The organism is Peribacillus frigoritolerans (assembly GCF_004358755.1).
In the GTDB taxonomy this organism is placed as follows: Bacteria; Bacillota; Bacilli; order Bacillales; family Bacillaceae; genus Bacillus_P.
Genome location: NZ_SMZY01000001.1, coordinates 914305 through 971975, shown reverse-complemented (window position 1 = coordinate 971975; position 57671 = coordinate 914305). Strand labels below are relative to the sequence as shown.

General features: G+C 38.5%; 54 protein-coding genes and 1 other annotated feature. Of the genes, 10 read left to right on the top strand and 44 right to left on the bottom strand.

What is annotated here, in order from left to right; genetic code table 11:
• The first annotated feature begins 68 nt into the window (after positions 1 to 68).
• Positions 69 to 755: a phosphatase PAP2 family protein gene (locus E2R53_RS05105; RefSeq protein ID WP_133310684.1), complete on the top strand. Its 687-nt coding sequence runs from the start codon at positions 69 to 71 to the stop codon at positions 753 to 755.
• 18 nt (positions 756 to 773) lie between these two features.
• On the opposite strand, the gene E2R53_RS05100 is transcribed toward E2R53_RS05105, so the two are convergent.
• The 13 genes from E2R53_RS05100 to E2R53_RS05045 all read right to left on the bottom strand — a co-directional run bounded on the left by E2R53_RS05100 (position 774) and on the right by E2R53_RS05045 (position 16301).
• On the bottom strand, positions 774 to 4382 hold the full coding sequence (locus E2R53_RS05100; RefSeq protein WP_133310683.1) for a bifunctional 2',3'-cyclic-nucleotide 2'-phosphodiesterase/3'-nucleotidase: 3609 nt from the start codon (positions 4380 to 4382) through the stop codon (positions 774 to 776).
• Positions 4383 to 4898: 516 nt separating this feature from the next.
• On the bottom strand, positions 4899 to 5327 hold the full coding sequence (locus E2R53_RS05095; RefSeq protein WP_133310682.1) for a MarR family winged helix-turn-helix transcriptional regulator: 429 nt from the start codon (positions 5325 to 5327) through the stop codon (positions 4899 to 4901).
• 26 nt (positions 5328 to 5353) lie between these two features.
• Positions 5354 to 6070: a GTP pyrophosphokinase gene (locus tag E2R53_RS05090; RefSeq protein WP_133311161.1), complete on the bottom strand. Its 717-nt coding sequence runs from the start codon at positions 6068 to 6070 to the stop codon at positions 5354 to 5356.
• Positions 6071 to 6122: 52 nt separating this feature from the next.
• Complete coding sequence (gene spxA, locus E2R53_RS05085) at positions 6123 to 6530, bottom strand: transcriptional regulator SpxA (protein ID WP_133310681.1); 408 nt, start codon at positions 6528 to 6530, stop codon at positions 6123 to 6125.
• A gap of 229 nt (positions 6531 to 6759) precedes the next feature.
• A complete protein-coding gene (locus E2R53_RS23120; protein ID WP_165970894.1) occupies positions 6760 to 6912 on the bottom strand; it encodes a hypothetical protein in 153 nt (50 codons plus the stop codon).
• A 101-nt stretch (positions 6913 to 7013) separates the two neighbouring features.
• Entirely contained in the window at positions 7014 to 8504 is a 1491-nt protein-coding gene (locus tag E2R53_RS05080; protein ID WP_133310680.1) for an amidase, read from the bottom strand.
• 607 nt (positions 8505 to 9111) lie between these two features.
• Complete coding sequence (locus tag E2R53_RS05075; protein ID WP_133310679.1) at positions 9112 to 10536, bottom strand: sigma-54 interaction domain-containing protein; 1425 nt, start codon at positions 10534 to 10536, stop codon at positions 9112 to 9114.
• Positions 10537 to 10782: 246 nt separating this feature from the next.
• Positions 10783 to 11568 carry a 3-hydroxybutyrate dehydrogenase gene (locus E2R53_RS05070; RefSeq protein ID WP_133310678.1) on the bottom strand — a complete coding sequence of 262 codons (786 nt, stop codon included), beginning with the start codon at positions 11566 to 11568 and terminating at the stop codon, positions 10783 to 10785.
• 26 nt (positions 11569 to 11594) lie between these two features.
• The gene (locus tag E2R53_RS05065; protein WP_133310677.1) at positions 11595 to 12248 is read right to left on the bottom strand and encodes a CoA transferase subunit B; all 654 of its coding nucleotides are present in this window, start codon (positions 12246 to 12248) and stop codon (positions 11595 to 11597) included.
• Positions 12249 to 12263: 15 nt separating this feature from the next.
• Positions 12264 to 12965, bottom strand: a complete 702-nt coding sequence (locus E2R53_RS05060) for a CoA transferase subunit A (protein WP_133310676.1) — start codon at positions 12963 to 12965, stop codon at positions 12264 to 12266.
• Between the two features lie 30 nt (positions 12966 to 12995).
• Positions 12996 to 14438, bottom strand: coding sequence for a GntP family permease (locus E2R53_RS05055; RefSeq protein ID WP_133310675.1), 1443 nt, complete (start codon positions 14436 to 14438; stop codon positions 12996 to 12998).
• A gap of 336 nt (positions 14439 to 14774) precedes the next feature.
• On the bottom strand, positions 14775 to 15326 hold the full coding sequence (locus E2R53_RS05050; protein ID WP_133310674.1) for a hypothetical protein: 552 nt from the start codon (positions 15324 to 15326) through the stop codon (positions 14775 to 14777).
• A 204-nt stretch (positions 15327 to 15530) separates the two neighbouring features.
• Positions 15531 to 16301 (bottom strand): alpha/beta fold hydrolase, encoded by a 771-nt coding sequence (locus tag E2R53_RS05045; RefSeq protein WP_133310673.1) that lies wholly within the window; start codon positions 16299 to 16301, stop codon positions 15531 to 15533.
• A gap of 173 nt (positions 16302 to 16474) precedes the next feature.
• On the opposite strand from E2R53_RS05045, the gene E2R53_RS05040 reads away from it, so the two are divergent.
• A complete protein-coding gene (locus E2R53_RS05040; protein ID WP_286166070.1) occupies positions 16475 to 17791 on the top strand; it encodes an alkaline phosphatase family protein in 1317 nt (438 codons plus the stop codon).
• Positions 17792 to 18149: 358 nt separating this feature from the next.
• Here E2R53_RS05040 and E2R53_RS05035 read toward each other — a convergent pair whose 3' ends face one another.
• The 4 genes from E2R53_RS05035 to E2R53_RS05020 form a co-directional block, all read right to left on the bottom strand.
• Positions 18150 to 18827 carry an amino acid ABC transporter permease gene (locus E2R53_RS05035; RefSeq protein ID WP_133310672.1) on the bottom strand — a complete coding sequence of 226 codons (678 nt, stop codon included), beginning with the start codon at positions 18825 to 18827 and terminating at the stop codon, positions 18150 to 18152.
• Positions 18828 to 18852: 25 nt separating this feature from the next.
• Positions 18853 to 19701, bottom strand: coding sequence for a transporter substrate-binding domain-containing protein (locus tag E2R53_RS05030; protein ID WP_133310671.1), 849 nt, complete (start codon positions 19699 to 19701; stop codon positions 18853 to 18855).
• A gap of 109 nt (positions 19702 to 19810) precedes the next feature.
• Positions 19811 to 20056, bottom strand: a complete 246-nt coding sequence (locus E2R53_RS05025; protein WP_133310670.1) for a DUF2164 domain-containing protein — start codon at positions 20054 to 20056, stop codon at positions 19811 to 19813.
• Between the two features lie 108 nt (positions 20057 to 20164).
• Complete coding sequence (locus E2R53_RS05020) at positions 20165 to 20506, bottom strand: n-acetylglutamate synthase (protein ID WP_206197353.1); 342 nt, start codon at positions 20504 to 20506, stop codon at positions 20165 to 20167.
• A 150-nt stretch (positions 20507 to 20656) separates the two neighbouring features.
• Here E2R53_RS05020 and E2R53_RS05015 point away from each other — a divergent pair, with 150 nt between their 5' ends.
• Positions 20657 to 21619, top strand: a complete 963-nt coding sequence (locus tag E2R53_RS05015; RefSeq protein ID WP_133310669.1) for a DMT family transporter — start codon at positions 20657 to 20659, stop codon at positions 21617 to 21619.
• A 222-nt stretch (positions 21620 to 21841) separates the two neighbouring features.
• Here E2R53_RS05015 and E2R53_RS05010 read toward each other — a convergent pair whose 3' ends face one another.
• The 5 genes from E2R53_RS05010 to E2R53_RS04990 form a co-directional block, all read right to left on the bottom strand.
• The gene (locus E2R53_RS05010; RefSeq protein ID WP_133310668.1) at positions 21842 to 22252 is read right to left on the bottom strand and encodes a GNAT family N-acetyltransferase; all 411 of its coding nucleotides are present in this window, start codon (positions 22250 to 22252) and stop codon (positions 21842 to 21844) included.
• 200 nt (positions 22253 to 22452) lie between these two features.
• Positions 22453 to 22866 carry a YciI family protein gene (locus E2R53_RS05005; RefSeq protein ID WP_133310667.1) on the bottom strand — a complete coding sequence of 138 codons (414 nt, stop codon included), beginning with the start codon at positions 22864 to 22866 and terminating at the stop codon, positions 22453 to 22455.
• A 41-nt stretch (positions 22867 to 22907) separates the two neighbouring features.
• Positions 22908 to 23363, bottom strand: coding sequence for a hypothetical protein (locus E2R53_RS05000; RefSeq protein WP_133310666.1), 456 nt, complete (start codon positions 23361 to 23363; stop codon positions 22908 to 22910).
• A gap of 79 nt (positions 23364 to 23442) precedes the next feature.
• Entirely contained in the window at positions 23443 to 23952 is a 510-nt protein-coding gene (locus tag E2R53_RS04995) for a hypothetical protein (protein ID WP_133310665.1), read from the bottom strand.
• Positions 23953 to 24416: 464 nt separating this feature from the next.
• Positions 24417 to 25664, bottom strand: a complete 1248-nt coding sequence (locus E2R53_RS04990; protein ID WP_133310664.1) for an MFS transporter — start codon at positions 25662 to 25664, stop codon at positions 24417 to 24419.
• A 103-nt stretch (positions 25665 to 25767) separates the two neighbouring features.
• Positions 25768 to 26012 (bottom strand) — a binding site (T-box leader).
• Positions 26013 to 26697: 685 nt separating this feature from the next.
• Here E2R53_RS04990 and E2R53_RS23755 point away from each other — a divergent pair.
• Entirely contained in the window at positions 26698 to 26856 is a 159-nt protein-coding gene (locus E2R53_RS23755) for a TetR-like C-terminal domain-containing protein (protein WP_353653476.1), read from the top strand.
• A gap of 284 nt (positions 26857 to 27140) precedes the next feature.
• On the opposite strand, the gene E2R53_RS04985 is transcribed toward E2R53_RS23755, so the two are convergent.
• The 10 genes from E2R53_RS04985 to murQ all read right to left on the bottom strand — a co-directional run bounded on the left by E2R53_RS04985 (position 27141) and on the right by murQ (position 36436).
• On the bottom strand, positions 27141 to 27872 hold the full coding sequence (locus tag E2R53_RS04985) for a GntR family transcriptional regulator (protein ID WP_133310663.1): 732 nt from the start codon (positions 27870 to 27872) through the stop codon (positions 27141 to 27143).
• Positions 27869 to 28624: a glucosamine-6-phosphate deaminase gene (nagB, locus tag E2R53_RS04980; protein WP_133310662.1), complete on the bottom strand. Its 756-nt coding sequence runs from the start codon at positions 28622 to 28624 to the stop codon at positions 27869 to 27871. The genes E2R53_RS04985 and nagB overlap by 4 nt, the downstream gene beginning before the upstream one ends.
• Positions 28625 to 28823: 199 nt before the next feature.
• Complete coding sequence (locus tag E2R53_RS04975; RefSeq protein ID WP_133310661.1) at positions 28824 to 29687, bottom strand: MurR/RpiR family transcriptional regulator; 864 nt, start codon at positions 29685 to 29687, stop codon at positions 28824 to 28826.
• Positions 29688 to 29706: 19 nt separating this feature from the next.
• The gene (locus E2R53_RS04970; RefSeq protein ID WP_133310660.1) at positions 29707 to 30606 is read right to left on the bottom strand and encodes an N-acetylglucosamine kinase; all 900 of its coding nucleotides are present in this window, start codon (positions 30604 to 30606) and stop codon (positions 29707 to 29709) included.
• A gap of 63 nt (positions 30607 to 30669) precedes the next feature.
• A complete protein-coding gene (locus E2R53_RS04965; RefSeq protein WP_133310659.1) occupies positions 30670 to 31755 on the bottom strand; it encodes a DUF871 domain-containing protein in 1086 nt (361 codons plus the stop codon).
• Positions 31756 to 31775: 20 nt separating this feature from the next.
• Complete coding sequence (locus E2R53_RS04960; RefSeq protein ID WP_133310658.1) at positions 31776 to 32102, bottom strand: PTS lactose/cellobiose transporter subunit IIA; 327 nt, start codon at positions 32100 to 32102, stop codon at positions 31776 to 31778.
• 37 nt (positions 32103 to 32139) lie between these two features.
• Positions 32140 to 33492, bottom strand: coding sequence for a 6-phospho-beta-glucosidase (locus E2R53_RS04955; RefSeq protein ID WP_286166107.1), 1353 nt, complete (start codon positions 33490 to 33492; stop codon positions 32140 to 32142).
• A 389-nt stretch (positions 33493 to 33881) separates the two neighbouring features.
• Positions 33882 to 35177: a PTS sugar transporter subunit IIC gene (locus E2R53_RS04945; RefSeq protein WP_133310656.1), complete on the bottom strand. Its 1296-nt coding sequence runs from the start codon at positions 35175 to 35177 to the stop codon at positions 33882 to 33884.
• 35 nt (positions 35178 to 35212) lie between these two features.
• The gene (locus tag E2R53_RS04940) at positions 35213 to 35521 is read right to left on the bottom strand and encodes a PTS sugar transporter subunit IIB (RefSeq protein ID WP_133310655.1); all 309 of its coding nucleotides are present in this window, start codon (positions 35519 to 35521) and stop codon (positions 35213 to 35215) included.
• Between the two features lie 30 nt (positions 35522 to 35551).
• Positions 35552 to 36436: an N-acetylmuramic acid 6-phosphate etherase gene (gene murQ, locus E2R53_RS04935; protein ID WP_133310654.1), complete on the bottom strand. Its 885-nt coding sequence runs from the start codon at positions 36434 to 36436 to the stop codon at positions 35552 to 35554.
• A 237-nt stretch (positions 36437 to 36673) separates the two neighbouring features.
• On the opposite strand from murQ, the gene E2R53_RS04930 reads away from it, so the two are divergent.
• Entirely contained in the window at positions 36674 to 38284 is a 1611-nt protein-coding gene (locus E2R53_RS04930) for a glycoside hydrolase family 10 protein (RefSeq protein WP_286166069.1), read from the top strand.
• Positions 38285 to 38318: 34 nt separating this feature from the next.
• Positions 38319 to 39476, top strand: coding sequence for an anhydro-N-acetylmuramic acid kinase AnmK (gene anmK, locus E2R53_RS04925; RefSeq protein WP_133310653.1), 1158 nt, complete (start codon positions 38319 to 38321; stop codon positions 39474 to 39476).
• Positions 39477 to 39595: 119 nt separating this feature from the next.
• Here the strand turns inward: anmK and E2R53_RS04920 are convergent, their stop codons facing one another.
• Complete coding sequence (locus tag E2R53_RS04920) at positions 39596 to 39937, bottom strand: hypothetical protein (RefSeq protein ID WP_133310652.1); 342 nt, start codon at positions 39935 to 39937, stop codon at positions 39596 to 39598.
• A gap of 201 nt (positions 39938 to 40138) precedes the next feature.
• On the opposite strand from E2R53_RS04920, the gene E2R53_RS04915 reads away from it, so the two are divergent.
• Positions 40139 to 41056 (top strand): AraC family transcriptional regulator, encoded by a 918-nt coding sequence (locus E2R53_RS04915; protein WP_133310651.1) that lies wholly within the window; start codon positions 40139 to 40141, stop codon positions 41054 to 41056.
• Between the two features lie 314 nt (positions 41057 to 41370).
• On the top strand, positions 41371 to 41763 hold the full coding sequence (locus E2R53_RS04910) for a KGG domain-containing protein (RefSeq protein ID WP_133311157.1): 393 nt from the start codon (positions 41371 to 41373) through the stop codon (positions 41761 to 41763).
• A gap of 78 nt (positions 41764 to 41841) precedes the next feature.
• Here E2R53_RS04910 and E2R53_RS04905 read toward each other — a convergent pair whose 3' ends face one another.
• Positions 41842 to 43275 (bottom strand): PstS family phosphate ABC transporter substrate-binding protein, encoded by a 1434-nt coding sequence (locus tag E2R53_RS04905; RefSeq protein WP_133310650.1) that lies wholly within the window; start codon positions 43273 to 43275, stop codon positions 41842 to 41844.
• Positions 43276 to 43507: 232 nt separating this feature from the next.
• Entirely contained in the window at positions 43508 to 43735 is a 228-nt protein-coding gene (locus E2R53_RS04900; protein ID WP_070877682.1) for a helix-turn-helix domain-containing protein, read from the bottom strand.
• 317 nt (positions 43736 to 44052) lie between these two features.
• Between E2R53_RS04900 and E2R53_RS04895 the strand changes: the two genes are divergently transcribed.
• Complete coding sequence (locus tag E2R53_RS04895; RefSeq protein ID WP_070877691.1) at positions 44053 to 44334, top strand: hypothetical protein; 282 nt, start codon at positions 44053 to 44055, stop codon at positions 44332 to 44334.
• Positions 44335 to 44479: 145 nt separating this feature from the next.
• Here E2R53_RS04895 and E2R53_RS04890 read toward each other — a convergent pair whose 3' ends face one another.
• The 5 genes from E2R53_RS04890 to E2R53_RS04870 form a co-directional block, all read right to left on the bottom strand.
• The gene (locus E2R53_RS04890) at positions 44480 to 44950 is read right to left on the bottom strand and encodes a DinB family protein (RefSeq protein WP_133310649.1); all 471 of its coding nucleotides are present in this window, start codon (positions 44948 to 44950) and stop codon (positions 44480 to 44482) included.
• Positions 44951 to 45168: 218 nt separating this feature from the next.
• On the bottom strand, positions 45169 to 46011 hold the full coding sequence (locus E2R53_RS04885; protein ID WP_133310648.1) for a cupin domain-containing protein: 843 nt from the start codon (positions 46009 to 46011) through the stop codon (positions 45169 to 45171).
• A gap of 297 nt (positions 46012 to 46308) precedes the next feature.
• Entirely contained in the window at positions 46309 to 49527 is a 3219-nt protein-coding gene (locus tag E2R53_RS04880) for an SNF2 helicase associated domain-containing protein (RefSeq protein WP_133310647.1), read from the bottom strand.
• Between the two features lie 203 nt (positions 49528 to 49730).
• Positions 49731 to 50687, bottom strand: a complete 957-nt coding sequence (locus E2R53_RS04875; protein WP_286166068.1) for an alpha/beta fold hydrolase — start codon at positions 50685 to 50687, stop codon at positions 49731 to 49733.
• Between the two features lie 622 nt (positions 50688 to 51309).
• On the bottom strand, positions 51310 to 52416 hold the full coding sequence (locus E2R53_RS04870) for a phosphatidylglycerol lysyltransferase domain-containing protein (protein WP_133310646.1): 1107 nt from the start codon (positions 52414 to 52416) through the stop codon (positions 51310 to 51312).
• Positions 52417 to 53398: 982 nt separating this feature from the next.
• Here E2R53_RS04870 and E2R53_RS04865 point away from each other — a divergent pair.
• The gene (locus tag E2R53_RS04865; RefSeq protein ID WP_133310645.1) at positions 53399 to 53671 is read left to right on the top strand and encodes an STAS domain-containing protein; all 273 of its coding nucleotides are present in this window, start codon (positions 53399 to 53401) and stop codon (positions 53669 to 53671) included.
• A 250-nt stretch (positions 53672 to 53921) separates the two neighbouring features.
• On the opposite strand, the gene E2R53_RS04860 is transcribed toward E2R53_RS04865, so the two are convergent.
• The 4 genes from E2R53_RS04860 to E2R53_RS04840 form a co-directional block, all read right to left on the bottom strand.
• Complete coding sequence (locus tag E2R53_RS04860; protein ID WP_133310644.1) at positions 53922 to 54158, bottom strand: hypothetical protein; 237 nt, start codon at positions 54156 to 54158, stop codon at positions 53922 to 53924.
• Positions 54159 to 54626: 468 nt separating this feature from the next.
• On the bottom strand, positions 54627 to 55742 hold the full coding sequence (gene mnmA / locus E2R53_RS04850) for a tRNA 2-thiouridine(34) synthase MnmA (protein WP_133310642.1): 1116 nt from the start codon (positions 55740 to 55742) through the stop codon (positions 54627 to 54629).
• A gap of 320 nt (positions 55743 to 56062) precedes the next feature.
• Positions 56063 to 57043, bottom strand: coding sequence for an LLM class flavin-dependent oxidoreductase (locus E2R53_RS04845; RefSeq protein WP_133310641.1), 981 nt, complete (start codon positions 57041 to 57043; stop codon positions 56063 to 56065).
• A gap of 21 nt (positions 57044 to 57064) precedes the next feature.
• Positions 57065 to 57346 carry a DUF3219 family protein gene (locus tag E2R53_RS04840; protein ID WP_133311155.1) on the bottom strand — a complete coding sequence of 94 codons (282 nt, stop codon included), beginning with the start codon at positions 57344 to 57346 and terminating at the stop codon, positions 57065 to 57067.
• Positions 57347 to 57671 lie beyond the last annotated feature (325 nt).

Genomic DNA, 57671 nt, shown 5'->3' with positions numbered 1-57671 from the left:
GGGGTATATATACAACAGAATTTTATCAGCTCAGCATAGATTAAAATCCAGCAAAAGAGGCGTTATTTATGTCAAAGGAAGCACTAACTAAAATAAGAGATTTATCAGGACTGCTGATCTTCCCTGTTCTTGGGATGATCTATGAATTATTAAATGCCAGCAAACAGGGAGCTGAGAATATTGGAACGGTATTTGACTCCTTTATTCCATTCGTGCCAGTCTTCATTCTTCCCTACATCTTCTGGTATGTTTTTATGTTTGGATTTTTGCTTTATTTTTGGTGGAAAAATCCAGGCGTTTATTGGAAAACGATCATCGCCATCGTAATCGGTGAAATCGTCTGCTTTGTCACTTATTTTTTCTTTCAAACGACCGTTCCGCGGCCGCAGATTACCGGTGACGGTTTTCTCTTGCAGCTTGTTTCCATGATTTACAAGGCAGATGCGCCATTAAACTGTTTTCCAAGCATTCACGTTTTGACGACGATGATTATTATGCTTTCTTTTAATCACTTGAAGGATTCACGTAAACTGCTTAACTTTTTCACACAAATGACAGGAATCCTCATCATTCTCTCTACCTTATTTGTCAAACAGCATGTCATTTATGATGTCATTGCATCGATTTTTCTCGCAGCAGGGCTTTGGGTAATCCTGTTTGAATGGAAAGCAGTGACTGAGAAACTGGAAATGCTAAAAAACACAAGAAAAGATTCTGCAAAAAAAAGCGGCTTATCAAAGGATGTTACCTTTTGATCAGCCGCTTTTCTTTATTTATTGTCCTGTTACTTTCTGAATGCGTCCTTCTGCTTTATATTCAAAAGGCTTTGAAAGAGTTTTAACATAATCTGAAGTTGCCTGTAAATCCTCCGGACCAACTTCCATATTCTCTGAAAGTGCTCCAATACCATATTTCACATTGCCATACATATAGTTGTTTACAACTACTGTGTATTCTTTTGCCGGATCAATCTTGCTTCCGTCCGGTAAGAAAATATCAGCGACTTTGCCTGTCAAAGCTGCGCTGTCATATGTGTATGTGTACTTGAAGCCAGCTACATGAAAATCAAGACCGCTTGCTGTGATTTGATTGTTTAATACTATTTCTAAATCGGCACCGCTTAATGTCACCTTATTCAACACGTTGCCAAACGGCTGAATCGAGAATAAATCTCCAAAATTCACTTCGCCTGCATCAAGCTGTGCTCTTACTCCCCCGCCGTTCATTAAGGCAAAGTCTGTGTTCATGGCCGCTTTCATTCCATCAGCGATTAAATTCCCAAGCGCGAAATCCCCAAACTCCGTTGTATGCGATGGATACCCTTTTGGCAGTGTTGTCAGGGATTCACCAATCACTTCCGCTTTAATTGGAGCAACTAAATCTTCATACTTTTTCATGATGGAGGAAACTTCCGCATCAGGGGTGAAATCCTTTTGGAGAACCGTCACAACTTCTGCTTCTTTTTTCATAATGTCTCCTGAAATCGGGTCTAGTTCAAGATCCAAATCTGAAAAAGCGGAACCATATGAATAAGCTTGAACGATTAATTTATTATCTGTCAGTTTATCGACATTAACATGGTTATGTGCCGCAAAAATAACATCGACTTCGTCATCCACTTTCTCTGCAAGTTCTGTTGCATCGAACGCATCTGTATATCCGTTTTGAACGGCAGGATTATGAGCCAGAACGACGATTGCTTCTATTCCTTGTTTTTTCAGCTCTTCTGAGTATTTATTAACTGCTGCTGCTTCGTCTGTAATCTGCAGAGTTTCATTTCCTTTTCTGACGATCATGTTTGGTGTTTCCTGTGTGACAACACCGATGAACCCAATCTTTTTGCCTCCCGCTTCTTTGACAGCATATGGCTCTGTGATTAATTCACCTGAGTCAAATGCGTTGGCTGCAACGAGCGGAAAGTTCATCCCGTCATAATTTTTTGTGCCATTCAGATGATCTCCGCCATTCATCATTCTGCGAAGTTCATCAATGCCTTCGTCAAATTCGTGGTTGCCCAGAGTTCCTACATCCATTCCTAGGGATTCCATGACCTCTATAGTCGGTTCGTCTTGAAAAAGCGCTGATATGAGCGGACTTCCGCCAATCATGTCACCTGAATGAACTAAAAGGGTGTTTGGATTTTCTGATTCACGCTGTCTGATGGCTGCGGCTGTATATTCCATGCTGCCCGCAAGCTCTGTTCCAACCTTAGTATCCGTGTCCAGCTGGCCATGTAAATCATTTAATCCGAGAAGCTGGACTTTGATGTTTTCTTTTGGCCCCAGTTCTAATTTAAAAATGCCAAAGCCCTGACTGTCTGTTTGATTTGTAAAGGAAATATTGCTTCCCGCTTTAATATAGCCTTCAGCAAGCGGAGAAGACGTAAACGTGACGTTTACATTTCCTTCAATCGGTGCAATTGACCAATTGTTGTCGGCTGTTGGAGTAATTTCTTTCATTTCAGAAATGTAATCCATCAGAATTTGGCGGTTTTCATCCGCAGAATCAACAACTAGCTCGCTTCCTTTTACACCAGGGAAGTTTCCGCCTCCACCGGCACGATAATTATTGGTTACGACGATGAAATCCTGATCAGGATCAACAGACTGTCCATTATAAGTCAATTCTTTCACACGGCTTGATTCTGGATTGATCACATTGCCGTTCGGATCATATTTTGCCGGCTTTGTTACATCAATTTGATACTGCACACCGTCAATTACATCGAAATTATAAACTTGGAAGGAAGGGTTTAATAAGGCTTGAGTTTCCGTTTTGCCTGGATCGATTGTATTGAATTTCCCGGCAGACATTTCAATCCATTCCCGGACGACAGAGCCTTTCACTTTGATTGCCTTTAATGTGTTGTCATACAAGTAAAGATCTCCTGCACTGCGAATGGTTAAGTCGCCCTTTTTAATTTCTGTGTACTCAGCAGGGCCATTCCGGCCTGCTTTAAAGGGAGCACCAACTGACAGAATTGGAAGGTCTTTGTATTCTGGTTTTTTCTCTGCGACGTACTTCTCAACAAACCATTTTTGCGCATTTGTCACCGTTTGGATGGAAGGATCATCCTGAACGAGAGAAAAATAACTATGAATGTCATCCGTTGTTTTTCCAATAGGCGTATTTACATACTGAATGGTTGCCTCATGATCCCCTTTAACCGCCTTTTCAATTGCACTGTCCGGAGCTACAGTGCTTTCAGTCACTGTCTTTCCTGTGACAGGGTCTTTAACATCACGCCAGATTTCACGAGTAGAAGATTGAGAGTTTGCGATTGACCATTTCCCTTTTGTTTTCTTTAAATCTAAATCTATAATTCCTAATGAACCTCCGCCGTATCCTGCTTGTACAGCTGGAACACCGTTGATTGTTCCTTTGGCATTGTCAACACCAGGCAAAGGCTTTTTATCAGGCCCTAAAAATAAGCCGTCTAATGCAGCTTCTGATTTGGCAGGGAACACCTTATGCGTATGTGAAAACGTAATGGCATCAATTCCTGGAACTTCACTCAGTGAGTATATGACATCTTCTGTATTTCCTTTGTTGCTGCTGAACCCGGAGTGAGCCATAGCGATGACAAGATCTGCTCCATCCTTCTTCATTTTAGGAATAAATTTCTCTGCCGTTTCAATGATATTCTTTGTGATGACTTTACCGTCTAAGTGAGCTTTATCCCACTCATTTATTTGAGGCGGAGCAAAGCCGATTACACCTACCTTAATAACATGAGGCTTTCCATTTTCATCTAGCACCGATTTCTTCAGGATTTTATATGGAGCGTACTTATTTTTGTCATTGTCAGGGTTATCATCATGGTCATCAACATAGACGTTTGCATTAACGAAAGGAAAGTTTGCATCGTCATATGCTTCATCAAGGAAATCAAGTCCGTAATTGAACTCATGGTTTCCAAGAGTTGCAATATCATAGTCCATTTGGTTCATGGCGGAAAAGACCGGATGAACTTCACCTTCTTTTAAAGGCTCTATTTTCGCTTTATATGTACCAAGGGGAGTTCCTTGAATGAGGTCTCCATTATCTACGAGAATATGATTCTTTGCTTCTTTGCGCGCCTGTTTTACAAGTGAGGCGGTCTTCGCAAGCCCCACTTTTTCATAAGAGGCATTTTTGTAATAATCATAGTTTATTAGATTTGTATGAATATCCGTTGTTTCCATGATGCGAAGCTTGACCGCATGAACTTTTTTGCTCTTCTCTTTTTTCTCTGGTTTGTGTTCATTTATAACTGAAGCTGCTGTATTTTTTCCAAGCTGTTCGGCAGAAGCCTGTTCCGATAAAATAGGAGAGGATAGGAGTGCGATTGCCAATGAAGCGGAGACTGCGATCTTTGCACGACTATACGTTCTTTTTTTCATTTGATGATCACCTTTCTAGTGAAAAATTTCATTTTGCAGAACAAATTCCCTGAATTGCTAGAAGTTCTTTACTAGTATAGAAAATAAATCCTTCTATTTGTAAGTGAAAAAAGTCATATTTCTTAGCCCATATGAATTTAATCATTTCTTAATATATGAGGGGTTTATAATTTAACAAAGATACAGAAGCGCGTTTAAAACGAAGATTAATTCCATTCTTTCTCACGCAATAAAAGGAAATGTTTCCTTTTATTTGTATAGGGGTATATCTAGAATCATAATCATACATATAATATTGAGAGCTTCTTATGGATGAGGAACGAACACCGATAAAAGGAGGCTGCGAAGATGAGAGAATTTGAAGAAAAAGAAGATCTGTGCGACGAATGTTCTTTTCATAAGAAATTGACATTCTCTGAAGCGGAAAGTTTATGGTTATGCGATACTTGTTCAAATGAAGAAAGCTAAACAAAAGAAAGCCAGGTCACTGGCTTTCTTTTGTTATGTATATTTAGGTTATTGCTCCATTAAGCATTTATAAAAGATATCACGCAGGTTTTGAATTTCATCATCAGACAGCATGCCGAACATCTTCTGGATCTGCTGATTGATTTGGCTTCTGGCAGAATGAAGAAGATCTTTTCCAGAATCCGTGATTTCAAGGTTGTATGCTCTCCTGTCACGTTCGTTTTGACATTTCTGGACAAACCCGTCTTTGATCAGCTTGCTTGTAAGAACAGTCACACCGCCGGTTGTAATCTGCAATTGCTCTGCAAGGATGGACGGACGCTTCAGCCCTTCTGTTTCAAGAATTTGCAGGATTAAAATATGTGTTTTCGAAAGACCTACCTCATTCAGATGATTCCAGTCATTCATCCATTTACGTTCAAGTGAAACAAAAATCTCAAATAAGGAGACGATATTTTCACTTCTTTTTTTACTCATCCGCATTCATCTCCACAAACAGTTCCTTATTTTAATGAGTTTAATAAATCGATGGGAAGCTTAAATTGTTCCTTGTTGAACAGAAGCTGAGACAGCTCTCCGGCAGGTTCTTCTGCTTCTTTTAAGTCTGTCATTTCATTATGGAGCTTTTCCATTTTGAGGTCCAGTTCAGCAGCAGAGACTGCGGCTTCTTTAAGTTCCTTTGTGAGCCGCTCAGGAATTTCTTTATTATATTTATAATAAATCTTGTGTTCAAGGCTTGCCCAAAAATCCATTGCAATTGTTCTAATTTGAATCTCAACAAGGATGTCTTCCTGACGGTCTGACATAAACACGGGAATACTCACGATTAAATGCAGACTTTGATAGCCGTTCGGCTTTGGATCTTTTATATAATCCTTGCATTCAACAACGTTGATATCCTTCTGATTTTGAATCATCTCGCTGATTTGATAAATGTCCGACAAAAAAGAACAGGTGATGCGAATACCTGCTATGTCTTTAATATTCTTTTTTATATCGCTCAGTGAAAGGTCGTAGTTCTTCCTGTAAATTTTGTTTACGATGCTCTCAGGAGACTTCAGCCGCGAACTGACATGTTCGATCGGATTATACTCATGAATATATTGAAATTCCTGTTCAAGGATATTAATTTTAGTATTCATTTCTTCTAACGCAAATTTATAAGACATCATAAACCGCGTTAATTCTTTTTTTATTTTCTTAAGCTGGTCATAATTCATGTTGGGTATCGGCAATTCTTCCACTTCTACTACTCCTTTATCCGTACAGCCGTTAATTAGGCAGCATTGTCTTCGCTTCAAGAAGCTTTAATAGATAGGCCCGAATGTTACGCGGAAGAAATTTCCGGATCTCATCTTCGTTAAATCCCACTAAAAATCGTTTTTCATCAAGTATAATCGGACAGCGCATGATACCCGGCTTCTCTTGAATGACCGCCAGTAATTCCTGCAAATGCAGAGCATCTACATTCAGATCCAGTTCCTGAAATTGCTTTGACCGGGTGGATAAGATTTCATCCGTCCCCTCTTCTGTCATGCGAAGAATCTGTTTTAGTTCTTTCATTGTTAAAGGCTGAGTAAGAATGTTTCTTTCTATATAGGAAATATCATGCTCTTCCATCCACAATTTAGACTTTCTGCATGATGTGCAGCTGCAAGACGTAAACATAGTAATGGCCATTTATAAATTCCTCTCCTTTAATGAATGATTTATTATTCAATGGTTCGTGAATTTAAGATAATGAAATATTATATATATATCTTACAAGTAAGATATATATAAAGCAAATAATAACCTTTGCAAGGAACCCGCATTTTTAGCTTTCCTGACTGAATGGTCTTTTATTACTTACGAAAAATAACCATCAATAATTTGATGGTTTCATTTTCTGACCATGAGTCCGTGTTAGCTACTTCTTTTTCACTAAGCGCTTTTCAGCGCTCCTTGAAGGATATAAAGCCAATATGGAATCCATGACTGTATGTCCGCATACCTGGCACTTGCTGTCTGTATGCTTTTGAAGCATTCTGCATTTAGGGCAATTCTTTACTTCTTCTTCCATCAGTCATCCTCCAGCCTGAATAAATACTTTCCTTCTATATCGGCCAATTTTCAAAAACTTTAACACGGACCCTGTATTTCATGGGTAAAGCTTTTTATGACTTAGAAAAATGGATTCCCTTCCATGCCAATCCACAGGTCAGATTGCTCAAGCTGTCCTGCAAGGGAAAGCAGCATGTCTTCTTTCCCTTTAGGTGCCACAAACTGAACGCCGAGCGGCAATCCTTCAGCCGTGATATGAGTGGGCACACTCATTGCAGGCTGTCCTGTCAGATTTGCAAGCTGTGTAAAAGGTGTAACGGTTAAGCTTTTTAAGAACATGTCATAAACGAATGATAAATGTTCCTCTTTCTTCAGCTCACTGACCTTCAGAAGCGACTGGATTTCTTCTTCCGTCTGAGTGAGTTCTCCGGCTTTAGGAGCTGGAAAAGCGGTTGCCGGGGTTAAATACAAGTCGAAGGTTTCATGAAAAGCAGCCATTTTAGCTGCTGCCATATCCCATTCAGCCAGACTCTGAGTAAATTCGGCAGCGGTTACGGAATGTCCTGCCACACTTAATACCCAAGTCACAATTTCTACATCATTTGCTGCGATTGGCCTGCCGAGCATTTTTTCAAGGCTGAGAATCGTTGCGGCCATTTCACCATTGTTCATAATATAGTAATTTTCCATCAGCCTGACACCGTCGATGCCGTTTCCCCGCTCCTCTACTTCATGCCCCTGTTCTTCAAGCCACTTCACCATGCGATGAACGGCATCCATCGCTTCTTCACTGACTGGAGTTCCTACAGGAGACTGAGTTTGAAAAGCGACCCTTAAAGGCCGTTTTATCCCTTTTTTGACAACATCCGTATAGTTGCCTTCAAACAATGGTGTATGAAAAGCTGCTTCCGGCTGAATGATTTGAAGAAGATCAAGCATAGCTGCACTGTCACGGACTGTTTTTGTCAAAACAAAATCAATTGAAGCTCCCTGCCACTGCCTGCCGACACTTGGACCAACAGGCGTTCTGCCTCTAGTAGGCTTTAATCCGAACAGGCTCGTAAAAGAAGCTGGAATTCGGATTGAGCCTCCCCCGTCACTTGCACCGGCAATCGGTACAATCCCTGCTGCCACGCTTGCAGCTGATCCTCCGCTTGATCCGCCGGCTGAGAACTTAGTATTCCATGGATTTTTGGTCTGACCATGAACCTCAGGCTCTGTAATGTTTTTCAATCCAAATTCAGGGGTGTTCGTATGACCTAAAAATGAAAATCCCGCCTGTCTTAAACGCGCAACAAAATTCGAGTCTCTTCCTGCAATGTTATCTTTAAGAAGCTTTGAGCCTGATGTAAGAGGTTCACCTTCTACCGCCTGTGAAATATCCTTCAGCAGAATGGGAACTCCCGCAAACGGCTGCTTTTGAACATCCAGCTGGGCAAGCTCTTTTAAAACTTTTTCCCGGCGTGTGCGAACCACTCCATTTAAAAGCGGATTCACTAGTTCGATCTGTTTAAAAGCTGCATCAGCCAGTTCTTGCGGTGTTACTTCTTTCTTTTTCACTATTTCGGCAAGTCCTGTGCCATCGTATTTTGCATATGTATATAAATCCATTATTTAACCTCGCTCTATGAGTCAAAATTTGTGCTGTTTAGCTCTTTGTTATCTTTGATAACCTGACAAAAGTTTCCGGCATCAAGATAATCATCCGGAACTGATTGAGTGACAGTACTTCTGTCCCTGGTCACTGCGTATGAACCAATCGCTGCACCAGTCAGAATAACCGCGTTTCCAACAATCCAAACATTGTCGCTATCGTTACAGGCTTTGTGAATGTTTGTTAATTGTCTTCTGTTCGGCTCCTCAAATGGTAAATACGTTCAGAAGCTTTCAATTTTGTCCTGACAGCATTTTATCAAATTCGCTCATGGATTGCCTCCTTTAGTTCTCTTTTTTTATAGAAGAATATCCTGATTTACGTTATATGGAATTAAACCTGACTAATGAGGCATATGCCTTTCTTAAGAAAAGCAACGTTACTATCGTAATTTGAGGCTTTAGATGGAAATATTTCAATGATTTGTTTTTGTTGTGGGTCATTAAAGAAAAAAAGATGGGAGCAAGTTTCTTATCATGCTTCCATCTTTCTCCCTCTGCACCCAGCTTTAATCTTGTTAATAGATTTGAGCACTCTCAATGTCTGAGCCCGCTTTCTAAAATGTCAGCTTATTCCATACACCTTGCATTTATCATAAAAGCTTGTCTTTCCGATTCCAAGCAGTTTGGCTGCCTCAATTTTATTCCCTTTCGTTTCTGTCAGAGCATGGCGGATTGCTTCTTTTTCAGCTTCAGCCACTGTGTCTTTAAGCGGTATAACAGGACCGAAACGCTTACTGCCCTTCATAGGACTCAGTTGCAGATGTGCAGTGTAAGCATGGCTATGATTCTTCCCTTCTTTCTGTAGATACAGCGGCAGATGTTCACGATAAATCATTTGGCCGTCTAGTACGTTAACCGCACGTTCAAGTACGTTCTCGAGCTCACGAATGTTACCAGGCCACGAATGCCCTTCCAGGTCATCCATCACCTCGTCAGAAAGATCAAGTCCATACCTGTGAAATTTAGTCTCCAGCTTTTTCAAAAGAATTCTTGAGATCGGGACTATGTCTTCCTTGCGTTCCTTAAGAGAGGGAATATCAATTTTGATGACATTCAGACGATAATAAAGATCCTCCCTGAATTCACCGTCCAAAACCATCTTTTCCAGGTTGCGATGTGTAGCGGCAATCACCCTCACATCAATTTCGATAGGTGCCCTGCCTCCAATTCTCTCAATTTCTTGTTCCTGGAGCACGCGAAGCAATTTGCTTTGCATCTGCAGAGGGAGATCGCCAATCTCATCAAGGAAGATCGTCCCTCCGTGAGCCAGCTCAAACTTTCCCTTTTTGCCGCCTTTTTTTGCACCTGTAAACGAGCCTTCTTCATACCCGAAAATTTCTGATTCAAAAAGTTGCTCAGGGATCGAAGCGCAATTGACTCTCATGAAAGGGGCAAAGCGTCTTCCGCTGGTCTGATGAATGGCATGGGCAAACAGTTCTTTTCCCGTTCCGGATGCCCCAAGCAGAAGAACTGCCGACTGACTATCCGAAACTCTCTCTGCCAGCTTCTTGGCTTCCATGAACTTTGGGCTGCTTCCAACAAGATCCCCAAAATGATATTTGCTGAAAAGTTCTTTCTCAAATTTCGTTTTATAATAATTTAACTCTTCCATAATCGGCTGGATTTTCTTTGAATAGTCAAGCCATTCCTGGGCATTGCGGAACATCACTGTTCCAACAGCACCCACAAGCCGGCCATTCACATAGAGGGGGTAACGGTTTGCAATCATTTCGCTTCCGTTAATGGGATGAATGGACGCCACTTCCGCCTGACCGGTTTTGGCAACAATTTGCATTCTCGAATTATCGATAACTTCCTGAACCGGTTTCCCAATCGATTCTTCTGCGGTAACATTCAGGAATTCACAATAGGCTGAATTGAGATAAACTACAATTCCTTCATGATCCACGACGACCATGCATTCTGCCGCTAAATTGACTACTTCTTCAATCCAATCATATGAAAGCTTTTCCATGAGCCCTTTCATTTCCTCCACCTCTATCCTTGCTGTCCTAAATAAAACGTTTACATTGATATGTTCATCTTACACAGACCTATTAATAAAAATCAATAGAATGTGAGATTCCGATCAAAAAAACAACCTGGTAAAGAAATCCTTTAATGAAAGTTTGAATCTTTCCTTATCATTGCATACAAAGAAAAGGAACAGCTTATGATCATTGCATACAAAGAAAAGGAACAGCTTATGCTGCCCCTTTACTGAATATGAATTTTATTGAACCGTATACCCGCCATCAAGAATAGCAGCCTGACCGGTAATTCCTTTTGCTTTATCACTTGCCAGAAAGACTGCATAGTCGGCTATTTCCTGTACCGAAAGCAATCTTTTCTGCGGAACGAGCGGATAAATCACTTCTTCCAGGACTCGTTCAAGCTCTACGTTCCGTGTTTTCGCAAGGTCAGCAAGCTGGTTGCGAACAAGCTTCGTATCAACATATCCCGGACAAAGTGCGTTAACGGTGATGCCGTGTTCCGCCCCTTCAAGAGCAGCTACCTTAGTCAATCCGATGACACCGTGTTTAGCGCTGTTATAAGCTGCTTTTCCAGCAAAACCGATCACTCCATTAATGGATGCCATATTAATAATCCGGCCAAACTTTTGTTTTTTCATGATTGGAAAAACGTGTTTTGTTGCTACAAACGGTGCTGTCAGCATAACCTTGATCAGGAATTCAAACCGGTCAGTCGGGAATTCTTCGATTGGAGAAACGTGCTGCAGTCCAGCATTGTTTACAAGAATGTCCAAGCGGCCATACTGTTTTTGGACGGTTTCAATCGTTTGAATGATATCTTCTTCCTTTGTTACATCGCAAGCAGCAGCTATAGATTCAAAACCTTCTTCCTTCAATTTTGCAGCAGCTGCTTCTGCAGCTTCAAGATTCACATCAGAAATGACTACAGCCGCTCCTTCTTTTGCAAATTCCTTGGCAACTTCAAATCCAATGCCGCTCGCTGCACCTGTCACAAGCGCTATCTTTTCCTTAAGTAATCGATTCATCGCCATTTTCCTTTCTATTGCTCGCCTTAATGGGCGGTCATCAGTGATTGACTTATTGTAAATGAGGCTTCTGTTTTCTCTTTGACTTCTTCGATTGTTACCCCGTACTGAAGTTCAACGAGCTCCATCACGCCATCTGCAAAATCAAATACAGCAAGCTCTGTTATGAGGCGGTTGACAACCTGTTTCCCTGTTAAAGGAAGCGTGCAGTCTTTTTTAACCTTGGATTCACCATATTTATTGACATGTTCCATAATAACAATAATCCGTTTGGCACCATTAACAAGGTCCATGGCACCGCCCATTCCTTTAATCATTTTTCCAGGAATCATCCAGTTCGCCAGATCACCTTGTTCGGAAACCTCCATGCCTCCAAGGATGGCGAGATCAATATGCCCGCCGCGGATCATGGCGAAGGATTCTGCACTGTCAAAATAGGATGCTCCCGGTACACTTGTAACCGTTTCTTTTCCAGCATTGATCAGGTCAGGGTCTTCTGTACCTGCGATCGGATAAGGTCCGATTCCAAGCAGACCATTCTCGGATTGTAAAAGCACATTATAATCTTCAGGAATTTCATTTGCTACAAGAGTAGGCATCCCGATTCCAAGATTTACGTTCATACCGTCCTTTATTTCTTTAACTGCCCGCTTCACCATTTTTTGTCTGCTGTCACACATGTTATTGCCTCCTTTTTATGCCTGTTGAACCATAAGGCGTTCGATTCGTTTTTCATAGTTCGCACCAAGCAATACATGCTGGACATAAATGCCGGGTGTATGAATTTCGTCAGGATTCAGTTCCCCGACTTCAACAATTTCTTCGACCTCAGCTATGGTAATTTTCCCGGCCATCGCAGCCACTGGATTGAAATTTCGTGATGTTTTCCGGAAAACCAAGTTACCGAGCGGATCTGCTTTCCATGCTTTAACCAGGGCAAAGTCTCCAACGATTCCTCTTTCCAGGATATATGTCCGGCCATCGAAATCTTTGTGCTCCTTACCTTCTGCCACCTTCGTTCCAACTCCAGTTGCTGTATAAAAACCAGGAATTCCAGCACCGCCAGCCCGCATTCTCTCAGCGAGAGTTCCTTGAGGGATCAGCTCCACTTCCAATTCACCGCTTAAATACTGGCGCTCGAAAATTTTGTTTTCTCCTACATAAGATGACATCATTTTTTTGATCTGTTTGTTAGCCAGCAATAAACCCAGGCCCCAGTCGTCAACTCCGCAGTTATTGCTTACAACAGTAAGATCTTTGACACCTTTATCCCTTAAAGCAAGAATCGTTTTTTCAGGTATGCCGCAAAGGCCGAAGCCTCCAACGACCAATGTTGCACCGTCTTCTATCTGATTAATTGCTTGTTTAAATGAATCTAAAACCTTTCCCTTTGGCATTTAAGTTTCCTCTCTTTCTCTCATGATTGTTTAAACTAGCCCAAACAGGCTGTATATAGCGATAATGACAAATACGGCAACTGTCTTAATAATCGTAATGGCAAAAATATCACGGTAAGATTGACGGTGAGTAAGACCTGTAACCGCAAGAAGCGTAATAACCGCTCCATTGTGAGGAAGAGTATCCATACCGCCTGATGCCATAGAAATAACCCTATGCATAACTTCAGGAGGAATATTGAATTTTTCAATTGCCTCCAAATACTTATCAGACATTGCGCTTAGTGCAATTCCCATCCCTCCGGATGCGGAACCTGTAATCCCGGCAAGTGTCGTCGTCGTTACAGCGCCGTTTACAAGCGGGTCCGTAAATGTCGAGGAAATCCCGTTGCTCACTGTTTTAAATCCGGGAAGTGCAGCAATAACTCCGCCAAAGCCATATTCAGCACCTGTATTCATGGCTGCAAGCAGTGCACCGCCGATTCCTGCATTAAGGCCTTCTTTAATGTTAGCGGTAACAGCTCTCCAGTCAAAAGCAAATGTCGCAATGATCCCTATTAACAGCGCAAGTTCAACAGACCATATCGCAACAACAGAAGGAAGCTCGATTTTACCAAATGCTTCAAGTCCGATTGCTGAGAAGTCAAAACCGTTTGGATACCATTTTGGAAAAGAAACAGTGAAGAATTTATTCATGACCCCTACCAAAATAAGCGGTACAAATGCTAGAATTTGACGGGCAACGCTAGGTTCTGTTCCTGCTGAAACAGCTGCCTCTTCTTTTTCACGGGCTAGCTCCGGATCCAGACCAGCAGCAGTCTCTGAATGAAATCCTGCATAACCTTCTCCTGCTTTCTCAGCTTTTTTCCGTCGTGATTCCAAGTACCACATTCCAAGTGACAAGACAAAAACAGCACCAATAATTCCAAGAACAGGAGCAGCATAAATATCCGTTTTGAAGAAGGTTGTCGGGATTACGTTTTGAATTTGCGGTGTTCCCGGCAGTGCGTCCATCGTAAAGGTAAATGCACCAAGTGCAATTGTTCCCGGAATCAGACGTTTTGGAATGTCTGCCTCGATGAACAGGTTTTTAGCAAAAGGATAGACAGCGAACACGACAACGAACAAGCTGACACCGCTGTAAGTTAAAATCGCACCCATCAGAACAATTGCAAGAATCGCTCTTTTTGCTCCTACAAGCTTTACAATCGTTTTGGCAATAGATTCTGCAAGACCGGACATTTCCACGACCTTACCGAAAATAGCTCCAAGAAGAAATACTGGAAAATAAAGTTTAATGAACCCGACCATTTTCTCCATAAAAACATTGGAGAAAAACGGCAGTACATAACTCGGATCTGTCAGCAATACCGCAAACAGAGCACAAATCGGAGCAAACAAAATAACTGAAAATCCCCGATAAGCTACAAACATCAGTAAGCTCAGTGATAATAAAATAATAATGATTTCCACAAACATCCCCCTTTTTAACCTCTTTGATTCTTGCAAATGAGCAGCCTTTTATCAGTAAGCGCTTACAAACAAGGCAATCAGACCTGTTACAGTTCTCTTTCTAATTGATCAGCTCATTTTACTACTTGCAAGAAGCGTGCCAACTATTTATTCTTTTGTGAAAATTCATATAATAGTCGGAAATCCTCTTCATTCGTGGCATTGCGTGTCAGATAGATTGAATATTCAATCATAAGAGTCTGTAAAAATTCCGGATTTCAGGAATAAAATTAAATAGAGTTCCGTAATTGCGGAATTTTCCGCGATTACGGAACTCACCTAATAGAGTAAATTGCTTCAAACATTTTTCCAAATTGACTTATATTTCTTTTGATACTTCCTTTCTTCTTCCGATTCAATTAATTCCAATGTTTTTTGTTTAATATTTTCATCATTTAATTGGTCATATAAGTTCTTCAGATCCTGGATAATATCAAAACGAATTAACGTGTCATTTTTTTCATTTGAACATGATTGGAAACGATCGATTAAATGATCCAATACAAGCTTTTTTTGCTGTGGTCCAGCAAGGCCGATTTTCCAAATGGACTGCAGGCTGTGCCGTGCTGTAACAAATTTAGGATCTCTTGTGACTTCCCAAACAGCTGAAAAATCATTCAGCATCCGCTTATCAGGATCACTGATTGCCAGACTTGATAGGAATTGGGCTGAACGTGATCTTTGATGATTGTCTTTTGAGCATAAACCTGCCAGTAATTCATCCCAGACTTCATATGCCCAGTCCACTTCTCCCTCTGTTGCTGAGAGTATGTTTTGATAAGCTTCGTATTGTACGTCCCGGTCTTTTGAATCCAGCTGCTTGAAATATGCCTCAATAACCTTGTCCATTTGAACCATCTCCTATGGATTTTTCATTTATTAAAGCATAGCACATTAATAAAAAACATAAACGTGCAACAAGATCAACTGAAAGTTCGCATATTCTGGAGCAATTTACCTCTTCTTTTTTCTCTTAAACACAATTTTATTAGAAAAAAAAGACGCTCTTTTTTAGAAGAGCCGTCTTTAGAAACTAAGTTAATTTTGCTGTTGTTAATTTACACTATTGAGCACAAATCCTGTAACAATTTCATTAAATGTCTTCCATTTCTTAGTAGGAAGCTGATGATTTTGGTTTGTAAACAGAAAAAACTCTGCGTGTTTGCATTTATTCCTGTAAAGTTTTAAATAATGATTCGTCCAGTCCCCTGCTTCTCCATACATAAACAGCATGGGAATCTTGATGAGATGAAGTTTGTCTAGACAGCTGTATTCCAAAGATTGGATATAATACTGCTTCCAGACTTGTATGTTTGCTTTTTTCATATGATTACTAAGCAGTTTTCTCAGGGTTTTATCTTTTGTGTGGCTTCTGGAAATAATATTTATTAACAAATTCAAATGATTTTCTGCCAAATATATTCCTGAATGATGCAATAATTGTCCTGATGCATCTGCAACGCTTGGATAGGATCCTGATAAAATAAGCACTTCAATTCTTTCAGAGTGAAAGATGGCAAGATGCTGCGCAATTAAACATCCGGCTGAATAACCGCATAAGACAGCTTTTTCTATATTTAAAGCATCCATTAAATCTAGAATCTCCCTGGCGTAATACGGAATCGAAATTTCTTGTGCAGCAGCTTCACTTTCTCCGTGGCCGCTTAAGTCGGGAAAAATAACTCTCATATGCTTTGACAAAGCATGCTGATAAAAAAACACTTTTCTTCCCATTCCAGGAGGATGAATAAATATGATCGGTACTCCTTGACCATTATCTTCGTAGTGTAAAGAAGGGCAGCTACCTATCTTAATTGAGGGCATAATTGTTTTTCACTCCATATGATCCTAAACGTCTACTTTCCTTTTAGCATCCTTACCTTCCCCTTATAAAAAAATCTTTATTCAGTTTTAGTTAAACATTTCATTTTCCAACATGAAAGCAAAGATTATGTAAATAATAAAGAAAACTTGTACATAGAAGAGGTGAAATCTGTATGAAGAATCGCGAACTAGCTCTATTAACCCTCTCAATCATCCTAATTACCGGCTGCACAACGAACCATGAGAAAAGCTCGCCAAATATACTTCAGACAAAAGCCGCCTCTTCGCCCAAAGTAATTCTTCTTGTTGTGGATTCATTAATGGACAAACCATTAAAAAAAGCCATTAAGCAGCATAAAGCCCCTGCCCTCGAATTTTTTCTGAAAAATGGCCAGTACAGTAAAGAGATGATAAGCGCCTATCCAACTATGTCAGTAACCATCGACAGCACTTTACTTACAGGTACATACCCAGATAAACATAAAATACCCGGCCTGGTTTGGTATAAAGAAGATGAACAGCGGGTGATCAGCTACGGGAATGGGTTCTTAGAAACCTTAAAATATGGAATAACGGATGTAGCAGACAACAGTCTCTATCAGTTTAATAATGAAGATTTAAGTAATCATGCGAAAACCATCCATGAAGAGCTGCATGAAAGAGGAAAACAAACTGCCTCTATTAATGCATTGATTTACAGGGGAAATTATCAGCATACCCTGATCGTTCCCAAAATTTTAGCAAAAACGACTTTCCTTCCTGACAAATACGAAACAAATGGACCAAAGATATTAACCTTTGGAGATTTTATTAATCAGGATCCGAAAAATAAACATGTGATCAATCGATTAGGGCTAAATGATGCTTTTGCTGCTCAAGAATTGACCTATCTTCTAAAAAACAACCTGCTTCCTGAATTTACAATTTTGTATATGCCAGAAAATGATCATCCTGTTCATAAAAAAGGACCTGGAACAATTGATGGAATAGAAAAGCTGGATAAACACCTTCAGGAAATATTAAATACATATCCGAAGTGGGAAGATGCTCTAGAAAAGACAGTGTGGATTATTATGGGAGACGGTAATCAATCTGAGGTAAGAGAGGACAAAAAGAAGACTTTGATTGATTTAAGAGATGCGCTATCTGAATACAATCAGTTAAAGCTTGGTGATTCTGCTCAAAAAAACAATAAAATTGCTATTACGGCAAATGAACGAATGGCATATATTTATATATTAAATAAGGGTATTTCTATAAAAAAAATAGCCGATAAATTGCAGAAAGATCCCCGAATTGCCTGGATTGCCTGGAAAGAAAACGATATGGTGAACGTAGTTTCAGAAAGCCGCAAAGGAATTCTCCAATTTAAACACGGAGGTTCTTATAAAGATCGTTATCATCAAAATTGGACCATAAAAGGGAACATGGATATTTTAGATGTGAAAGCTGATAGCCGCAAACAGCTTATCTACGGGAATTACCCCTGATGGTCTAGCCAGATTATATGGCGCCATTCATTCACAAAAAGGAGATTTTCTCATAGCTGATGCTGAACCCGGCTTTGAATTCATAGGAGAAAGTTCTCCGGAACATACTGGAGGAGGTGCTCACGGATCTATGCACAAAGTCGATTCATATGCTCCTTTAATTGTGACAGGAACGGATCATCACATCGATCATTTACGGATTGTTGATTTGAAAAATTGGATTTTAAATATCTTAGAAGGAAATTAAAAAAGAAAAAAATCCGGCCTAAACGAAATTCAAGTTGGAATTTCGTTTTAGTCCGGATTTTTCTTTGGCTGAAAACCTTTTGTCCCAGCTTTTTCAAAAATGTCATTACATTTATAAAAGATATTCATACCTTTTCTCAAGGTAATTTTGGACAACGGTCAAAAGAGAACATATTCCCCAATAAATGAGGGCAACGAGAATATACATTGTCATGTAATCAAGCTCCCTGCCGCCGACAATTTTAGCCTGCTGAAAAAGCTCTGGCACCGTAATCATCGCAGCGAGGGAGGATGCTTTCGTCAGATCAAGCAGCACGTTAGAAAGCGGAGGCAGTGCAATTCTGAATGCCTGCGGTAAAATAATCCCTCTCATTGTCTGCCAGTAGGAAAGTCCAAGCGATTTGGACGCCTCCCACTGTCCGCGGTCGACAGAAGCCAAGGCGGAACGGTTAATTTCTGCCATGTAAGCTGCACTGTTTAGGCTGAACCCAATTAAAGCGGCCGTGATGGCTGTAAACTCGATGCCGATGATCGGAAACCCAAAATACAAAATGAAAAGAATAACAAGTATCGGTACACCCCGCATAAACGAAATATAAATTCTTGCAGGCAACCTGAGGAACGAGTATCTAGAAGTCCGGCCGAGTGCAAGAAAAAAACCGAGCACTAAACCGATTGCCATGCTGACTAAGGAAATGAGCAGTGTGTTCCAGATCCCCTGGATCACAAATGGAAAAGATTCCACAGCAAGTTCATAATTAAAGACGTATTCCCACTGAATATTTCCCATCGCACTCACCTTCTTCGGTTACCAGTTACTTAAATTCAACATCCGGTTTTTTAGATACATCCGCTCCATCAAAGAATTTCTTTGAAATCTCGGAAATCGTTCCATCTTCAAGCATTTCTTTAATTGTTGCATCAATATTTTCTTTCAGCTCGGTATTCCCTTTTTTCATAATGATGCCCTGACTGTTTGGATTGAACTTGATGTCAGGATGAATCGTAATGTTCAGGTCAGGAAACGCCGCAACTGCAAGGCGCTGAAGGTAGTAGTCATTTAAAATAACATCTGTCCTTCCAGTTGAAACATCTCTTAAGTACTGATCATTTGTAGCATTGTCATAAATGACTTCTTCTGCTCCGTACTTACGTGCAACCGCCATGTATGTAGTCGTTGCTTCTCCAGCCGCTTTCTTCCCTTTTAAATCTTCCAATGATTGGATGCCTGACAGATCATCTTTCCGGACCATCGCTGTTCCGTATGAGAATTTATAGGGATCTGCAAAATCGAATTTTTCTTTTCGTTCATCGTTAATCATAATATCGTTTGCGGCGATATCCACTTTTCCGCTTTGAATGGACGTCAGCATGCCGTCAAATGCCATCTCTGAAAATTCCACTTCCAGATCCATGCGTTTCGCCATTTCACGGACGACCTCTACCTCATATCCAGTCAGATCATTTGTTTCTGAATCGTGGTAAGACGTTGGATAAAGTGTGCCAGAAGTCGCAACCGTCAGCTTGCCTTCTTCTTTTATTGTATCCCATGCCGTTTTTTCTTCTTTTTTCTCAGAAGAACTGCTGCATCCTGCCGTAACTAATGCAAATACCAACATCATCAGCATGGCACTCAGCTTGTTTGAAGGAAATAATCTTGTCATACGAATCCACCTTTTTTCTATAATCTTATAAAAGATAGCATTACAGCAGGGAATTCGCAATTTTTTTGTTCAAAAAAAAGCTTACAGCAGCTGTAAGCTTAAGAATTAATTATCTTTTTATGGATCTTTCAAGAGCATAAAGATCTTCTTCCATCGTCTGCATTCTTTGTTCAACTAAACTTTTTGCATCTTTGATCGCCTGATTATAAAAGTGTGGGCCGATGGATTCTTTAATAAACTCTAATAGATTTTCAGCCGCGAGCTCGCCAATTTCATCGCCATTTTCCCGGTAGTAATAACGCTGAATATCTTCAATCATCATCATTTTTTCTTCTTTTGTAAATGTAATAAACATTTTCATCAGCCTTTCTTGTTCAATTCTTTAATGATCATAACAAGAAAAAAAGTAGAAAGGCAGACTGGTATTTTGAAAAATTGTATGTACAAAGTGAGTCGGAACCCGCTAAACAATTTCCTCTATAATGGACTCTCCCTCTGTCTGATCCCGGTCAAACCACTGCCATTTTTCATGCAGTCTGATTCTGCCGTCAGGCAATACCTCTGGCCTGGAAAAGCAATGCCCTCCCCTGATTTCATTGTTTACATTGACATGATTATACTTAAATTCTAATGTTCCATCATCTTTTACAAGGCCAATTAAAAGTCCTTTAACGATTTCTCCGCCGCCATATGCTGCTGTAAGAATTTGTCCATTTTGTTCATACGTGAAAACAGTTTTTGAGGAGACCTCCCCATTTGCAGTATTTTCTACTGAGACAAAACGACGGTTATGGTAATTGATCACACGGATGCTCCTTTTTAAAAAATTTATGTCATCTTACCATATTGAATAAATGTTTCCAATTATTTATTTCAATTTTTCAAAAATTACGTATAATAAACAGTACCGAATGTATAACATATTGCACGACTGCTGCGTAAGGAGAGGTTTTTTATGAGAGAAATCGCAATCGGAATTATTGCTTCCATGTTTTTTGCCGTCACCTTTATTTTAAACCGTTCAATGGAACTTTCTGGAGGAAGCTGGCTATGGAGCTCGTCTATCAGATTCTTTTTTATGGTCCCCTTTTTACTGGTGATCGTCATTTACCGCAAAAACATCAAACAGCTGCTGGCAGAAATGCGAACCCATCCGTTTCAATGGATTATTTGGAGTTTTTCAGGATTCGTCCTGTTTTATGGGCCAATTACATACGCTGCCGCCTATGGTCCAGGATGGCTTGTCGCCGGTACATGGCAGCTGACGATTGTTGCCGGAATTCTGCTGACTCCCTTTTTCTATGAAAATAGTCATTCGATTAAAACGAGAAGACGGATTCCAGTGCAGGCTCTCTGCTTTTCAATGATTATTTTAGCAGGTGTTGTCCTGATTCAAGTAAAAAATGGGACGGATATTAGTATTAATCAGCTGCTTGCAGGGGTTCTTCCAGTCGTAATTGCAGCTTTTGCCTATCCTTTAGGAAACCGCAAAATGATGGAAGTGTGCGGCGGCAGACTCGATACCTTTCAGCGGGTGCTTGGGATGACGCTTGCAAGTCTTCCCTTCTGGTTCATTCTCGCAGCCTATGGATTAATAAAAGTTGGTCCTCCATCTGCTGAACAAATCACACAGTCGTTTATTGTCGCCGTTTCCTCGGGTGTGATTGCCACTACATTATTTTTCATCGCGACAGATCGAGTAAAAAATGATGAAGCAAAATTGGCTTCCGTTGAAGCCACACAATCCACTCAAGTGCTTTTTGTTCTTTTTGGGGAAGTGCTTCTGCTCTCTGCTCCGCTTCCGGATGGAATTACACTAATTGGTATTTTCCTGATTATGCTTGGTATGCTGCTGCACAGCTTTTTCTCGGCTCCTGGCCGTGTGAAGGTATTGGGCAAATCGAAGACTGCACCTTAACTGGCAGCGGGTTCGGCTGAAAGGTGAAAACCCGCTTAATAACATGGAAAAGAACCTATCAATTAGCCTAGGTTGCTGGTCAACAATTCCCGCTAATTGATGTCCTATTTTTAACGCCATTATGACTGGAATTAAAACTTTCTTTCATTATAGGTTGCTATAATTGGGAACTCTAAATCAAGTTGGAGTTCCTTTTTTTACTGTGCAGTAATACCGGGTAATTTAATCAAATTTTGAAAGTGACACTAAATCTCCTTTATCACAGGAAGAAAATCCGTGTTTTTCATAAAAAGCTCTTACATCTGCTGCATCATTGGTCAATAATACTTTTTGTCTAACATCTGTATACTTTGATAACATTAATTTAAGAAGCTGAGAGCCAATCCCTTTATTATGATATGCCTTTAGCACCAATATATCTTGTATATATATGATTGTCTTTCCATCTCCCACCACTTTAATTAACCCAACTAACTTTCCATGATCCCAAGCAGTGATAACCGTCAGAGAACTTTTAATTCCTTCCATCAACCTGGGCATATCACTAGTGTAGGCTGACCATTTTACATCATCATACAATGCTTTGACTGCTTGAACTTCTAATTGGGCAGTTTCTTCAAATGTGATTGTCATACTTACTAACTCCTCCTTCAATTTCACTTTCTGCAGGAGACTTTTTTTCGTAACTTTACCACTTATATCACCTCAACAAATTTCTGCTGTTAGTTAAATCCATAATTTGGAGTTTTAAATAGAATTCAATAAAAAGAGCGTCAATCCCTTCTTGGATAAACGCTTCGATGAGACGCACGAGATTGTCATTGATCTCCTCGTCAATTGAGTCTATATTCCGTTTTACTTTTGATATTGCGACCATCCTCTGTCAGATCCGGCGCCTCAAATACTTGACGCAATTCAATCTGTCCTTCCCCATGTCCTTGCGGGTCCGGCATCCGCATGGCCCACTCGATGGCTTCTTCCCTCGACTTCACATCAATCAGAATGAATCCGGCAATCAATTCTTTCGATTCCGTAAATGGACCATCCGTAACCACCGGCTTTTCCCCTGGTTTGGGGTACGAAAGACGAATCCCATTTGAACTTGGATGAAGTCCTTTAGCCGCAACCCGCACGCCTGCCTTAACTAATTCCTCATTGTACTTCGTCATCGCTTCAATGTGCTCAGAGCTCGGGAGATTTCCGGCTTCCGAATTCTTCGAGGCTTTGACAATCATCATAAACTGCATAAAAATTTCCTCCTTCTTGGCAAATCCCCTATTTTTTGATATTAATTAATAGCAAGATTCCCTACATATTGTGCTGATCCTCTATCAGTCTCTAGTTCCACCACAATTGCAAATTTCCCTTTTTCTTTTGGGAAGTAGAAGGAACGTTGTTCATCTAATTCCAATTCAATCTTTTCATCATTTTTCCAAACTGAAACAGCTAACTTTTCCACCACAAAATCTTCACTGTCAAATAGAATGTCTATTCGTTGTCCTGCAGTAAAGGACAACTGCTTTTGTTCTCCGGCAAATGAGAGAAAATCTTCTGTTTTTTTCTGCAGAAGCTTGCTATTTTCACCTGTCCAATAAACATTCGCTTCTTTTAGCGCTTCTGATTGGATACTATCAGAAGCTGAAAGTGTAACAGCAGGAGGAGTAAAATCATATTCTTCTGCTATACATCCTGTTAATAAATATAGTACAAAAACACTTGTGATTATCTTCAATAATTTCCCCATAAAATCCCCCTTAAGTCAAAAGCCTCTAGCCATATAAAAAGAGTTTCTCAATTTTGCAATCTCACCAAATTGCCGAAGATTAAACTCTTTCAATCCCATCACCAGAAACAACAAAATGCGGGCTATTTTCATGCCGATTAAAAAACCTCCAGTGCTCACTAACTCCATCATCTTCAGAACTGTCCGGAAATGCTGATAACTTATAACCGTTTGATAAAATTGGTGCGAATCCTCCGATATCATCGGCTATAATTCGTTCTATAAATAGTTCATGATTTAATAAAGATTTAATACGTTCATCAAACCTATTGTTACCCTGAATATCCCAATCAAAATTTCCATTTAGAATGTCCCACTCCGACTTTGGAGAATAGAAATCGCGAAAAGCTACAACAATTTTGTTTTCTAATATAATCCTCCACGAACATTGTATATGTAATGCATATTCTGCTGTTTCTTCTGTTTTGCCTATCCTGATAATTTGAACGATTTCTCCAAATACGAGCCAAAAGAGATTAGATGATCTTCCTGCATACTGTAATTTCAAACCCTTAATTTTACCTAATTCTGTTTCCATGGCTGCTCTCATTAATATAGCCTCCTCTACTAAATTAAGAAACTTATTATCCACTGAACTAAAAGTGAAACAAGAATTATATCAAGAACTACCCACTTCTTTTTTCGTGTCTTATAGTTCGAATCCATAAAGCCTGATAGCGTAAAATACCGTAAAGATGGCGAGTAGTTCGAAAATATTCAAATCAATATCCTTCACTTTTGATCAAGATAATCCCTTTGTTTTAAAAAAATTGTTAACCTCCAGCTGGTTCGACTGGGAGAACTCCAGAAAAGGTCAGAAACTTAAATTTATCAGAAAATTCTTTGGAATCTCATTTTCAATACCAATTATTTCAAATAATCCTCGGTTGCACAATGACTATTTTTACAAAAAAAGGAGGACCATCTTATTTTCGATAGCCTCCTAATGGAATAACCAGCTGCTTCTATTAGATCGGTTAATTGAAGATCATTGAAAAGCCCATTAGTCTCAGATTAAAGACCCCTAGTTTCAGCAGCTTCAGCTTCATAGAATTGTTTATTTGCAGGTATTAAGGTAAAAGCACATAAGATTATGGATAATATCATCATGATTAATACACCTAAAATAACAACTGTCTCAATTGAAGTAATCTGAGCTGCCACTCCCATAATGCTAGTGATTGTTATGATTAAAATCGCTTGTATTAAGCTATAGACACTCCCAATACGGCCCATAACATCAACAGGTATATTGTTTTGATAAAATGTAAGAAAGCCAGTATTAGCATAAGCAATAAAAAAGGCTAGAATAAAAAAACCTATTGCAGCAACGAGAAAAGAATTTGAAAAAGCATAGATAATATACCCAGTTGAGACTAAAACAGTCCCCAGACCAATTAATATGGATGTTTCCAGTTTTTTAACTATTAAGGAATTAATGATAGATCCGACTATAATGCCAGCTCCTGCAATTGTGACCAAAAAGCCATACTCACTGTCTGACAAAAATAGGACCTCTTTGGCAAAAGCTGCTTCAAGGGAATCGACGGCACTCGCCATTACTACCATTACACAACTGAACAAAAAATAAATCAGCATGATGTAACGAGATTGCTGGCTAAATTCAACGACAGAAATCCAATCATTTTTTATTACTGCAATCGATAGCCTATTATTTGGTGATGTAGCAACTGTTTGTTTTTCTATATTAGGCATTAAAAGAGTAATAATTCCTGATATAAATAATGCTAGTGCGTTAATATAAATTGCAAATATCGCCGTACCTATAAAAAATAATAAGCCTGCAACTGCTGGTCCAATTAAAAATGCACCTGATGTAACTAGACTATGCAGGGAATTAAATTGTTTTCTTTTTTCTTGAGGAATTAATTTTGTTATATAAATCATAGAAGTCGGACCAAACATAGAGCTTGCCATATTTATTATAAATACAACTATATAAATTAGGGATATGGATGACATGAAGGGTAAAAAAGCTATAAATACAGCACGGAATAAATCAAGAAAAACCATAAGTTTTCGTTTGTTTATTCGATCAATCATACTCCCCGCCCAAAAATTCGTAACTAGAGAAGCCAACGGTTTAATAATATAAAGTACTGATACGGCAAGAGGTGAATTGGTCATATCCAACACGATTAAATTAAGTGCTATAAAATAAATCCATTCGCCAACATTTGAAACTCCGATTCCCATTAATAGAATGAATGGATATTGCCAAGAAGCAAGGTTTTTATTCATAACTATTCTTTCCTATCTCCTCTCCTAATCACGTAAAAACTAAATTTGCAGATATAAAATAACTATGTACAAAACAAAAAAATCCCACCCCCAAGACCTAAGTCTTGAGGACGAGATTTTATAATCGTGGTGCCACCCCAGTTTATTAATATGTCGCCATACTAATCTTATCAAGTACAATCATTCTATACCTTAGCTCTATAACGGGAGCTCCCGCCACACCATCCCCATGAGGTTCCGATATGACACTCAGAGGCTTGTTTCAATAAATCATTCTTGCTCCTTCTCACCAAACGGAGCTCTCTAGAAAGAATTGATTTTATCTACTCTTCTCTTCATCGCATTTATTATTAAATTTATAATACTCTGGTTAATATTATATGTAAATGCAAAATCCAAAATAACAACATTTAATAAGGTACGATATTCTTACCAATAACTGAACAAACGTCCCTATTCCATTTACCTCCCTCTATAAAGAAAGGAATAACTCTAGATTTTTAGCTTTTTCTTAAGATTTCATTCTGATTTTTTTAATTAGACATCAAAGTTATGGATGTAAGTTGAAAGTAAGGATATTTTTGGTATGTTAGAGAAAAAAGTTCTTAACACCCTAACCACTCCTATCCAAAAAAGTGGTTATCCAGTAAAAGTATGGTCGCACTGGTGGATGTCCACATGTCTCATGGAGGTCAACCCTCCCATGTCTCACAGAGTCTACGCTCCAAAATTCCTTCGTCCAACCTTTCCATGAGGTGGATGTCAGTGATGCTGCCCGACAGGATCAAAGTCCGTACTTTAATGGTTTTACTGACTAATCCGTGCTTCAAATGTCTAAATCATATTCCAAAATAAAACTCATTGAATATTAACTAATGAACCCTAAGCTGCTTTCAGTAATGGTGCCATATGGGGAATATCCTTCAACATTCTATCTTCACTAAATTCACATTGTTTTGTACCAATCGTAAAAAGAATTCGTATCAGCTTATTACATATCCCACCTACAGTGTCCTTGCCGATTCCTCATGATATGCTGTTTAGTTATTTATCGAATTCGGTCGTGGGTATAATTGATTGGTGGCTTCAAAATGATATGATGTTTTCATCTGAATATATGGCAGAAAAACTGTCAGCTCTTTTTTCACAAGGTCCTTTAAATATAATAGAAATGAAAATCCAATTGGATTAATAAAGCTTATTGACATTAGGTCAATGAGCTTTTTAATCAATTGTCTTTTAAAGGTTTAATTCCATATAAAGAAAGTAATTCCTTAATACAATTAGGATTTATATCCATCAACAAATGTTTAAACTAAACCGAAAACCCTTTGCTGAACAAAGGGTTTAATTGAAGAGGCTACACTAAGTTGATCAGGCAAAATCGACCTTATTAATTAACGGAGCGTATCAACGGCCTGGTCTCTAATTATTCCGTGGCCAGGTATTAAGTTCAATTTGCATATAAAAAATAGTTTATACTCGCTTGCGTTTCATATCAATTGCATAACTAAATCTGTCAGCTCGATAAACCGACTTAACGATCTCGAAAGGTTTATTTGAATTGAGTTTACTTAAACGTTCAATTAACAAAACAGGTTCCCCTTCTTTCAACTTTAAAAGATCAGCATCTTCGTTTTGTGCGATTGAAGCTTCAATGGTTTCTCTTCCATAATGAATTTTATGTCCTGCTTTTTGTTCTATATAATCATATATTGAAGTGACTGCAACCTTTGTTGTAAGGTCCGGCAAAAGTTCTTTGGGAATATTGAGTATCTCATAAGCTATGGGAAGCTGATTTGCATATCTTACACGTTTTATTTCGTAGAGCGTAGTGTTTTGTTCTACTTTAAGTTTTTCAGCCTGTTCAATGCTTGCTTTGACTTCTATAAAACTAACGACAAAAGTACTTGGTTCAATTCCTTTTGAAATCATACTTTCAGAAAAACCTGCCAACTCACTAGAAGAGTGTTCAATTTTCTTTTGGCATATGAATGTTCCCTTTCCTTGTTCTCGGTTTAAAAGTCCTTCTTTCACAAGGTTAGTTAATGCCTGCCTAACGGTCATCTTGCTTATTTTATATTTTTCAGCATATTCTCTTTCTGAAGGTATCATATCCCCAGGATTTAATTCATTTTCTTGAATAGCCTTCTTAATTGACTGTTGCAGCTGATAATAAAGTGGGAGCATAGCATCCTTTTCAATCATTTAGCGTATACATTTCCCTTAACTTGATGCAATTTAGACAAAGCTTCCTGATCAGCGATAATAATGACATTCGGATGCTCCTTTAGAATTGTAGCAGGAATAACATCGGTCACTTCTGAATTGAAAAGTTCATATAAAATGGACGCTTTTTGTAAACCAGAAGCAAGGAGAAGTACTTTTTTACTCTGCATAATAGTAGATATCCCCATTGTAACAGCATGAGTCGGCACTTCGTCTAGAGAATTGAAGTATCTCGAATTCGCTATTCTCGTAGATTTTTCTAACTCTATAATTTGGGTCTTTGAGTTAAATGATGTGCCAGGTTCGTTAAATCCTATATGCCCATTCTGCCCAATTCCAAGAAGCTGCAGATCAATGCCTCCCATTTTATGAATCATTGATTCATAAGAAATACATTCTTTTTCTAAATCTTTTGCTTCTCCATTAGGGAGATTTGTATTTGATGACTGAATGTTTATTTCATCAAATAAGTGTTTTTTCATATACGCATGATAGCTGTTTTCATGATTTTTAGACAAGCCAACATATTCATCTAAATTAAATGTTCTTACCTGGGCAAAGGACGTACCATGTACCTTGTGATTAAGAATAAGCTCTTGATAAGTTTTAAGAACTGTTCCTTCAGTAGCAAGTCCTAGCACTGCATTGCTTTTAGCACGTATTTGCTCAAGAATAATATCAGCTGCAAGTCTGCTCATTTCAATATGGTCTTTAGCTTCAAGCAGTTTCATTTTTCACAACCCCTTAATTGTTTCGTTTTATGAAATCGTTACCAATAGAATAATACCACGCTTTAAAATTAAATTTCAATATTAAGTACAAATAAATAAAATTAATTATCAAAATATGTTGTTGTTATACATTAAAAAAGCACAACCAATTAAGGTCATGCTGAAAAGTCTAGTAATTAATGTCCAAGCTGTATATATTTCAGTCAGTATTTCTCTTTGTGAATTTTAGAACAGATTCTCTTGAACGCTCAATTTCATTTTTATTCTCATTATAAAACTTAGATAAGTAAGCATAAAAGATTATACTTATGGTTATAAATTGGGCAAATAAAGAACTAGTTGCTGCACTTCTATATTTAGCTTCAGGAGCGCGAACGTGGTGAAGAGGCATGTCTACTTTTTTTGCTAAGCGATTGTTGCCAAACCTCGATAATCCAATTGTTTTTATGCCATATGCTTTAGCGATATCAACAAGTTGAAGGATTTCCTCTGTTTCACCGCTATTAGAAATACAGAAAAACACAGTATTTTTCGGGGATGCTGCAAGTGCAGTTGTCGTAATATGAGGATCCTGATAAGCACTTACAACCTTCCCAAGCCTGAGCCACTTCTGTGTTATATCTTCAGCTATAAGCCAGGAAGCGCCCAATCCATAAACATAAATAATGTCTGCTCCTTCAATGCTGTCAATCACCTTTTCAATAATTGCTTCGTCAAGCAGATGAGCTGTTTCTTGGATAGCTTGAACAGAATTTGAAACAATCTTATCTTTGATTGCGGATATAGATTCATTCAATTCAATATCAAAAAAACCTTGTTTCTCAGGATACGCCAAAAGAGAAGACAAAGAAACTTTTAATTCTGAAAAGCTGTTTACCCCGATAGAACGGCAAAATCTTGTTACTGCTGAACTGCTGGCAGCAGCCTGAGAAGCAAGCTCATGAATTGTCATTCTAACTATGTCTTTAGGGTTTTCTAAAATATACACTGCGATTTTTTTTTCAGACTTAGGCAATTGATTAAGTAAGCTTTCGATTCTCAATAAGATATTTTCAACATGCATAGTAGGTCTGTTCTCCTCATCATGTACCAATACGTTTAAGAGCAAGATAGTAACACCCTAAAGTAGAAGACACCTCTTCAGTGATAATGGCAGCGTCTGGTTTGCTTTCCTTAAGATGTTTCACAAAAGAATCTTGCACTATTTTTATATTGGTCAATATACTTCCTTTTATTGCTATTGTAACATTTTGAGGGAAATTTAACGTCTCGCAAACATTCAAAGTTGTTTTTGCAAGATAGGATCCGGCCTCTTCGAGAATATTGCGAGCAAAGTCATCTCCATAATTAGCATGTTTTACAATTGTGGGAGTAAAGGCAGCGATATCTGCTTTCGATGCTTTGTAGATGAATTTTTTTATTCCTGCTGCCCGATCATACCCCAGGGCGGAGAGGATTTCTTCTGTCACAGGGTTGTGTGGAAGACCACAATCTTCTTCTTCTGTCATTTTGATAAATGCCTGCATTGCAATCCAATAGCCGCTCCCTTCATCTCCTAGAAGATGTCCCCATCCGCCTGCCATTCTTTCAAGACCACTTTTAATACCAATGCTGACTGAGCCTGTACCAGAAATGGTTAAAATTCCATCTTGCCCTTTCAGTGAAGCTGCATGTGCAATTACACCATCATTAAAGATAGTAAAGGGTGATTTAAATGCCTGGTTTAACGCATTTTCCAGTTTTAAAGGGTTCTCGACACCTCCATAACCGGCTAAACCTAAACAAATATACCGGCATTCATGTATATTAAATGGCTCCATGCAATCTTGAATGGCTTGAATAATATGTTCAATGGCCTTGTCTTCGTCAACAAGTAAATTACCGAACCCCGATTTACCTTCATTTAATCTGTTTCCATATAAATCATAAGCAACTGCTTCTGTTTTTGTTCCTCCGCCGTCTACTCCAATAATGTAGTCCATTTCTTTCTCCTTTCAGTAAAAAAAAAGGAAGGAATTCCTTCTATTCCTTCCTTCTTGTTAATTTTATTCAATTGTAAACTGGAATTTATCCCACGACTGTAAGTAATCCAGGAGTATGATTTCATCTTCAGCTATTCTTCCGACGACATTTGTTTTACCTGAATTGTGCATATCTTTTAAAGCAATTTGCAGTTCTCCTTTGTACTGGCCGTAAAGCTCGTTTTCGATTAGAATATCTCCTCGTTTAATATCGGGAGTATACGTTGGCTTGAATTCTTCTTGTTTATATTTTACCCTTGACTGAGTGGAGCGGACAAGATATTCTGATACGTCACCACGGTAAAAATGAAGCTCTTCCAGTACAATCTTTTTCTCTAAATCTGTTATGGTGCTATGCAGCTCAATTTGGAACGTAATCATCTGGCTGTTTACCATGCTGAGAGCCTTTAATTCTTCTTCTGATGCATAAGCATTGGCAATTACAATGTCATCAATTAATCCTGTTGCAAATAAATGCTTGGCCTGAGTTGTAATTGGCAATTCACGATGCATCTCAAGCGTGCATAGCCCTTCTGTAACCGGCCACGGGCCAAATGTCGCTGAGTGTGAGTTAATGAATGAAGTTGTACGGATATTATGCTTTTTGAATTGCTCACAGCATTTTAAAAAGTGTGCATAGCTCAATCCTGCATAGCGATGTGGATAGAAGTTATGTGAGCCTTCCAGATTTTCTTTTTTAGGTCGATATGAAATGATATTATCCAAATATTTATTGGCATTGCTCATTGGAATCTCTATTTTTAAATCATATGGATTATGAGTCATTATGGCTTCTTCATTTCCCGTAAATCCCATATCAAGTCTAATTCCATAAGCACCAAGCTCTGCAAAAAACGATAGATCATTGTATGAAATACCAAGCTTTCCGAAAACTCTCGGAGCAATGTCGATCATGACTTCCATATTTAATTCATTCGCATATGAAATCGTTTCCTTAAATTCTCTCATAATTTTTTCTTTATCGCCTTCTACTGACAAAAGGCATGTAAAGATCTTTTTAAAGCCATGCTTATGGGCTAGAGCTATATATTCTTTATCCTTTTCCACAGTTGAATGCTCAGGATAAATGGAAATGCCAAGCTTTTTCATTTACTTTCACCTCAAATTAATTAATCTTTCGGAGCTAATTTCTTTATAATGCGAATCATGTGATCAATGAGCTTCTGTTCACTGATTGCCGTCATTAAATGATCTTGAGCATGAATCATAAGCAGCGTTTTCTCGCTCGGCGCACCGTTTAGTTCTGCCTGAATTAATTTAGTTTGAGTTTTGTGGGCTAAGTTGAGTTCATCAGAAGCTTGTTTAATCAATTCTTCCGCTTTTTCAAAATTAAATTGTTCCGCTTCTGTTAATGCTTCAAATGCAAGTCCTCTTGCATTGCCGCCATGCGAAATAATTTCAAATATTTCCATCTCTTGGTTTTTTATCTCTTCCATTTCAATAACACTCCCTGAAAATGTATTAATTGAACCTTTAAATTTCAACGGGTTCTTGCAGTCTTTCTGAATTAAAGAATTGTGGCAAGTACTCTTTATGGGCTTTTAGTAATTCCTGCAGTACCTTTTCAGCTAAATCGTCACTTGGGATAAGCGGATTAATTGTAAGCGCCAATAGCGCTTTATCATATGACCCGGCAACAGCAGCTTCTGCTCCAATTCGCTCAAAGGATTTAATTTGCTGGACTAATCCATTTATTTGAATCGGCAGTCTCCCCATAGTCAAAGGAATTGGGCCGTTCTTAGTCACGATACAGCTGACTTCGACTGCTGAATCGTACTCAATATCACTAATTGATCCTTTGTTTTGAACATTCAACACTTGAATATCCTTTTTATCATTATAAATGGACGAAATAACATTACATGCCGCATCACTGTAGTATGCTCCTCCACGCTGTTCCAATTGTGGCGGTTTAACGTCCAAGTCCTTGTCTTTGTATAATTCAAAAAGTCCTTCTTCTAATTTTTTTACGATTTCAGCTCTTGTTTTTCCGGATTTAAATGCTTCCATTTCTTCATTTAGGATATTACTGGTTTTGTAGTAATAACGATGGTAAGGGCAAGGAACAACGCCTAATGACTTTAAGAATCTTGGATTCCATGGTAAAGGGGCAACATTTTTCATCGTCATCTGAATTTCAGGATCTCCGAGCATTTCAAGCACTCTATTTGTAATTTCCTGATCATCTAAATATACATGGAGTCCGAACACCATATGATTAAGACCAGCAAAATCAATATGTACTCTATTCATTTCAACACCGAGCATTTTAGAAATAGAAAGATGCATATTAAAAGGTACATTGCATACGCCAATTACTTTTTTATGGCTGCTGTAGCGCAGCAATGCCTCTGTTACCATCCCAGCAGGGTTTGTAAAATTAATAAGCCATGCTTCTGGACAAAGTTCCTGCATTTCTTCTGCAATTTCCAACAGAACCGGAATTGTTCTAAGTGCTTTAAACAGACCTCCCGCGCCATTTGTTTCTTGTCCTATCAAGCCCATTTGAAGAGGAATACGTTCATCTTTAATCCTCGCATCCAGTAATCCTACTCTCATCTGAGTCGTAACAAATGAAGCATCCTTCAAAGCTTTGCGTCGGTCCATTGTAAAATGAATCTCCATAGGAACTCCGGCTTTTTCTACCATTCTTCTTGCCAGATCTCCTACAATCTCAAGTTTTTCTCTGCCTGCTTCAATATCTACCAGCCATAATTCTCTGATCGGCAATTCATGATAACGTTTGATAAAGCCCTCAATAAGTTCCGGAGTATAGCTGGATCCGCCTCCAATAGTGGCTACCTTTAATCCAATGTTGTTATTGATCAATTCATACACCTCAGTTTAGAGTTTAGTTTTGCTTAGCCATAAAGAATAGAAAAACAAATCAAACCGTTTAGCAGGAGCAACAGCAAGAATAACTGGCCTGATTTTTTCTTCTCTTTGAACTTTCCCTCTATAAACACCAGTATCAAAACTAGACAGGCACTTATTCCAATTGTATTTACCAAAAAGAGAGATAGCTCTTTATCTATGCCAAATCCATATAAGATCGGATTTAAAACAAGATTAAGAATAAGCATAAAACAAAAAAATAAAAAAGCACTTTTATATGAAAAGAAATGAATTCTGTGCACTTGCTTCATGGTAATCTTCCTCTTTTCTAATGAACAAAGGGAGTCTGGGACTATGTGCTCCAAACTCCCTTTATACTCTTATAGGGCAATTTTTTTACTGTCTGCAGATACTTCTGTATCAGCAGTTTCCATAGCAAGAAGCTTTTTGTCGTACATCTTAAAGAATGGTAAATAAACAATAACTGAAATGGCGATATTCGTCAGACATAGAACTATTGCTCTCCAGTCTCCTCCTGTTGATAGGTAGGCGCCTATAGGTGCCGGCAAAGTCCATGGCACCATGACATAAGTTGGATTTACCAGTCCAATGGAAGTTACAACATAGGCAAGTGTAGCACCGATAAGAGGTGTGACAACAAACGGTATAATTAAAATAGGATTTAAAACAATAGGCATACCGAAAATAACTGGTTCATTAATATTGAAGATACTTGGAACAATTGTAGCTTTTCCCATTGCTTTACTATAGCTTGATTTGGCAGTTAAGAGCATGGCAATGACTAAACCAAGGGTAGCTCCTGAGCCTCCAATCCAAATGAACCATTGGAAAAATGTTTCAGGTGCCACGTGAGGGATTGCTTTACCAGCAGCGACAGCTGCAGAGTTATTCGCTAAATAGACTTCCCAAACCGGGCGTGCAACTGCTCCGACAACAGATACTCCATGAATACCGAATGACCAGAAAAAAGTAATCAAAAATACCGGAACTAATACTCCTGGTAAAGTATCTCCTGCGCTGACTAATGGTGCTACAGCTTTATCTACTAGCGAATGCATGTCAACATCAAGAACAACTGTGATAATTGTCATAACAACCAAAACGAGTGTTACCGGAATTAATGCCTCGAAAGAACGTGCCACTGATGTAGGAACTGAATCAGGCATTTTAATCGTAATGTTTTTAGTTTTACAAAGGCGTAAAACTTCTACAGCAAAAATGGATACAAGCATTCCAACAAAAAGTCCGTGTCCGCCAAGGTTTACCATTGGCAATACAAAACCGACACCTTCCATCGTGTTAATTCCGATTGTGAAGAGAAACGCTGCCAGTGCCAGTAATCCGCCGGACAACGGATCGAGTTTATAACTTTGGGCTAAACTGTATCCTATACCAAACGTGATATAGAGTGTCATAATATACATAGTTAAACGATATGGAATTAATATTTCTGCAATATTTTTTGCTGCCCACTCTCCCACAGCAGAATCTGCTGACACTGGCGGAAAAGCAATCAGAAGGAAAAGACTTCCGAATATAATAAACGGCAAAGCTGACACTACTCCATCACGAATTGCTCTGAGGTGCTTTTGCTCAGATAATTTGGCCATTGGTGTCGATAAATTATTCTCTAAAAAAGACACGAATTTTTCCATACATTTTTCCCCTTTGGTTGAAGAGTTTTAGAAGATTATTTTTGAACTGTCTCTGTGATAATTTTTAATAATGCTGGTCCACCAAGTGGGCTGTATGCTTGAGCCGGGATTATTCCACAAGGAACGCCTGCTTCATCGGCTGATGCTTTGAATCCGTCAAAACGGTGTTTGACCTGTGGAGCTACCATTGCTACATCCCACCCGTTTTTCACCTCTGAATCAAATTCCTGCGTGCCTACTGCTAATACCTCAATAGCTTGTCCCTTCTTTTCCCCTTCTTTTTTTAAAGCGTTTACAACGATTGCACTTGACATTCCGCCTGAACAAACGAATAATACCTTCATTTTTTTGCCTCCTAGAATAGTTATTAAAATTTAGATCGCTTGTCTTATAAAACCATGAGCTGTCTTTAAACGATTTGTTGCTTCTTCATAAGAAAGGTTTGTTAAGATCATTACGATCGCAATTTTCGGCTGTGATTTTGCTTTTTCGAGAAACTCTTCTGCCACTTCATATGTACATTCAGTAGCGTCCATAATAATTCGCTTTCCGCGTTCAACTAATTTTTCATTTGTTAACTGCAGATCCACCATCAAGTTACCATACACTTTGCCTACTCCTACCATGGATGCTGTAGAAAGCATATTGCACACCAGCTTTTGAGATGTACCGGCTTTTAGTCTGGTTGAACCCGTTAACACTTCCGGTCCATTAACAACTTCTATGGCAATGTCAGCTATTTTTCCAATCTCTGAACCTCTGTTGCAGCTTAGAGATATGGTTTTCGCCCCTATCTGAGCAGCATATTTTAAACCGCCGATAACATAAGGCGTTCTTCCGCTGGCAGCTATGCCTACAACAACATCTTTATTTGTCAATTGATTCTTTTTTAAATCTTCAATACCGAATTCCAAACTGTCTTCTGCGCCTTCAACCGCTTTAATGAATGCATTCTCCCCGCCTGCGATAAGCCCAACGACTTCACTTGGGTCCGTATTAAATGTAGGAGGACATTCCACAGCATCCAGTAAACCAATTCGTCCGCTGGTTCCGGCTCCAAGATAAATCAGCCTTCCATTTTGTTTCTTGGCTTCAATGATCATATCTACCGCTCTTGCAATTTGAGGCAGCTCTTTTTTTACACAGTTAGCTACTTTACTATCTTCTTCGTTCATCACTTCGAGGAATTCAAGCGTTTTCATTTCATCTAAACGCATTGTCCTCTCATTACGACGCTCTGTTGTTAAATGATCCAGCATACAATCATCATCCTTTTTGTCAGCAAATATGGAAACGCTTTAATATATGAAAATATAACACTTTTAAAAATAATTATCAATATATTATATACATTTTTAAAAAAAAATTTTAAAATGACATTAGTAGAATTTTCTAAAAATCTCTCTTTCTTGAAAATAGAGTTAAATAAGATATTTATTATTTGTTAACGCTTACAAATAATTTATATAAATATTTTTAAAGGGGTTGTACTGGTTATGGGTATTCAAAGGGTAAAAAGAAAAGCAGGTTCACTCGCAATGGCTGCGATCATAGGAGGTTCTCTTATCCTCCCCTCACATTCGGCTGCAAACGCTGAGTCACGATTGATTCCAGAAAACACAGTGTACTTAAAGGAGGAATTGCGGGCAGCATGGATGGCTAGTGTACTGAATATTGACTGGCCATCAAAACCAGGATTGCCAATTGAGACTCAGAAAGAAGAATTCACGCGCTATTTGGATGAACAAAAAGCAATGGGAATGAATGCAGTCGTCATGCAAATTAAACCAACGGCAGATGCATTTTACCCATCTGAGTACGGACTTTGGTCAGAGTATTTAACTGGGGTTCAAGGGAAAGACCCTGGCTACAACCCACTTTCATTCATGGTTGAAGAAGCACACAAGCGCAACATGGAGTTCCACGCCTGGTTTAATCCCTACCGAATTACAATGTCTTTAGGGAAGACAGCTGAATTATCAGACCTTGAAAAACTTCCCGAGGCTCATCCTGCCAGAAAAAATCCTGAATGGGTTATTCCCTATGGACAACAATTGTATTTCGATCCGGGCAATCCAGAAGTTCAGCAATTTGTAACTGATGGAATAATAGAAGTCGTTAAACAATATGATATTGATGCTGTCCATATGGACGATTATTTCTATCCATACAAGATTGCTGGAGTGCCATTTCCTGATCAAGCCTCCTATCGAAAATATGGAATGGATAATTTTTCTAATGTTGAAGACTGGCGCCGTAACAATGTTAACAACTTAGTGGAAGATATCAATCTAGCTATTAAAATGGAAAAACCTTATGTCAAGTTTGGTATTAGCCCATTCGGCGTGTGGCGCAATAAATCAGCTGATCCAACAGGATCTGATACCCAGGCAGGGCAAACAAATTATGATGATTTATATGCAGATACCAGAACGTGGATCAACAATGGCTATATAGATTACATAGCACCCCAACTGTATTGGAATATCGGCCTCCCTGTTGCAGATTACGCCAAGCTCCTTGATTGGTGGACACAAGAGGTCAAAGGAAAAAATGTTCACCTTTATATTGGACAAGCAACCTATAAGATTAATACAGTGTCTAACGGTGTACAAAACTGGTTTAATCCAGAAGAAATGCCAAATCAGATAAAATTGAATAGAACTTATGAAGAATTTGATGGGAGCATGCATTTCAGCGCAAAAGATTTACGCAGAAATCCTCTTGGGATTGCAGATCGTCTAACTACCGATTTATATAAACATCCTGCATTAGTTCCCCCAATGACCTGGATAGATAATCGTGCTCCACATGCACCAAAAGTCATTCAATTAAAACAAACCAGTGATGGCATAAAACTAAAAGTTGAAGCTCAGAATCATGGTGATACCTCCTATTATGCGATTTATCGTTTTGAAGGGAAGAAAAAAGGAAATATTGAAGATTCTAGAAATTTGATAGCTACTATTCATAATGAAAATTTGAGTCAAGTTTTCTTCGATAAAACAGCAATAAAAGGGCGGACGTATACATATGTTCTAACTGCCCTAGACCGTACCCACAATGAAAGCAAACCAACAAGACCAATTCATGTAAAAGTAAAATAACGTTGATAAATTCTAATGAAAGCAGGAAAAGGAAATGTACATTGTAGGATTAATGTCTGGTACATCTTTAGATGGAATAGATGCCGCACTGGTTCGGGTTCACAATAGTGGGTTAGATACTGACTTAGAAATAATAGAGTTCATCACTTATCCCTTTCCAAAAGATATTGAATCAGAGATTATACAGTCCCTATCTGTTGAGACTTCTAATGTGCAGTTAATTTGCAGTCTGAATTTCAAATTAGGTAAATTATTTGCAGATGGCGTAAAAGAAGTTTGTAAGAAAGCTAATCTTCCAATTGAAGAATTAAATCTTATAGGTTCTCATGGACAAACCATTTACCATCAGCCTTTGGCGGAGAATCATTTTGTCCCCTCTACATTCCAAATTGGAGAAGCTGCAGTAATTGCCCACGACACAGACACAATGGTCATATCCAATTTCCGCACGATGGACATGGCTGCAGGAGGACAAGGCGCACCTTTAGTCCCCTATACAGAATATATCCTTTATCGGAGTGAAACTAAGGGAAGACTACTTCAAAACATCGGGGGAATAGGGAATGTAACTGTTCTGCCAAAGGGTGCATCACTAAGTGATATGGAGGCTTTTGATACAGGACCGGGAAATATGATTATAGATGAAGTGTGCCGCCAATTATTCGGGATCAATTATGACAAGGGCGGTAAGATTGCTAAACAAGGAAAAGTGAATGCAGATCTCTTATCATATTGTATGAATCACCCATACATTATGAGCGCCCCTCCTAAGTCGACTGGAAGAGAACTGTTTGGAAAACAATATGTTGTAAAACTTTTAGAAGCTTTTAAAACACTTTCAAAAGAAGACATATTAACAACTGTGACAATGTTTACAGCTAAGTCGATTGTCGAGAATTACCAGACCTATATTTTCCCAAAGACCGATATAGATGAAGTGATTATAGGTGGAGGCGGTAGCTACAACCACACATTATTAGAAATGATTCAATCCTTACTCGGCAACTCAATCAAAGTTATAACTCAAGAGGAATTAGGTTATTCTTCGGAATCTAAAGAAGCTGTAGCATTCGCATTACTTGCAAATGAAACATATCACGGTAACGCTAGTAACGTTCCCGCAGCAACAGGTGCTGGAAATGCAGTTATTCTTGGGAATATCACTTATCCTCCTAGAGCAAGATTAAACTAATTTGCAAAATTGACTCAAGTTTTATTATTCAGGCAACAGTGAAAAAAGGAACTACCGGACTGCCAAGAGTTCCTTTTGACTGTTGTTTTTCATTCTTCCAATCTACTTATAAAAGAATCTTACATTCCTCCACTATGTTCCAATAAAACCGTCTTTTCCTTGCTTTTGTATACCCTTTTAACTGCCATCCTAATAATTAGGCAGAGAATTCCTACACCAAAAATCAATAAATATACGTCTTTAGCAAATGTATCAAGCAGATTTCCAAATAGGATCTGGCCAACTGGAGTCGCTGTCATAACGAGAGCAGTCTGAATGGACATCACCTTCCCTAAAATACCATTCGTGGTATCTTGCTGGATAAGAGTATTGATGAAAATATTTACAATGGTCAAAGAAAACATAACCAGAATGGAGCACGCAGTAACAATTAGATAACCGGCTAATTTGCTGGTTATCAAACTGGTTGTTCCCCCTGCCCGTACTACAGACAGGGGAATCCTAGAAATTAATCCTTTTACATCATTATGCAACATATAAAAATGCCATTGGTATCACATTCGTATCAAACCATTGCCTAATACTCTCACAACCATTTACGAAGAAAGTGAATTAGCTTTATAATGGCACCATCGAGGATGAAGTAAACAAAGGAGGGATTTATGTTTGAACAAATAGTCAGACAAAGAGTTGAGCTTGCAAAAACCATAGAGAGTCATACAGGAAGGGACGGGACTCAAATAACTTCAATACCGTCTTTATTTTTCTCCCGTTACTCTAAAGAAACTGGGCCAAATTACGGAGTTCACAAGCCTTCCTTATGCATTGTCGTTCAAGGGATGAAGGAGGTATTGCTTTCACAGGATCGATTCAGGTACGGTCCTGCCGATTACCTTGTTGCATCCGTTAACCTGCCAATTACCGGACAAGTCACAGAAGGGTCTTTCGAAATTCCTTATCTGGCTCTCAAACTTGAATTCACTTCTAGTAAAATATTAGAGGTGTTACGTGAATTTCAAATGGAATCCGACAAGAAGAAAAATGCTAAACGAGGTATGTATGTCAGTAAAATAGATCCATCTTTGCTAGACGCGGTATCAAGATTAGTTCGTTTGCTGGATACTCCAAAAGACATCAAGGTACCCGCTCCTCTAATCGTGAAAGAAATCATCTATAGGGTTCTGCAAGGAGAACATGGGGACATGCTGAAACAAATCGCAATAGAAGGAAGTTCTACCCATCATATCAGTGAAGTGATTGAACATATCATGACTAACTATGAAAAGTCATTTAAGATTGAGGAACTTGCGGAAATAGCAAATATGAGTGTTTCTTCCCTTCATCGGCACTTTAAAGAGATAACCGCGATGAGCCCAATTCAATTCCAAAAACAACTGAGACTTCAAGAAGCCCGAAGCTTGTTATTATCAAAATCAGCAGATGCAGCAGATGTTGCATTCCAGGTAGGCTATGAAAGTCCATCGCAATTCAGCCGTGAATATTTGCGCATGTTTGGTTTACCGCCTAAAGAAGATATTAAGCGCCTGAAGGAGGAATATGACCAAAGGGAAAAAGCTTGATTCCCTTTCACGCGGGTTCATTCTAAGAACTAATTATAGCGGCAGCTGCTCATATAAAAAGTGCATCAATCTAATCCCAGATTCATGCACTTTTTCATTCTGTAATTTTCCTTTCTTCGTACACCATAGCTTTTTCTATATAAAAGACCCCTTTGACTCATACATCATTTTCTTTTTACACTTGGTTCATATTATCTATTTAACAGATTCTAACTAGGCCTTTTGGAATTTTTTATCATAATTCCGTTTTATCCCTTCAGAGACGGGTAAGTAAACAACGTAGTTAAAATCCATATTCTAAGGAGGAATGTATGATGGCTAACCAGAAAAATGGCAAGATGAGCCCCGAAGAAGCCGGCCGGATGGGTGGACAGGCTACAGCAGACTCTCATGATAAGGAATTCTACCAGGAAATCGGACAAAAAGGCGGACAGGCAAATGCCGCTCAGCAAAATCAATCGAATCAGAACAGCAGCAGTTCTGACAATAACAGGAAAATGAGCCGTGAGGAAGCTGGACGCAAAGGCGGACAAGCAAGTTCCTCAAATCAAAATCAGTCAAATAATAGCAGCAGCAGTTCTGACAATAAAGGGAAAATGAGCCGTGAGGAGGCTGGACGCAAAGGCGGACAAGCCACCGCTGATTCACATGATAAGGAGTTTTACCAGGAGATCGGACAAAAAGGCGGAGAAAAAAGCAGACGTTAAGATGGACAACAAACACCCCTTCCTTTTTTAGGAAGGGGTGTTTGTTGTCATATTTGTTACAGTGTTATTAAGGTAAGTTCATTCATATCTTATGTACCCAATCTCTTCAACAATCTGCTGACCCTGTTGCCCTCTCATCCATTCCAAAAACGGGTCGATGTTTTTATTGGGATTTGATTTTAAGCTGATGGCATAAAGATTCGCGGTAAAAGGATACTCCCCGCTTGAAATAGATTCCGGAACCGGTTCGACTCCATCAATTGTAAGAAGCTTAATGTCTTGATTTTCCTTCATTCCCGTTGCAAAAAAGCGGAAAGAAAACCCGATGGCGTTCTCATAATTCCGATAATCAGCGACTTGCTCAATGATGCCGCCCATCCCTTGAGGCACTTCCTCTTTTAATGGTTTTTCAATCGCCGTATTCCCCATAATCTTTTCAAGCAGTGTCTGGCTTCCAGAGTTTTTAGGCCTCTGAAAAGCAACTATCTTTTCATCCTTGCCTCCAAGCTGAGACCAATTATTAATTTCACCAGAATAAATGCCCTGAATGTCAGATACGGATAGACTGTCAATCTTATTGCCGGGATTAACAAAGAAAACAAATGCCTCTTTTCCAATCGGTGTCATGACAAGCTCTTTCCCTGCCTCCTCAGCCATCAGCCGCTGTTCTTTGGATGGCTCAGCGCCAAAATAAAGATCGACCTCACCAGACAGCAGCCGTTCATAGGCATAAATGGTGTTAGTAAAGCTGACAACTTCCTTTTCCATCGAGACGACTGACCGGACATTTTTGTAGGTCGCTTCTGCAAATGCTGAATACACAGGAAAGGCGGCTTCCGCCCCGTCAAGAACAGGCATTTCACTCGATTTTTCAATCGTAAAATCTGCACCGTTTTTCAGTTTTGGCAGCTTGTTATCAGGATTTGTCACTTCATAAGGTGTCAGATCCGTACTTGAAAACCCGCCCCCATACTCAAAGCCATATGAAGGGAGCACTGTTTTGTTCCGATTCATTTGCACAGCAGCTCCAGTGCCGATTCCTATTATAATAATTGAAAGAATAGCGATCCCTTTTTTAAAGGAAAACGCGAATACACGCTTATTTAGGAACAGGGAAATCAGCACCGGCACTAGTAGGGCTATTTCATAAGCAAGAGGTGCCCATAAAAAAGTTCTTCCTTCTCCTTCAAAAGAAGAAAAGAAAAAAACCGGTGCATAGGCCAGGTGAAAAATTCCGTAATAAAGCCACGCGCCGTCCCCGGTAAATCCTCCGCTTACAAGCATAGCCATTGCCCATAGCACTGTTGTATACACAAGCGGCAGGGAAATGATCAAAATATCATTCTTATGCGGCTTTCTGGATTTCAGCCATCCTGCCGCAAAGCCACCTGCGATAAAGACTATAAGTGAAGCTATGTATATACTATTTAGCCCAGCACTTAATAAAACAACAGATAAAATGGATAAAGCAAATGGCACTAATCCGAAATATAAAAACCATTTTAAAAACATCCCAACACTCCCTGAATTAGGTTATAGTGTAATATTACACCTTTTTCCTAATTCTCACAATGCGAGATTCGGATTTCTTTCAATAAACTTTTTTCTTTCATAAATGGATTGTAAAGATTACAAGTTTGCTATAGGAGACTTAATAAAAGGTTTCTTTACCTTCTTTCCTTTTAGCAGCTTTACCGTTAAGGTGTAAAAAGGCATTTCTCTACTTAAGAGAAACGCCTTTTTTCTAATTTATTTTGTTTTTCTTTTGAAAATTTTCTTTATCAACAAGTTCTGATGCAGGGACATCTAAGACCGTAGAGAGTTTTAAGATGGTTTGGGTGTCAGGCACTTTTTCACCGGATTCATACTTTTCGATGGTTTGCCGTCCAAGACGCGCTTTAAAAGCAAGTTCTTCCTGACTCATGTTTTTCAGCTCACGATAATGTTTTAAATGTTCACCAAAATGTGACATGCTGATTCCTCCCTAAAATCATCCAATTTATACTTTTAGTTTATCACTTCATCAGCTTATTGCATCATTGTAAACGTGAACATTATGTTAATGATTATGAAATTTATATTCATGAATCTCTTCTATATGTATGTTGATCATTATATAGGAAATAACAGTCGATCCAGAAGCGTCCCTTTCTATTCATCCTGTTTTGTTAGACTTTCCTCATTTATGGTTTTTATTAGTACACTTTACAGATTTTTTGTTTTTTGGCTACATAAGTTTTATTTCATCTGGAAATAGTAAAAACAATGTAAATAGAAAGGAGTTTTATGATGTATAAAAAATGGTTATCACTGCTTATGGGTGTATTGGTCTCAGCTTTCCTTCTTGCTGGGTGTGCCACGAACGATGATCAGGATCCGGCACCGCCTGAAGAAGAACAAAATGAGGAAGAACCAGGCATGGATGAAAATGAGAATGGAAATGATGAAGCGCCAGGTGTAGATGAAAATGATACAATGAATAAAGATGATGAAAAAGATTCAGATCCAGACCCAGAGGATCCAATTGAAGATCCGGAAGATATGAATGATCCAGACAGAAAAGATGACTGATAAAAAACTGCACCCCAAATGTTAGACATATTCTAACATTTGGAGGTGCAGTTATTTTATGGGCAAAATTAAATGTCGGGGAAGTACCTCAATCAGTTTTAAATAAGCATTTCATTCACTAAAACAAACTGTTTATACATACGAATCAGCGATGGGATGGCCACGACCCCTGCATTTTTCTGATTTGAATCATTTGACCCGTATGATATGCGTCGTGAAGAAAGATATCCAGCAGTTTCCCTTCAAGACCATTTTGTTCAAGTTCTTCAACGGCAGTTTCACTTAGGATCTTTCTTAAATTGAGATGAGCGGTTTCAGCTCGTTCAACGACTTTTTTCCAATCCTTCTCTTCATTTGATTGTTCCGTGAGATAGAAGTTTTCGTCCCCGCTGAGATTTAGTGTCCAGTCACGGCCTTCCATGTTTGCGACAAGCCTCTCTTTGTAGTAAATGAGATGATTAACATTCTCCCAGATTGTTTTAGCTGCCTCTTCAGGGGGTCTCCAGCTTGCTTGTTCTGCTGTTATTCCTTCCATTGCATGTTTAAGCGGAGCATACCAGCTCTCCTTATCAAACGTTGAATCGAGCACTTTTAAAAGGAATTCAATTCGGTTCAATGTTATCTCCTCCTTGAGCAGTTATCATTTATAAAAACAGTAAACTTGTAAAAACCGATTTTTTCTATACCCATCACTTCTATAATAAAGAGCATTTCTCCTTCATAAAGTGTCCATGATTGGGGATCTAACATTTGGTGTGTAAATATAAAAAGGGTTGCCGAATCGACAAAACCCTTAACAATTTATTAAATATTTATTTCTATCAACAAAACCTTTTACATCTTTTTGCTTTGCTGAAGAAGTTTGGATTCTCCTGTACGTTCCCATTCTTCAACTGTTTCGTATGCTTTTTCAGGGGAATACCCTTTTCCTACAAGAACTCCCATTAAAATAAATTCTTGAAGAATGTGAGTAGCATTTATTCCTCTTTTTACGTCCTCTAACCCTTCATTTACCAAAAATTCCGTGTACTGTACCCATTCATCTGGAGTTCTGCCAAAAACAACTGTCTTTCCATTGCTATCTCCGCTTCCTTCTTCCGCAGCCTGTGCATCTGCTTTGGTGACATGAACAGTGCCAAATGGATGGTTAGGAGGAGCATAGATTGAGTAAAGTTTCAGCGAAACATTACCTGTGTTGGTTAGATTATGCCATGTTCCCGCAGGTATGAATATGGCATCATCATCATAAACATTTCTTTTAAAATTCAAGTCATTTTTACTCTTGCCCATTTGTACGATCCCCTGGCCCTGTTCAATCCGCAGGAATTGATCAACGTCAGGATGCATTTCCAAACCAATATCTTCACCAGCATTAAGACTCATTAAAGTCACTTGTAAATGGGTTCCTGTCCATAAAGCAGTCCGGTAAGTATTGTTTTGCTTTGTTGCTTCATTGATATTTACGGTAAATGGATTTGGTCCGTAATCTGTTAATAAAATATTCCCGGCTCCGCCTGAAGAGCGATAAGTATCAAAGCTGTTTGCATGCATGATCTCATTAGGATACGTCCAGTAAACAGATTGTCTGCCATTGTTATTCATTGGCCCATTCACATAATATGGGTATTGGTATTGATATCGATACTGATATGGATACATATAAGGAGCATTGTGCATTTTTCTCAATCCCTTCACAGTTTATAAAAATATCCTATGCACTTGTAAAGGGAATGTACTTAAATTCAAAATGACTTAATGGAGGAAACCGTTTCAGCCCCGTTAGAATCGGTATACTTTCAACATTTTATAAGGCTGTTTTCGCATATATTTTTGTTTTTTATTATAATGTTGTCCGTTCCTTTCCGCTGCAATCCACTAATAGTTATAGACACCTTGTCTAAATGCAACAATAGTTATGAAAAGAGTCTTTTATAAGGCAACCAGCAGATTGATTGGAACTGCACCTAACTTCTTCTATATCATCAATATTTCCCGAATGTCTTCCTCGGTAAGAGCTGTAGACTCTTTATCCTCAGGATCAATAATTTCTTCAATCAGCTGCCTCTTTTTCTCTTGCAGTTCATTCATTTTTTCTTCGATTGTACCTCTGCTGACAAGCTTAATGACCTGTACAGAATTTCTTTGGCCAATGCGGTGGGCGCGGTCTGCTGCTTGCTCTTCGACTGCAGGATTCCACCAAATGTCATAGAGGATTACGGTATCAGCGCCAGTCAAATTGAGACCTGTACCGCCTGCCTTCAAGGAAATGAGGAAAAAATCACGCTCGCCTGCATTAAATCGATTGCAGATCTCCACACGTTCTTTTGATGGAGTTTGTCCATCCAGGTAGAAAAAAGGGCTCTCTTGAGCAGCTAAATCTCTCCCTATAATCTCAAGCATTTTCGTAAACTGGGAGAAAATCAGCACCCTCCTTCCAGAAAGTCTGGATTCCTCTACAATCTGCTTCAGCTGTTCAAATTTCGCTGAGCTTCCTTTATAGCCGTCCACAAATAAAGCGGGGTGACAGCAAATTTGCCGCAGCCGTGTCAAACCAGCCAGAATTTTGATCCTGTTTTTCCTGAGACTATCTTTGTCCAGATGCTTAAGCGTGTCATGCCGCAGCTTCGCCAAATAAGCAGCGTACAGTGTCCTTTGCTCAGGCAGCAGCTCCACTGAATCCATCGACTCAATTTTTTCAGGAAGCTCTGGGAGAACATCCTCTTTTAATCTGCGAAGCAAAAATGGCCGGATCCTTCGTGCAATCTTTTTCCTTGAGAGGTTACTGTACTCCTTTAATCCAAGGAACAGTTCAGGAAAGACAACGTGAAAGATGGACCACAGCTCCTCCAGTGAATTCTCAACCGGTGTACCAGTGAGAGCGAAGCGATTTTCTGCCTTTATCTTCTTCACAGCTCTCGCTGTTTGTGTCACAGGATTTTTGAATGCCTGTGCCTCATCAAAAAACACCGTGTGAAAGGCCTGTTTCTCAAACATATTGATGTCCCTGCGCAGCAGCGGATAGGAAGTGATGACTACATCCATATCCGCTGCGTGCTTTTGAATCTCAAGCCTCTCTGTTTTATTGCCATCAATGACAACAGCTTCTATAACCGGGGCAAATTTCATGATTTCACCTAGCCAGTTATACGTCAAAGAAGATGGACAAATAATAAGAACCGGGAGCTTCTTTATACGAATGTCAGGAAGCTCAGATAGAATGTAAGTGATGCTTTGGATCGTTTTCCCAAGCCCCATATCATCCGCAAGAATCCCTCCAAAACCATAACCGGCAAGTGTTTTCATCCACTGATAGCCTTGCTTTTGATAGTCACGCAGGATTGAATCTAAATCCTTTGGCACCTCAAACTCTATACCTCCCGGATTGCGGATGTCTTCCAAGAACTGATGGAATGATTCTTCTAACTTAAATGCATGGTCATCGGCAGCATCAAGCAGCTGAAGTCCTTTGACAATAGGTAAATTCAATCCGTTTTCCAGATTTTCATTTTGGACCGGCAGTGCATTCAGAAATCGGTTGATTTCTTCAAATTCCCTTGTCTCAAGCGACATGAGCGATCCATTCCGCAAACGATAATACTTGCGTTTTTCCTCAAGAGCGAGTAGTACCTCACGAATCTGTGTTTCTGAAATGCCATCCATTTCAAATTTAAACTCCAGCCAATTGGTCCGCTCTTTTTTTATCCTCACACTAACTTGAGGACGGGCATTCTCTCTGAAAATCCGATTTCTAACAGCGGTAGTTGCATATAGTTGGGCAAGCTTTTGAAGTTTGGGAACGACATGGTACAAAAACTCATACTCAAGCTCCTCATTATGCAGAAAATATCCTCCGTCCGTCTTGGCAAATAAGCTATCCTCCATTAGCGCAAGGATCTCATCCTCTTTCTCCACATCCCTTACAAGCATTGAGCCTGCAGGAAGTTCGCGTCTTTCCAATGGATTTATGACAAAGTTTTCATAATGAAACTCAAGTCCCGCCAGCAGGCGGTTTTTCACCCGATCCAAATATAGCTTGGCTAGTAACGGTGTTTTTAAAAACTTCTTTGATACTGCATCAGAGATCTGGACATTACCCAGTCTTCTCAAACCCGGCACCACTTTTTCTATGAAAAACTCTAATTGCTCAAGCGGAACCGGAATTTGATTCGTGCCCGAAGCTTCCAGCATCTGTTTTAGGTCTGAAAGACGTTTACAGTCCTCACGTTTCATTTGTACTAGCTTTCCTTCATATAAGACAGACCTATATGCATTCAATACAACCATTCGTTTCAGCCCATTGATCTTCAATTGAAAGCCTTTGCCCCCCGCTTCAGAAAAGTAAAACTGTAAAGAAAGTGGTTCGTTCATTAAGCGAAGGCCCTCATATATACTCCCGTCATACTCAAGCTTCACTAAAGGCGCTTGTTCCAGTAAAGGACGAAGCCTGTCCCATGAAGACGGAGGAATCACCAAAATATTCTTATTGCTTACATAATCTGATTTTCCAGGCTGCTCGTCCATATACACCATTTCATCATAAATAACTTGTAAGAGCTGCTGAATCACAGCATCTGTATCATTTTGAAAGCAATGAAAGTTTGGATCATACGTGAATGAATCGGAAAGAAGGTTAGGCGTACTTTCTTTCACCTGCCGAAGAAATTGACGGATATTTTGCACTTGTGTAAAACCAATCTTAAGTTGAATTCCAAACAAGTTTTCGTTTTCAGCTATATTGATGGGTTTAACAATAAACTCCGCACCCAGCTCCTGCCTTTTTTCAAAGTGAAGCTGATGTTTGGTTGATCGGATAGGTTTATCATGAAAAATGGTCAGCAAGCCCTTTGTCAGGGCTTGATTTGTTGAGGAGTCAGAGTGTAGAACGCTTGAATCAGCAGTACTTGTTCCTTGCTGCTGAAGCTCATTAATCGACAATAAAACGGCTGCAATATGCTGGCAATCCTTTTGATAGGAAGCAAGCGTTGGACAGCTGCATGTGGTGCGTAAACCTCCGCTTTCATTCACTTCAATCACGACATGAAAATCTTCCTTGCCTGTAACCGTGGCTTCACAACCATCCGGACCATAATTTTCAAATGTCACATGATTCGCCCGATAAAAAGAGTCTCCTTTTTTGAAGGAGACAGTTCCACATCTATCTTTAATGATTTTTTCATTTATTTTAATATTCAAATGCTTAACTCCTTCTTGAAGGTAATTCTCATTAACTATCAAGGAATGTTTAGATTAAGGGGTATGTTCATTGTATAAAGAACTATACGTTAATTACCCTTTGTAAAAATCAATTATCATAATTGTATCATTTTGTTGGAGTGTTATCCTGCCATGATTTTCAAGAAACAATTATGCTTCATTTTATTAACGAGAATCTTTCTTTATTCAAAATGAATAATGAATTCCTTCACGTGATCTGAAATATCCTTATACCTCGTCCAATGGAGATAGTGGTGCCCGTCTAAGATAACGAGTTTATTTTCAGCAACGTTTCGTAACTGCGTTTGATAAAATGTTCTATTGGATCGGCCTTCTCCATTTGCTTCCTTTTTATCAGGGGTAAAGATCATGACAGGAATATTGGGAGGAAAGGAAATATCTTTTGTTTTTTTGATGTTATTCTTTAATTCATTTGCTTCATTCACGACATTTTGATTATAGCCTTTCCAAGCAGATATGGTTTTGGTCATCTTTAGATTCTCTTCAGAATAAGTTCCTGCGTGTGCTATTGGGAGGAAATCATTAGGAATAATAGATAATGCCAGTCTTGCTATCCCAGTCCGGGCAATAAAGCTCAAATACTTGGGCAATTTTGGAGGAGATTCATTAAAATACTCCAGAGCCTTCGGCAAAGTTAAATCGATCCCTATAATACCTTTAATTTCTTCTGGATATTTATTGGCGTAATACATCGTATAGATTCCGGAAACGGAGTGGGGCATTAATATATAGGGCCCTTCAATATTAGCATTCTTTAAAGCTGTTCTTAATTCTTCCACTATGTTTTCCACTGTCCGCTTCTTATTTGTCAAATCACTCCAGCCATATCCAAAAGGCTCTGCAACTACAATTTTGTTATGCTTAGCCAACTCATTAATCAAAGGTTCAAAATCCAGCACTGGTGCCGCCGTTCCCAGGCCGCTTAACAAGACAATTGTATTTTCTCCATCACCCTTTGTATAGACATGCATCTTCTTGCCATCCACTTCAACCAATTCCCCTGCTGCTTGGTACTTTTTCTGCTCAAATATAGTCATAACATGATGGAAAATAAACCAAAGACAGAGAACTGCTGCTATGATTAATAGAATATTTCTCGTTATCTTTTTTATTTTCATATTTTTCACTGCTTCCTTTATTAGGTCTATTGATAAAAATTCCGTACTTAATGCAGGATTTCTTTACTATTCTGATAGTTTAATGATCCACCCTCCTTATACGTTTTCATGTTTATCTTAAGCAATGAAGGTTAAAATCAGGTTCTATCAAAGGTTAAATTTTATTTAAAATAGGTTTAAATACAGCGCTTTCTATCTTTGTTTAATACTTAGTTAATTGTAAATTAATAGATTCCATATCTATTTAGATCATTCAGATTAAGGGGAAAAAGAGCAGTGACAAAAAGACTAACTGGTTCGGCTGATAGGTAAACCCTAAATAACATTTCAATAGCATACAATCCGCAAAGGAATTGGTATGCTTCTTTGTTGATTTATAAGGGTTTACTAGTAATCCCTGTGCATATTGAACAGATCAAATCGCATAGGAATTAGCAGGACTTTGCTGTTCAACAAAGTCCTGCTAATTGAGGTGATATTTTTAACGCCATTACCCAGTGTATTACAACACATTAGAAAAGGAACTCCACCTTGATATGGAGTTCCCTCAGTTCTTCAATTATCGCGCACGTTTGTTGAAGATCCTTAATTCAAATCAATTAAGTAATCGATCATGCTTTATTTATCCCGCTTTTTTAAACAAATACTTAATCTTATCTATTACATACTTTTGATGTGGCTGGCTGTTGATTAATAAAAGTAATTGAATGATGACATTTGGCAGGAAGGATTTTTTGTAGGCTAAATACTTCGGTTCCCACGTGCAGGCAAATTTACTTTTAAATTCTTTCAGCCCTTTAAATTTATAAAATGAATTTCCGTGAAGAAAGGCTACTCGTGCCAACTTTTCTTTTTTAAAAGAAAATGGACTATCCCCGACATGTGCAAGAGGCGCCATCCCTAAACTGCAGTGCTGATAGCCTCTTTCTTTCGCCCATTTAAAAATGTGAATAAATAAAACATCCATCGTTCCATGAGGGCTATCGGAAGACTTCCTCATTAAATCAATGGTCATATTCTTTTTATAATCGTTTGCCAGTGTCGCAAAGGCTACGATATTTCCCTCTGGGTCCGATAACAATGCAATTGGAAAATAAGAAACATACTCCTCACTGAAAGATACGACTGAAAATCCCTTTTCCTTTTGGTCCCCTAGCCATGAATCCGAAATCACTTTAAGCTCCGACAGCAAATCATTGGAATAAGGAGGATTCATAACCTTAAAGGTGTAAGAATTACGGGTGAATTTATTAAGCCTCGTCCGCAGCTTTGCCCCCTGTTTTCCCTCAAGGGAAAATTTATCGAGGTTGACAATCGCAACTTCCCCTAATTTGAGGAACCGATATCCTGTGTCATGGTAATGGTGCATGAATCGAGGGCTAATTTGATAAAAAACAGGTGTAAGTCCTATGCTTCTACTATACTTATTAAATTCTCTAATGGCCGCTTGAATAGACGATTCTTCGCCAATCGGGTCACCGAGAACAACTAATTTATTTCCAATTTTTTTATATGCAATTAAAACTCTTCCATCCTGCGCCCAGTACACATCTTTATCCTGCAGCAAGATGAGGTGTGACAGATGGTTTCCGCCTTTTTCTTCTAAAAAAGGAATAATCCGCTTCAGTTCAAGCTCTTCGTAATCGGAAGAAAATCTCTTGTTAACCCTATATAAAAAATAAATTACAAAACCAATAGTAAATAAAAAGAAAATTGTCATTTCAAACATTAAGGTAAACCTCCTGATAAAATTCACCTTTATAAAGATAACATACAATTACTTGAATTTATAGAGAATTTCTTTTCTGGAAGTTATAAAATTCTGAAAATAAATAAGTATCACAAAAGTTATGTAACCTTTTGGAAACATCCTCAATTTCGGAAATTCTTAATTAAATGTTATCAAAATTTTTTCAAACTTTTTTAAATTAGATAACAACATAAAAACAGATACAACTAATTATAAAAACTGTAACCAGACTCCCAATTACAATCTTCTTTCCTGATTTAATTTTGTAATTAATATGAACAAGAATAAAATAAATTGTAGTTACAATACAAATAAATCCCATACCTTGAATGGTCTCATAAGTTGTATAGCTTTTATTATAGATAATAAACATTAAACCCCAAGAGATCAGTAAAAAACCTCCATATAAATAAAGGAATTTTTTTGTGTTATCCATAAAGCACCCCACTTTATAAATTTTTTTAAATATTATTCTATAACCATGATATTCGCTTTTTTTTTGAGACAAGGCCTTACCTTATAGTAACTGTAAATAACTGCTAAGACAATTGACTGTTAGGAGGTAATCCTGTAAATAAATTTAAGCGAAAAATATATATCATTATCTTTAGGCTGAATATGAGAATTGCAGTCCCTATGAATGTCCAAAATCCATTTCAGCTTCTTGTAAACAAATTCTTTCAAATTAGAGTGGGTGCAAGCCATTCGAAGAACCTTGTGGAAGTTCCTACAAGAATATAACGAGGTAACGAACAAGGTTTTAACTGAAGAATTTTTTTCGGTAGAAAAACAAGTAAATACTCAAGTAGACAGTTTTTTAAATGGTTTTTTTATCACATACTCTCAATACAAAGATTCATTGATATTGGCTAAAATGGCTAAAAAGAATTAGTTGAAAATCTTACGTTGTCTATAATACCAATAACACCCACTATTAGTATTTTGCCTTTAATTGGTGCGGTTGATCGAGGAAAAAGTTTTAATAGAGATTGGAAAAACACGGATTCAAACATTGATTATGGACTTATCTGGAATTATGAAAATGGAGCCGGAAGTAATGGATCATTTAATGAGGATTATTGACGGCACTTCATTAATGGGATGTGAAACTGTGATAACCGGGTTAAGAGCTGAAGTGGTTAAAAATATGATAAGCGTGGGAATGAGATTAAATGAAAAAGCACAAACATTGGGAACTTTACAACAAGCATTGAATAAATATTTATTAAGTTAAACACGGAGACTCTTAGAGAGGGTCGCTTTGCCGACTCTTTTTCTAATGCTTTAACTCTTGTTTCGAACATTTCCTTCCGTAATCAGTATTTGATGATAAAACCCCATTAATTTCATCTATCATTGTATTCACAATCAGTTGCTAGTCAATTTATATAGCACTAGATATTTGAACTATTCGATAAAAAAGAGCGTTAATCCTTGTTAGGTTAACGCCCCCGATTGTGAATAAGGTGTTTGTTAGATTTTGCTTAATATGATGGAGTATATATTCTGTCCGTATCGGTATCAATTAAAAAATCCCCTTGTATATCTTCCTCAAAAGAGATAATGTCAAATTTATTTACTCTGCAAAAGATGCTAGGCAGATCACGGTCATCAGCAGCCAGTTGTTTTGCACTTAAATACATCTGCTTTAACTCTTGTTTCGAACATTTTCTACCTGTTATCAGTATTTGATGATAAAATCCATTAATTTCAACTATCATTGCCTTCACGATCTGTTGCTAGCCAATCTATATAGCACTAGATATTTGGACTATCGATGAAAGGAGCGTTAATTCTTCTTAAGTTAACGCCATCTAAAAATTGAACATATATTAATTATATTCATAGCCATTGACCATCGTGACCTATGGTTATATGGGGATCCTATTCATTTCGAATATTTTATAAATATCAATGTTTTTCTTGTTTATCGTTTGTAAATGCTCAGATCCATCTGCTTCGAAAAAAACGATGTAATCCATTGTTGTAGACCGCAAATAAAATTCATATAAAAATTCTTTTTGACTGTCCTTTACTGTCGTGAATATAACCAATACCTTCTTTTATATTAACAAATCTATGGTTGCGCAAACAGCTCATTATCTTGCAAATCCGTGCCGCGTTTGTAAAAACATTTGTAGCGATTGACTCACTGCTAGCTATATAATCTGGTAAATATTCTTTTCTTCTTAGCCTACATATGTTAATTGTTTGTTGTAGCGATACACTTTGTCGATTGTCCCTCCACCAAGGCATTCTTCTCCTTGATAGAAGACGACTGCTTGTCCAGGCGTTACGGCGCGAATTGGTTTGTGGAAAGTAACTTTCACTTTGGAGTCCTCCAACAGTTCTACCGTCACTTTATTGTCCTTTTGGCGATAGCGGAATTTTGCAGTACATTCAAATGTATTAAGTGTCAAATCCTTTGAGACCCAGCTTATATTATCGGCAATAATGCTGTCTGAATAAAGCATTTCATGATGGAATCCTTGCCCAACATATAATACATTCCTTTCAATATCCTTTCCAATTACAAACCAAGGATCGCCGTTTCCCCCAACCCCCAATCCATGCCTCTGCCCAATTGTATAGTACATTAATCCATCATGATGTCCGACAACTTTGCCGTCGAATGTTTCCATATTCCCCTTTTGAGCAGGCAAATAACCACTTAAGAACTCTTTGAAATTTCGTTCACCAATAAAGCAAATGCCTGTGCTGTCCTTTTTGGATGCTGTAGCCAAATTAGCTTTGGCAGCTAATTCCCTTACTTTTGGTTTTTCCATATCGCCTATCGGGAATAATACCTTACTTAACTGCTCCTCTGTTAATTGATTAAGGAAATAAGTCTGATCCTTATTTTCATCGATCCCTCTTAACATGTGAACTTTCCCGTTTTCTCTGATCACTCGTGCATAATGTCCTGTAGCCACATAATCAGCTCCAAGACTCATGGCATGATCTAAAAATGCCTTGAATTTGATTTCCTTATTGCAGATCACATCAGGATTTGGCGTTCTTCCCGCCTTATATTCTTCCAGGAAGTGGGTAAATACCTTATCCCAATACTCCCTTTCAAAATTCACGGCATAATAGGGAATTCCCAGTTGATTGCAGACGCGGATAACGTCCTCGTAGTCTTCAGTAGCCGTACAAACGCCATTTTCGTCTGTATCGTCCCAGTTTTTCATGAATATTCCAATGACATCATATCCTTGCTCTTTTAGAAGTAGTGCCGCAACAGAAGAATCGACTCCTCCTGACATTCCCACAACTACACGTGTATCTTTAGGTGCTTTTTCCATTTCTTCTCCCTGTCTTTCCATACTTATCTATCTGTTTAATAAATTAATTTTATGAGTTAAGTTATTGAGTTAAGTTATTGCTTGGATACCACTTTTAAATACAGCTAAACCTTTTACTAAAATTTTTAAGCAATCATAGAAACACACATAATAAATAACACATCGTGAATTAACGATATGTTTTGATGAAAAATATAATGATCACCTTAAGTCTTTATATATTCTAAAGTAGCCCCTATTCCAGTGCTGGCACCAGTGACGATCGCTGTTTTTCCTTGTAGTCTGTTCATGACAATTTTCACCTTTTAATCTTAACTTTTTCATTTAATAAATTGTTCTGCGATTAATCGATATGATTGATGCTTATCCTTTGATGAATAAGTGATAGTTACAATCATGATTTCATCTGCTAATACACGAGATTGAATTTCTAATATTTTACTTTTCACTTCATTAGGTGTACCTATAATCATTTTCTTTTTTATTCTTTCAACAGACTTTTGATTACGTAGATTTAATAGAATATTTTTTGCCTCATCAACAGAAGGAACTCCTTTTTTTCCTTCCAAACTCTCATTTTGTAGTTCCCAAACAATTGAACTTAAAGCAATTTCTTCTGCTTTTTGAGTAGTTTCTGCACATATTACTGATAAAGCCATAATGACGTATGGTTTTTGCCCTTTTTTTCTTGGTTGAAATGACTGACGATATTGTTGGACGATTTCTGCTCCGTTTTCATCACTCATAAATTGCCCGAAACTATAGGCTAAACCGTTTTCCGCCGCAAAATTTCCACTTTTTCTACTTGTGCCTAACATCCATAGATCAGGACTAATTTGCGGTAACGGAGAAGCCTCTAATACGGTCCCTTCATTATCTACGTATTTAATTAATTCATTTACTAAATCAGGCATTTTATAGACATGTTGCAAATAGTTATCCGATAATGCATTTGTTGCTTCAGCAGGACCACCCGGTGCCCTTCCAATCCCTACATCAATTCGATTAGGAAATAGAGTGGATAACATGTGATAGGTTTCTGCTACTTTATACGGCTTATAGTATGGCAATAAAACTGCTCCAGAGCCAATTCGTATATTTTTTGTATTTGCCCCAATATACCCTAACATTACCTCGGGCGCGGAGCATGCAAGCCCTGGCATTGCATGATGTTCAGCAATCCAATAACGTGAATATCCTAATGTCTCCCCTATGCGTGCGAGATTCATTGATTCCTGTAATGCTTCATTTGCCGTTTGATTAGTTGAAATGGGAGACTGATCTAAAATGCTTAATTTCATAAGAAGAAAATCCCCTTTCTATTACTCCGCTTCTTTCAAAGTCAGTTTATATTCACCAATTTGCCCTTTTTCGTAAAGATTCGTAATTGATGTTGAATATTCTTGAATCGTTCCGCGGAACTCAAGATGTCTCTCGGGTACGATTACATCAAATGTTCCTTTGTAAAATAACGTTGCTATGTCATGGTAGTCGTCACTTGTAACATAAAAAGTTAACGATATCTGAGTTTTACCTTCTATCTTTTTTTCATCATATTGTGTGAGTTTAATTTTAGTATCATTTAGTTGGATTTCTGTAACCATTTCATCATCGTCCCTTTCTAATAGATAACACATTCCGTCATCGATCCAATTCCGGATATTTGACAATTTCATAAGCAGGCATTGAGCCTTTACCTCTCCCTTAAGCACTAAGCATTAAAGTTTGTGAGAGAGCTCCCAAATTAAAAATTGAGCAATAAGAGGATTTTTTGAGATTGTTTAATTAACTAAAGTTGGTGCATTAAATAATTGACTTTGAGAAATTGGAAATTCAGTTCGATTATTCATGCCAAGAAATTGTTGAATTTCTTACCCAAATGTCCATATTTCGTCTTGATTTTATATCCCAATCCTCACTATGCATCGT

Coding starts and splice junctions, on each gene's coding strand:
- E2R53_RS05015 (WP_133310669.1), top strand. CDS start 20,657: ATGAGAGAAATCGCAATCGGAATTATTGCTTCCATGTTTTTTGCCGTC.
- E2R53_RS05075 (WP_133310679.1), bottom strand. CDS start 10,536: ATGAAAGGGCTCATGGAAAAGCTTTCATATGATTGGATTGAAGAAGTA.
- nagB (WP_133310662.1), bottom strand. CDS start 28,624: ATGAAACTGCTTGAAGCTAAAGACCATATTGAAATGAGCAGACTTGCA.
- E2R53_RS05100 (WP_133310683.1), bottom strand. CDS start 4,382: ATGAAAAAAAGAACGTATAGTCGTGCAAAGATCGCAGTCTCCGCTTCA.
- E2R53_RS04885 (WP_133310648.1), bottom strand. CDS start 46,011: ATGCACAATGCTCCTTATATGTATCCATATCAGTATCGATATCAATAC.
- E2R53_RS04995 (WP_133310665.1), bottom strand. CDS start 23,952: ATGAGAGCAGCCATGGAAACAGAATTAGGTAAAATTAAGGGTTTGAAA.
- E2R53_RS04990 (WP_133310664.1), bottom strand. CDS start 25,664: ATGAATAAAAACCTTGCTTCTTGGCAATATCCATTCATTCTATTAATG.
- E2R53_RS04910 (WP_133311157.1), top strand. CDS start 41,371: ATGGCTAACCAGAAAAATGGCAAGATGAGCCCCGAAGAAGCCGGCCGG.
- E2R53_RS05070 (WP_133310678.1), bottom strand. CDS start 11,568: ATGAATCGATTACTTAAGGAAAAGATAGCGCTTGTGACAGGTGCAGCG.
- E2R53_RS05060 (WP_133310676.1), bottom strand. CDS start 12,965: ATGCCAAAGGGAAAGGTTTTAGATTCATTTAAACAAGCAATTAATCAG.
- E2R53_RS05025 (WP_133310670.1), bottom strand. CDS start 20,056: ATGTTTATTACATTTACAAAAGAAGAAAAAATGATGATGATTGAAGAT.
- E2R53_RS05035 (WP_133310672.1), bottom strand. CDS start 18,827: ATGGGAAATATTCAGTGGGAATACGTCTTTAATTATGAACTTGCTGTG.
- E2R53_RS04875 (WP_286166068.1), bottom strand. CDS start 50,687: ATGAAAATAAAAAAGATAACGAGAAATATTCTATTAATCATAGCAGCA.
- E2R53_RS04940 (WP_133310655.1), bottom strand. CDS start 35,521: ATGAAGGTATTATTCGTTTGTTCAGGCGGAATGTCAAGTGCAATCGTT.
- E2R53_RS23120 (WP_165970894.1), bottom strand. CDS start 6,912: ATGGAAGAAGAAGTAAAGAATTGCCCTAAATGCAGAATGCTTCAAAAG.
- E2R53_RS04900 (WP_070877682.1), bottom strand. CDS start 43,735: ATGTCACATTTTGGTGAACATTTAAAACATTATCGTGAGCTGAAAAAC.
- E2R53_RS05090 (WP_133311161.1), bottom strand. CDS start 6,070: ATGAATTATGACCAGCTTAAGAAAATAAAAAAAGAATTAACGCGGTTT.
- E2R53_RS05045 (WP_133310673.1), bottom strand. CDS start 16,301: ATGCCCTCAATTAAGATAGGTAGCTGCCCTTCTTTACACTACGAAGAT.
- E2R53_RS04975 (WP_133310661.1), bottom strand. CDS start 29,687: ATGCATGTTGAAAATATCTTATTGAGAATCGAAAGCTTACTTAATCAA.
- anmK (WP_133310653.1), top strand. CDS start 38,319: ATGTACATTGTAGGATTAATGTCTGGTACATCTTTAGATGGAATAGAT.
- E2R53_RS05005 (WP_133310667.1), bottom strand. CDS start 22,866: ATGCAGTTTATGATGATTGTCAAAGCCTCGAAGAATTCGGAAGCCGGA.
- E2R53_RS05065 (WP_133310677.1), bottom strand. CDS start 12,248: ATGTGTGACAGCAGACAAAAAATGGTGAAGCGGGCAGTTAAAGAAATA.
- E2R53_RS05000 (WP_133310666.1), bottom strand. CDS start 23,363: ATGGGGAAATTATTGAAGATAATCACAAGTGTTTTTGTACTATATTTA.
- spxA (WP_133310681.1), bottom strand. CDS start 6,530: ATGGCCATTACTATGTTTACGTCTTGCAGCTGCACATCATGCAGAAAG.
- E2R53_RS23755 (WP_353653476.1), top strand. CDS start 26,698: ATGCTGTTTAGTTATTTATCGAATTCGGTCGTGGGTATAATTGATTGG.
- E2R53_RS05050 (WP_133310674.1), bottom strand. CDS start 15,326: ATGGACAAGGTTATTGAGGCATATTTCAAGCAGCTGGATTCAAAAGAC.
- E2R53_RS04840 (WP_133311155.1), bottom strand. CDS start 57,346: ATGGTTACAGAAATCCAACTAAATGATACTAAAATTAAACTCACACAA.
- E2R53_RS04870 (WP_133310646.1), bottom strand. CDS start 52,416: ATGTTTGAAATGACAATTTTCTTTTTATTTACTATTGGTTTTGTAATT.
- E2R53_RS04860 (WP_133310644.1), bottom strand. CDS start 54,158: ATGATAGTTGAAATTAATGGATTTTATCATCAAATACTGATAACAGGT.
- E2R53_RS04945 (WP_133310656.1), bottom strand. CDS start 35,177: ATGGAAAAATTCGTGTCTTTTTTAGAGAATAATTTATCGACACCAATG.
- E2R53_RS04895 (WP_070877691.1), top strand. CDS start 44,053: ATGTATAAAAAATGGTTATCACTGCTTATGGGTGTATTGGTCTCAGCT.
- E2R53_RS04965 (WP_133310659.1), bottom strand. CDS start 31,755: ATGAAAAAGCTTGGCATTTCCATTTATCCTGAGCATTCAACTGTGGAA.
- E2R53_RS05080 (WP_133310680.1), bottom strand. CDS start 8,504: ATGGATTTATATACATATGCAAAATACGATGGCACAGGACTTGCCGAA.
- mnmA (WP_133310642.1), bottom strand. CDS start 55,742: ATGGAAAAAGCACCTAAAGATACACGTGTAGTTGTGGGAATGTCAGGA.
- E2R53_RS04845 (WP_133310641.1), bottom strand. CDS start 57,043: ATGAAATTAAGCATTTTAGATCAGTCTCCCATTTCAACTAATCAAACG.
- E2R53_RS05095 (WP_133310682.1), bottom strand. CDS start 5,327: ATGAGTAAAAAAAGAAGTGAAAATATCGTCTCCTTATTTGAGATTTTT.
- murQ (WP_133310654.1), bottom strand. CDS start 36,436: ATGCTGGATCATTTAACAACAGAGCGTCGTAATGAGAGGACAATGCGT.
- E2R53_RS04915 (WP_133310651.1), top strand. CDS start 40,139: ATGTTTGAACAAATAGTCAGACAAAGAGTTGAGCTTGCAAAAACCATA.
- E2R53_RS04970 (WP_133310660.1), bottom strand. CDS start 30,606: ATGGACTACATTATTGGAGTAGACGGCGGAGGAACAAAAACAGAAGCA.
- E2R53_RS05030 (WP_133310671.1), bottom strand. CDS start 19,701: ATGACAAGATTATTTCCTTCAAACAAGCTGAGTGCCATGCTGATGATG.
- E2R53_RS04905 (WP_133310650.1), bottom strand. CDS start 43,275: ATGTTTTTAAAATGGTTTTTATATTTCGGATTAGTGCCATTTGCTTTA.
- E2R53_RS04960 (WP_133310658.1), bottom strand. CDS start 32,102: ATGGAAGAGATAAAAAACCAAGAGATGGAAATATTTGAAATTATTTCG.
- E2R53_RS04930 (WP_286166069.1), top strand. CDS start 36,674: ATGGGTATTCAAAGGGTAAAAAGAAAAGCAGGTTCACTCGCAATGGCT.
- E2R53_RS05010 (WP_133310668.1), bottom strand. CDS start 22,252: ATGACAATCACATTTGAAGAAACTGCCCAATTAGAAGTTCAAGCAGTC.
- E2R53_RS04985 (WP_133310663.1), bottom strand. CDS start 27,872: ATGATTGAAAAGGATGCTATGCTCCCACTTTATTATCAGCTGCAACAG.
- E2R53_RS05040 (WP_286166070.1), top strand. CDS start 16,475: ATGAAGAATCGCGAACTAGCTCTATTAACCCTCTCAATCATCCTAATT.
- E2R53_RS05105 (WP_133310684.1), top strand. CDS start 69: ATGTCAAAGGAAGCACTAACTAAAATAAGAGATTTATCAGGACTGCTG.